The organism is Pseudomonas sp. LPH60 (assembly GCF_030718165.1).
Taxonomy (GTDB): Bacteria; Pseudomonadota; Gammaproteobacteria; order Pseudomonadales; family Pseudomonadaceae; genus Aquipseudomonas; species Aquipseudomonas danubii.
Genome location: NZ_JAVAJH010000004.1, coordinates 1 through 56529, shown reverse-complemented (window position 1 = coordinate 56529; position 56529 = coordinate 1). Strand labels below are relative to the sequence as shown.

Here is a 56529-nt window from a genome sequence, read left to right as displayed (position 1 = left end):
GGAAGGCGCGCTTGCCGGTCGGTAGTCAGTCGGGGCCGATGACATACGTTTCGCCCAAGACCGGGCGCCAGTACATCCTGCTGACGGCGGGCGGTGCTCGTCAGTCGACGGACCGTGGCGATTATGTGATCGCCTACGCGCTGCCGAAATAGACACCGCGTCACGGCATTCTAAAAAGCCGCGCCCAGCGCGGCTTTTTCATCAGCGCACGCCAGGTATCTCGGTCTTGGGTGACCCTGGAAAAGACTGCGCGAAGCGCGCCATGTCCTGAAGCCAGGTAAAACCTGCGGGCACAAAAAAGCCGCGTATCACGCGGCTTTCAATTTGGTGGGCCCACACGGACTTGAACCGTGGACCAAAGGATTATGAGTCCTCTGCTCTAACCAACTGAGCTATAGGCCCTCAGTAGGCGGCGGATTATAACGATGGTTTCTCGGCTGTGCTATCCGAAAAGTCGGAAACCCGGATCTGCAGGAAGGTTGCGCAGAACTCATCGGCTTCCAGGGGCAGGCTGACGATGTAGCCCTGGATCTGCTCGCAGCCTTCGAGAGTGAGGAAGGTCTGCTGGGCCTGGTTTTCAACACCTTCGGCAATGACCGTGAATTGCATGCTGCGGCCCAGGGCGATGATGGCGCGGACTATCGCCACATCGTGGGGGTCGTCCGGCAAGCCGCGGACGAATGATTGGTCGATCTTGAGAAAGTCCAGAGGCAGGCGCTTGAGGTAGCTCAAGGACGAGTAGCCGGTGCCGAAGTCGTCGATGGCCAGTTGCATTCCCAGGCGTTTGAGCTGATGCAGTACCTCCAGGGCTTCTTCGGCCTGGCTCATGATGAAGTTCTCGGTGATTTCCAACTGCAGCAACCCAGGCGGCAGGTCATAGTCGCGCAGTAGTTGTTCGATGCGGCCCAGCAGGTTGGGTTGGCGCAACTGGGCACCTGCCAGATTCACTGACAGTGGCCCGAAATTCTCATAGCGCTGACTCCAGGTATGGAGTTGCTGGCAGGCCCGTTCCAGTACCCAGTCCCCGATCAGCAGGATCATGCCGTTCTCTTCCGCCAATGGAATGAAATGCTCGGGGGGGACGTCGCCGAAGTTGGGGTGGTGCCAGCGAATCAGCGCTTCGGCCCCCACCAGTTCGTGGCTGCTGAGGCTGATCTTGGGTTGGAAATAAAGAGACAGCTCTCCGCGTTCGATGGCTCGTCGCAGTTCGTGCTCCAGGGCGACACGTTCGCTGGCCTGGGCGGTCAGGTCGCGGGTGTAGCGCTCGACCCGGTTGCGCCCCTTGGCCTTGGAGCGATACATGGCGGCGTCGGCGTTCTTGATCAGCGTGGCAACGTCGCAGCCGTCCTTGGGGTACAGGCTGGTGCCGATGCTGGCGCTGATGAAGAACTCGTGTTCGCCTGCCTGGAAGGGGGCGGTGAAGCAGTTCAGCAGCTTGGTGGCGATATGGTCGGCGTCGCTGGCCTGATGCAGGCCCGGAAGCAAGATGATGAATTCGTCCCCACCCAGGCGGGCGACAGTGTCGATGTCTCGCAACTGTTCCTTGAGACGTACCGCGATGCCTTTGAGCAGCAGGTCGCCCACCGGGTGCCCAAGGCTGTCGTTGATGTGCTTGAAGCGGTCCAGGTCGAGAAACAGCACGGCGCCCTGGCTGCCGTTTTCCTCTTGGCTGTTGAGCGCCGTCAGTAAGCGGCTTTCGAACAAGGTGCGGTTCGGCAGTCCGGTGAGGGGATCGTGGTGGGCCTGGTAGTCGAGGCGTGCCTGGGCATGCTTGAGGCTGGAGATGTCGGCGAACACCGCAACGAAATGGGTGATCTGCCGATCCTTGTTGCGCACTGCGTTGATCGTAAGCCAGTTGGGGTAGAGCTCGCCGTTCTTGCGGCGGTTGGAGATCTCGCCCTGCCAGTGGCCTTCCAGGGTCAGTTGGTGCCACATCGCCGCATAGAAGGCGCTGTCATGCAGGCCGGACGCCAACAGGCGCGGTGTGTGTCCCAGGGTTTCACTTTCGCTGTAACCGGTGATCTCGCTGAAGGCACGATTGACGGCGCTGATGCGCTGCTGGGTATCGGTGATCATTACGCCTTCGGCGGTGCTCTCAAACACCGTGGCGGCCTGCTGCAGTTTTTCCTGCATCAACTGGCGGTCGGTGATATCCCGGGCAATGGTCAGCATGCAGTCGTCGCCGCCAATGGGCAGCGGTCGGCTCGACAGTTCACAGAGACGGATCTGGCCATCGTTGCGTCGGATGTGGCAGCTGAAGTCACGGACAAAACCGTCCCGTTGCAGCAGGTCGAGCAGCTGCTTGCGCTCGTTGAGGTTGACCCAGATTCCCAGGTCCAGAGTCGAACGATCCAGGGACATGGCACTGTTGAAGCCGGTGATGCGGCTAAAGCCCTCGTTGACCTCGATCAGCAGTCCATCCCGTTGCCGGGTCAGCAACAGCCCATCTGGTGAAGCATGGAAGGCTTTGGCGAACTTCTCCTCTGAGGTCTGCAACTGTTGCTGGGTTTCCTTGAGCTGGCTGATGTCGCGGACTACCACCACCAGCGCCGGGGTGGTGTCGAGGTCGAAGGGTTCGGCGGAGATCAGGCCGGTGAAGAGTTGGCCATTGTGGCGGCGGAAGGGCATTTCCAGGTTGCGGATGCTACCGGCCTGCAAGCGCTGCAAGAGGCTCGGGCCGACCCCCGGGATGCCCCAGATATTCAGTTCGGTGGCGGTCTGGCCAATCACGGTTTCGGCGCTCAGGCCGATCTGCTCCTCGAAGGCTTTGTTGACCTCCAGCAGGCAGCCGTCGGACAGACGCGCGATGACCAGGATGTCCGGACACTGCTGGAACACCGAGGCGAACTTCTGTTCGGAAAGGCGCAGGGCCTCTTCGGTGTGCTTGGTCTCGCTGATGTCGATCATCAGGCCGCGCATCACCGGCTCATGGCCGTGTTCGATCAGGCTGACGATATCGCGCACCCAGAGGCATCGGCCGTCGGCGGTGATCACTCGATAGTCGAGGCTGTGGTCGCGTCCGGCCTGTACTTCGTGGTCGCAGAAGGCCTGGGCGCGAGTCAGGTCGGCGGGGTGGATGATGTTGCGCCAGAACCCCGGGATCAGCCAGTGGGATAGGGGGTAGCCCAGCAGGGCCTCGGCATGGGGGGAGACATAGCTGTAAGTGAAGTCGCTGACACGCGCCTCCCAGGCGATGGCCGAGAGGCTCTCCACCAGGCTGCGGTAATGGTATTCACTGCGGCGCAATTCTTGTTCCAGAGCCACCCTGCGGGAGATCTCCGAGCTCAGGCGACGGTTGATGCGGATCACCACCGCCAGCACTGTGACCAACAGCAGGAGGCCGGGCAGACCGTACATCAGGACATCCGACCAGAACGTCCGATGGTCGAGGACGCTGCCGACCCAATGTTGTTGAATCTCGCTGATTTCCTCGGCACTGAGGTCCGCCAGGACCTTGTCGAGTATGCCCGCCAGGATCTTGCTGTCCCGTGGGACGCCCATGGCCAACTGGTAGCGATAAGGGGTTTCGCCGCTGACGTACAGGCCCTCGAGCTTGAGCTGGCGCAGGCTCCAGACACTGGAGGCCAGATCGCCCACTACGGCGTCCACCTCGTCGGTGGCCAGGGCCTGCAGGGCCGAGCTGATATTGGGCAGGGCCACCAGGTTCAGGTCCGGGTGTTGGGTGCGCAGCAACTCGTGGGGGGCGTAGTTCTCCACCACCGCGACCTTGAGGCCGTAGAGATCCTTGAGGTTGCGCGGTTGTGCGCCACCTGCATGGGCCAGGATAACAATGGGGAAGTCGAGATAGGGGCGGGTGAAGGCCATGTAGCTCTGGCGTTCCGGGGTCGACATGATGCCGGGCAGCAGGTCCAGCTTGCCTTGCTTGGCATCTTCGAGCACGGCGGTCCAACTGGCCGGTTCGACGGGCGTCAGGGTGATTGACAGGCGTTCCTGGATCAGCTGGATGTAGTCTGCTGCCAGGCCCTGGTAGCGGCCCTCTTCATCCCGATACTCAAAGGGCGGCCAGGAGGCATCTACACCCAGGCGCAGTTGCGGGTGGGCCTTGAGCCAGCCACGTTCTTCATCGGTGAGAGTCAGCGCGCCAGCCGTTGCGGTCCAGGTAAGTAGCGCCAGCAGAAGCATGGCCGACAGTCTGGGCATAACCGTCTCGTTATGGCACGGGGAATGTTTCGAGTGTAGACGGGCTATGGGGTGGGAGAGGGGGGATCTGCAAAAAGCAAAACCCCCAGCTGGGCTGGGGGTTTTGGTCTTACTCGTCGAGGAAGGAGCGCAGATGCTCGCTTCGCGTCGGGTGGCGCAGCTTGCGCAGCGCCTTGGCTTCGATCTGACGAATCCGTTCACGGGTCACGTCGAACTGTTTACCAACCTCCTCAAGGGTGTGGTCGGTATTCATGTCGATGCCGAAGCGCATGCGCAGGACCTTGGCTTCACGGGCAGTGAGGCCGGAGAGTACTTCGCGGGTCGCTTCTTTCAGGCTCTCAACGGTGGCTACATCGATTGGCGACTGCATGGTCGAGTCTTCGATGAAGTCGCCCAGATGGGAGTCTTCGTCATCACCGATCGGGGTTTCCATGGAGATCGGCTCTTTAGCGATCTTCAATACCTTGCGGATCTTGTCCTCAGGCATTTCCATGCGTTCGCCCAGCTCTTCCGGGGTCGGTTCACGACCCATTTCCTGCAGCATCTGCCGGGAAATGCGGTTGAGCTTGTTGATCGTCTCGATCATGTGCACCGGAATACGAATGGTGCGGGCCTGGTCGGCAATCGAGCGAGTGATCGCCTGACGGATCCACCAGGTGGCATAGGTCGAGAACTTGTAGCCGCGACGGTATTCGAACTTGTCTACCGCTTTCATCAAGCCGATGTTGCCTTCCTGGATCAGGTCGAGGAACTGCAGGCCACGGTTGGTGTACTTCTTGGCGATGGAGATCACCAGACGCAAGTTGGCTTCAACCATCTCTTTCTTCGCGCGGCGGGCCTTGGCCTCACCGATCGACATGCGACGGTTGATGTCCTTGATCTCGGCAATCTTCAGGCCGGTTTCAACTTCAAGCGCGGTCAGCTTCTGCTGGCAACGGATGATATCCGGCTGCAGACGGGCAATGGCTTCGGCGTACTTGCTCTTGCCTTTGGCCAGGGCGTCGGTCCAGCTTTCATCCACTTCGTTGCCCGGGAACTGGCGCAGGAAGTCGGCACGCGGCATGCGGGCATCACGCACGCAGAGTTGCATGATGGCGCGTTCTTGCTGACGCAAACGATCCAGGGCGCTGCGTACACGTTCAACCAAGCCTTCGAATTGCTTCGGAACCAGCTTGATCGGCATGAACAGTTCGGCCAGGGCCAACATCTCGGCGATGGCTTGCTTGTTCTCGCGGCCGTGCTTCTTCAGCGCCTTGCGGGTGATCTCCATCTGATCGGCGACGGCGCCAAAGCGCTGTGCAGCGACGACCGGATCCGGACCGCTTTCGGCTTCTTCTTCGTCTTCGGTTGCTTCAGCTTCTTCGTCATCGCTGTCGTCATCCGCTTTCGCGGTTTTGGTGTCGACAGGAGGCGGTACTTCGGCGGCAGGCGGCGTAATGCCGTCATCCGGGTCGATGTACCCGCTGAGAACGTCAGACAGGCGGCCACCTTCGGTGGTGACGCGAGTGTATTCGGAGAGGATGTGATCAACCGTGCCAGGGAAGTGCGCGATTGCGCCCATCACTTCACGGATGCCCTCTTCGATACGTTTGGCGATTTCGATTTCGCCTTCACGTGTGAGCAGCTCTACCGTACCCATTTCGCGCATGTACATGCGCACTGGGTCGGTAGTGCGACCAATGTCGGTTTCCACAGCCGCCAACGCTGCGGCGGCTTCTTCAGCTGCTGCTTCGTCGGTGTCGGCTTCGGCCAACAAAAGGGCATCCGCATCCGGAGCACTCTCGAATACGTTGATCCCCATGTCGTTGATCATGCGGATGATGTCTTCCACCTGTTCCGGATCTGAAATATCCTCCGGCAGGTGGTCGTTGACCTCCGCGTAAGTCAGGTAACCCTGCTCACGTCCACGGCTGATCAACTCTTTGAGGCGAGACTGCTGTTGCGCTTTTCCGGACATAACACCCTATCCACTGAAGGTCTTGGCGGGCAAAAAACAAGCCGAGGATTATACCCGAGCTATGACCTCACGCGCCAGTTGAGGTCGGGTTTGATGCGGGAACATTGCGTTTTAGAAGCTCAACCAGCTGTATTTTCTCTTCGCTGCTGAGCTCGCTTTGGCGCGATTTCCTGAGAAGTTGTTCTAAAACACGCTCGCGTTGGCGAGCGGACAAGCTATTAATGGTGTCGAAAAACTGTTGTTCAAGGTTATCTCCGTCGATCAACCACTCTTTTTCTGCCAGTGCGGTAAGCAGGTGCCCCTGTTGAGTACCGTGCCAGCGCGCCATCAGCTGATGAATAGAGCGTAGCTTAGGATTTTTCTGTACGGCTTCGATCAGGGCCACCAGCAACTGAGTGTTGGTGTTGTCGTCATCGGCAAAATGTCCGGCATCTTCAACTTTTTCTGCCAGTTGCGGGTGATGCAGCAGGGTGCGCAAGGCTGCAAGCGTAGGAGGCTCCACCGCCGCCGGGACGCGAGGGCCGCGAGGCTGGTCGCGATCGCCCTGGCGCTTGCCTTTGCTGTTCTTGTCCCAGGGCTTGTTTTCCCATTTCTTGCCACCGCCGCTTTTCTTCGGCGTCCACTCTTTTTGGGGGGCGTACGCTTCCTGATGGGGCTCGTGGTAGTCGGCATAATCCGGCATGGCGTCGTAGTCGATGCCAGCGTCATAGATTGGGGGGGCTTCCGCTGGGGCGCTGTGGGCTAGTTGATTCACCGTTTCATTGGTCAGACCGGTGATTTCGGTCAGGCGCTGGCGCATCAGGGTGCGCAGGTTGGCCCCTGGGATTTTCTCGATCAGCGGTGCTGCCAGGGTCGCCAGATGAGCCTTGCCTTCCAGTGAGCGTGGGTCGGCCTCGTCGATCAGTTGTTGAAAGAAATAGTCCGCCAACGGCTGGGCGTGCTGGTTGATGCGGGCGCGGAAGGCGTCTGTGCCTTCGGAGCGGACCAGGGTATCGGGGTCTTCCCCTTCCGGCAGGAACAGGAAGCGCGCGCGGCGCCCGTCCTGCAGGCAGGGCAGGGTGGCCTCGAGGGCGCGCCAGGCAGCTTTGCGTCCGGCTTGGTCGCCGTCAAAGCAGAACAATACGTTGGGCACGATGCGGAACAGGCGCTTGAGGTGTTCCTCGCTGGTGGCGGTGCCCAGAGTCGCGACGGCATTGCGCAGGCCCTGCTGGGCCAGGGCGATCACGTCCATATAGCCTTCGACGACGATGATTTCGTCGAGGTTGCGGTTGTTCTTGCGGGCTTCGAACAGACCGTAAAGCTCTTGGCCCTTGTGGAATACCGGAGTTTCCGGAGAGTTCAGGTATTTGGGTTTGTCGTCCCCCAGCACCCGGCCGCCGAAGGCAATGATCCGGCCGCGGGTATCGCGGATCGGGAACATCACGCGATCGCGAAAGCGGTCATAGCGCTTGCCGGTCTCGGCGTTCTCAATCAGCAGTCCGGCATCGATCATGGCTTTCTGCTGCAGAGTGTCGCTGCTCAGGTGCTTGAACAGGTTGTCCCAGCCGGGCGGCGCAAAACCCAGGCCGAAGTCCCGGGCAATTTCGCCGGTGAGGCCGCGCCCCTTGAGGTAGTCGACTGCTGCCTTGCGTGCCGGGTGGCTTTTCAGTGCCTGGCGATAGTAGTCGGCAGCGGCGCTGAGCAGCGGGTACAGCGGTGAGTCTGTGGGTTGTCGTGGTTTGCGCTGGCCGCGATTGCTTTCCTCGCGGGGGATCTCCATGCCGGCAGCTTTCGCCAGTTCCTCGACGGCCTGGGGAAAGTCCAGGTTGTCGTGGTCCATGATGAAGCCGAGGGCATTGCCGCCTGCGCCGCAGCCGAAGCAGTAATAGAACTGCTTGTCGGGGCTGACGCTGAAGGAGGGGGTCTTTTCCTTGTGGAATGGGCAACAGGCTGTGTAATTCTTGCCGGCTTTCTTGATCTGCAGGCGCGAGCTGACTACATCGACGATGTCGGTGCGGTTCAGAAGGTCGTCAATAAAGCTCTGGGGAATAAGCCCGGCCATTGCGTTCTCGTCATCACTGCGGGGAAAAATAGCCCTGGCGACGCTGTCGAAAGATCAGGTGAGGCGGGGCCTGAAGAGGGCGCGGCTCGACCTGGTTTTCGGCTTGATCGCAGTCGGGAAGTGTATCTGCCGAACGTCCACTGACGTTAATTGCAATCAGTATTCGACTATTTGAGGCAGTGCGCTGAGTCCGACAGTGGCCATTGGAGGGCCTCGGATAGCTCATCAAGCGGGCGCTGGAGAAGGGCGCCTTGGGCTGATCGTCTGCAGGAATCAGTAAGGGTGTGCTCGTCAGTAGCCTTGGAAGGCTCGTCAGAAAAGACGTGCACCGCTGGCAAGAAGCCAGGTCTGACGTGGTGAAGCAGATTCGTCTGGGTCGCATGGGCGGCTTTGACGGTGAAGCATCAAGCGTATTCCGCAAATGCCATTAGCCCGGCTGAGGGCCGGGCTTGGCAGAAGCTTGCAGCGAACGTCTGTGTATTAGTACAGACGTACGGCGCGGCGCTGTTCGCGCTGAACTTTCTTGGCGTGACGCTTAACAGCAGCAGCTGCTTTGCGCTTACGCTCGGAAGTCGGCTTCTCGTAAAATTCGCGGCTACGAACTTCAGCCAGAACACCGGCTTTTTCGCAGGAGCGCTTGAAACGACGCAGAGCTACGTCGAAGGGTTCGTTCTCTTTAACTTTGACGGCTGGCATCCAGAGCTACCTTCATTCATTACCGGGGTCAACGTTCTCGTCGCAAAAATCGCGGCTGAGGTCGTCGGTTTTTAAGGGTTGCGGATGTTAACCCCTCAACGCTCGGAATGCAAAGCCTCTGATCGAAAACCGCTGGCCGGGCGCAGGAGTGGCGACTATTATGCGCGCCTTCGAATTCAGCCTCTACAAGGCGCAAACCCATGCTAGTACTGGGATTAGAAACCTCTTGCGACGAAACCGGCGTCGCGCTTTACGACAGTGAGCGTGGCCTGCTGGCCGACGCGCTGTTCAGTCAGATCGACCTGCATCGCGTCTACGGTGGCGTGGTGCCGGAACTGGCCTCTCGTGACCACGTCAAGCGTATGCTGCCCCTGATTCGTCAGGTCCTGGCGCAAGCTGACTGTGTCTCCACCGAGATCGATGCCATCGCCTATACCGCAGGTCCCGGCTTGGTGGGCGCCTTGTTGGTAGGTGCCTCCTGCGCCCAGGCGCTGGCCTTTGCCTGGGGGATTCCGGCCCTGGGCGTGCATCACATGGAAGGTCACCTGCTGGCGCCGATGCTCGAGGAACATCCGCCGGAATTTCCGTTCGTCGCTTTGTTGGTGTCGGGCGGCCACACCCAGTTGGTCCGGGTTGATGGCATCGGCCAATACCAGCTGTTGGGCGAGACCCTGGACGATGCGGCAGGCGAAGCGTTCGACAAGACCGCGAAAATGATTGGCCTGAATTATCCAGGCGGCCCCGAGATCGCCCGCCTGGCAACACAGGGCGTCCCTGGGCGTTTTGTCTTCCCGCGGCCAATGACCGATCGTCCGGGCCTGGACTTCAGCTTCAGCGGCTTGAAGACCTTCGCCCTGAACACCTGGCAGCAGTGCGTCAGTGCTGGAGACGACGGTGAGCAAACCCGTTGCGACATCTCTCTCGCCTTCCAGCAAGCGGTGGTGGAAACTTTGACCATCAAGTGCAAGCGCGCCTTAAAGCAGACAGGCCTCAAGCGTGTGGTCATTGCTGGGGGGGTGAGTGCCAACAAGGCCCTGCGAGCCTCCCTGGAAAACATGCTCGCCGAGATGAACGGCAATGTGTTCTACGCTCGTCCCGAGTTCTGCACCGACAACGGCGCGATGATCGCCTATGCCGGCTGTCAGCGTTTGCAGGCCGGACAGCAGGAAAGCCTGGCGATCAGTGTGCAGGCACGCTGGCCGATGGAGCAGCTGTCAGCACTCTGAGAGAGACGCGCAAGCTGAAGTCTTTTCATCTGTCGGATTCAAAAATGCCGTTCGCGCCCGGCAAACAGGTCGCGTAGATTGCCGCGATGGCGCCAAACGATCAGTAGCGTGATTACGCTCATCGGTAGTAGTGCCTCAGGTTCCTGCCAGGCCAGTAGCGGCAGGGTCAGGGGGGTGGCGATCAGGGCGGCCAGCGAGCTGGTGCGGGTCAGGTAGAAGGTCAGCGCCCAGGCGGCGATGGCCAGGAGCGCCGCCGGGGGATAGAGCCCCAGCAACATGCCGGCAGCAGTGGCGACGCCTTTGCCGCCGCGAAAGCGGAAGTACAGTGGGAACAGGTGGCCGATTACGGCGTAGAGTCCGATCCACGCCTGTTGCTGCAACGAAAGCCCCGCAAGGTGGGCGATCAGCACAGGCACCAGGCCTTTGCACAGATCCCCCAGCAGGGTTAGGACAGCGAGTTTTTTGCCAGCCAGGCGCAGCATGTTGGTGGCACCGGCATTGCCCGATCCACTCATTCGCGGGTCGGGGTTGCCCGTGAGGCGGCTGAGCAAAATGGCGAAGGACAGAGAGCCAAGCAGGTAGGCGAGAATCGCCAGTAACCAAAACATGCTAACTATTCCGGGCGAGGATGCCCTGATTCTAACGGCGCATTGCGCCCTTGTCGTGCTGCGGAGAAGAGTGCTTGGACAGAGTGTTTATCGAAGGACTGGAAGTGGACACCGTGATTGGAGCCTACGACTGGGAGCGTGGCATCCGACAGTGTCTGCGTCTTGATCTGAGCTTTGCTTGGGATAATCGTCCGGCTGCTGCTGGGGACGATCTGACGCTGGCGTTGGATTATGCCAGTGTTTCCGCGCGGATCCAGGCGTTTGCCGAGCAGGCCCAGTACCAGTTGGTGGAAACCTTTGCCGAGCGTCTTGCCGCAGTGTTGATGAGCGAGTTTCACATTCCTTGGCTGCATTTGAAGCTGACCAAGCCAGGCGCTGTTCCGGCCGCCACTGGCGTGGGTGTGGAGATCGAGCGCGGATGTCTCTGACTCAGGTGTTTCTGGGGCTTGGTAGCAATATCGAGCGTGAAGCTCATCTGCGGGCCGGGCTCGATGCCTTGGCCGGTTTCCTGGTGGATATGCGTTGCTCGGCAGTGTTTGAAAGCCAGCCGGTGGGAATCAAGAGCGGTCCGTTCTTCAATCTGGTGGTGTCGGGTTACACCGACTTGCCGTTGACTGAACTGGACCGGCGTTTGAAGTTCATCGAGGCGGACAACGGTCGTTATGCCCCGGACCGCAAAGGTTTGCCACTGGATATCGATGTGCTGCTGTACGGCGACCTGACTGGCAATTTCGATGGCCTGATCCTGCCCCGTGCGGAAATCCTGAAGAATGCCTTTGTGCTTTGGCCGCTGTCGCTGATGGCGCCGGAGCGGCTACATCCATTGGCCGGCAAGAGCTTGGGGATGCTTTGGGATGAGGCGCAGATCGATCAGGTTCTAGCGCCCGTGGCGTTCGAATGGCAGGGCAGGCAACTGACGCCTCCGGGCCTGTAACTCCTCGGACTCTCCTTGTGCTGACAAGGCTGGAGCCTTGTCAGCCGTTTCTCAGGATGCGTGCTGTTCCTTGTAGGTCTTGATTGCCTTCAGTCGCTCCAGCCTCAACGCCTCACCCAGTTCCGGGCCTTTGAAGCCCTGCTCCAGTAAAGGTTGAACCGCCACTGAGCGCGCCGCGTTGGCGCCGCCGCGCAGGTAATCTGCTTGGGGGTAGGGTCGTGACTCCAGCCCCAGGCGACCACGGGCGTCCATTTCGCAAGCGGCAATGAACTCTTCAAAGCGCTGCGGACGGCGGAAGACGTCGAAGCTTTGCAGCAGCTCAAGCAGTGTCGAAGCCTTCAGTTCCTGGGCCTTGTGGGCGTGGGTGTGATACTGCCCCACCAACAGCGCCAGCTCCTGGCATTCCCGTGGGGCCTTGAAGCGCTCATTGACGGCCTTGATCAGTTCAAGTCCCTTGTGCTCGTGACCAATGTGGCGTGGCCACTCCTCCTCGGGTGTCACGCCTTTGCCCAGGTCGTGGAGCAGGCAAGCCCAACGTACCGAGAGGGGCTGCTGGTGCAGCGCCGCTTGCTGCAACACGCTGAGGGTATGCAGGCCGGTGTCTATTTCCGGATGATGGGTCGGTGGCTGGGGAACGCCGAATAGTGCGTCGACCTCAGGTATCAGTACGGCCAGGGCGCCGCAGTCACGCAATACCTGGATAAAGACCTGAGGCTGATCCTCCATCAAGGCGCGAGACATCTCCTTCCAGCTGCGTTCCGCCGTCAGGGCTTGAAGCTCGCCTGACTCGCTGAGTTGGCGCATCAATTCAAGTGTCTCAGGGGCCACGCTGAAACCCAGGTCGGCGTAGCGCGCGGCAAAGCGTGCCACTCGCAGAACTCGCAAGGGATCTTCGGCGAATGCCGGTGAAACATGGCGCAACAGCCGGTTTTCCAGATCCTTTTGACCGTTGTAAGGATCAGTCACAAGACCCTGATCATCTTCGGCCATGGCGTTGATCGTCAGGTCGCGGCGAATCAGGTCCTCTTCCAGGGTGACTTCCGGACTGGCATGGAAAGTGAAACCGCCGTAACCCCGTCCACTCTTGCGCTCGGTTCGAGCGAGGGCGTATTCCTCGCCGCTCTTGGGGTGCAAAAACACTGGAAAATCGGCGCCAACCGGGCGAAAGCCCTTGGCGATCATGTCTTGCGCACTGGCGCCCACCACGACCCAGTCGACGTCGGTGACTGGTCTGCCCAGCAGGCGATCGCGTACAGCTCCGCCGACTTTATAAATCCGCATAAAAAAACCTCCGTTAGCACGACAGGATAACCCTTGTGTCGCGCTAACGGAGGCTCGTTCTTGGGCTTAGAGGTGGATGACTGCCAGGTCCAGTCGTCCGTAGTCGTTTTCGTTGTGATCGCTTCTCGGCGGTACGTGAAGGGTTTTTATCACCTGATCGCCCTGCAGGGTTTCCAAGTGAATATCGAAGCCCCAGAGGCGGTGCAGGTGCTTGAGCACCTCCTCGGTGGAATCCCCCAAGGGTTTGCGATCGTGTTGCTGATGGCGCAGGGTCAGCGAGCGGTCGCCACGACGGTCGATGCTCCAGATCTGCACGTTGGGTTCACGGTTGCCCAGGTTGTATTGCGCGGCCAGGGTTTCCCGAATGATTCGATAGCCGCTTTCATCATGGATTGCTGGTACCAGCAGGTCATCCTTCTGGTCGTCATCCATGATGCTGAACAGCTTGAGGTCGCGGATCACCTTGGGGGACAGATACTGCAGGATGAAGCTCTCATCCTTGAAACTGCTCATGGCGAACTTGATGCTCGACAGCCAGTCGGTGCCGGCCAGTTCCGGGAACCAGCGGCGATCTTCTTCGGTGGGGTCTTCGCACATGCGGCGGATGTCCCGGTACATGGCAAAACCCAGAGCGTAAGGATTGATGCCGTTGTAATAAGGGCTGTCGAATCCCGGCTGATAAACCACGCTGGTGTGGGAAGCGAGGAATTCCATCATGAAGCCGTCGGTGACCAGGCCTTCGTCATACAGGTCATTCATCAGGGTGTAATGCCAGAAGGTGGCCCAGCCTTCGTTCATCACCTGGGTCTGGCGCTGCGGGTAGAAGTACTGGGCGATCTTGCGCACGATGCGGACAATTTCTCGCTGCCAGGGCTCCAGCAATGGCGCATGTTTTTCGATGAAATACAGGATATTTTCCTGAGGCTCTGCGGGGAATCGCGCGTTGTCCTTGTCGCTGTATTTGTCCGCGCCTTTGGGAATCGTGCGCCACAGGTCGTTGATCTGTTTCTGCAGGTGCTCTTCCCGATCCTTCTGCCGGCGCCGTTCTTCCTCGGCGGAGATCGGGTAAGGCCGCTTGTAGCGATCGACGCCGTAGTTCATCAGGGCATGGCAGGAATCCAGCAGATCCTCCACGGCATCGATGCCATGGCGTTCCTCGCATTGCATGATGTACTGCTTGGCGAACACCAGATAATCGATGATCGAGCTGGCATCGGTCCAGGTGCGGAACAGGTAGTTGCCCTTGAAGAAACTGTTGTGGCCGTAGCAGGCATGGGCCACCACCAGGGCCTGCATGCAGATGGTGTTCTCCTCCATCAGATAGGCGATGCAAGGGTCTGAATTGATCACGATCTCGTAGGCCAGTCCCATCTGCCCACGGCTGTAGGACTTTTCGGTACTGAGAAAGTGCTTGCCATAGGACCAATGGTGATAACCCAAAGGCATGCCCACCGAGGCATAGGCATCCATCATCTGCTCGGCGGTGATCACTTCGATCTGGTTGGGATAGGTATCCAGAGCATAGCGAGCCGCGATACGGCTGATTTCGCGGTCGTAGGCCTGGATCAGCTCGAAGGTCCATTCCGAGCCGGTGGAGATAGGTTGGCGCTTCTGCTCTCTGGCGGTCATGTCACTAACCTGCGCTGGAAGAGTTCACGGAAGACCGGATAGATATCGCCGGCCGAAACCAATTGTTGCTGGGCGAACGTGTCGGAGAAGGCCTCGGCGATACGTTCGTACTCGAACCACAGGGCCTGGTGTTCACGTGGAGTGATCTCCACGTAGGTGTAGTACTGCACGAAAGGCATGATCTGGTTGATCAGGATATCGCGGCAGATGGGTGAGTCATCGTTCCAGTTGTCGCCGTCGGAGGCCTGGGCGGCGTAGATGTTCCATTCGTTGCTCGGGTAGCGCTCGGCCATGATTTCCTGCATCAGCTTCAGCGCGCTGGAGACAATGGTCCCGCCGGTTTCCCTGGAATAGAAGAACTCTTCCTCGTCCACTTCCCGGGCGCTGGTGTGGTGGCGGATGAAGACCACGTCGATCTTGTCGTAGTTGCGCTTGAGGAACAGGTACAAAAGGATGAAGAAGCGTTTGGCTATGTCCTTGGTCGCCTGGGTCATGGAGCCGGATACGTCCATCAGGCAGAACATCACCGCCTTGGAGCTGGGGTTGGGCTGTTTCACCAGCAGGTTGTATTTGAGGTCGAAGGTGTCGAGAAAGGGCACGCGGTGAATCCGCGCACTCAGGCGCTCGATTTCAGCTTCCAGTTCCTGGATATCGCCGAAGTTGTCCGGTTCTTCCCGCTTCAAGCGCTCCAGATCCTCCTTGGCCTCCCGCAGCTTGGCCCGGCTGCTGCCGGACAAGGCAATGCGTCGGGCGTGGGCCGAGCGCAAGGTGCGGATGATGTTGATCCGCGATGGGTTGCCTTCGTTGCTGATCCCGGCACGCACGGTCTTGAAGGTGTCTGTCCCGGTCAGGTTGCGTTTGACCAGGTTGGGCAGCTCCAAATCCTCGAACATGAACTCGAGGAATTCCTCCTGGGTAATCTGGAAGACGAACTCATCCATGCCCTCGCCGGAATTGCCCGCCTTGCCGCGGCCAGCACCGCCTCCACCACCACCCTGAGGCCTGGCGATATGCTCCCCAGCCGTGAATTCCTTGTTGCCGGGATGGACCACGGTCTGTTTGCCGCCACGGCCGTGGTGCAGCACCGGTTCGTCGATGTCCCGTCCGGGAATACTGATTTGTTCGCCATGCTCCATATCGGTGATGGAGCGGCGGCTGACGGCCTCTTCGACGGCCTTTTTGATGTGGTCACGGTAGCGCCGCAGAAACCGCTGGCGGTTCACCGTGCTCTTGTTCTTGCCATTGAGACGTCGGTCGATCACATAGCTCATGGGCCCCTCCGGGGAGCTTCAAGACATAAGCCTCAAGCCGTAAGTCACGCTGCAGCAGAGCCTGTGAGGGCTCTACGGCACCGCGCTTGCAGCTTGTGGCTAGAAGCTTGCAGCTGCTTTACTGCGATTTTCTGACCCGCAGATACCATTCGGACAGCAGCCGTACCTGTTTGTCGGTGTAGCCGCGCTCGACCATTCGTGTGACGAAGTCGTTGTGTTTCTGCTGATCCTCCTTGCTGGCCTTGGCGTTGAAGCTGATGACCGGCAGCAGATCCTCGGTGTTGGAGAACATTTTCTTCTCGATGACCACCCGCAGCTTCTCGTAGCTGAGCCAGGTGGGGTTCTTGCCATTGTTGTTGGCTCGTGCCCGCAGGACGAAGTTGACGATTTCGTTGCGGAAGTCTTTCGGGTTGCTGATGCCCGCAGGCTTTTCGATCTTCTCCAGCTCTTCGTTGAGGGCAACGCGATTGAGGATTTCGCCGGTTTCCGGGTCGCGGTATTCCTGATCCTGAATCCAGAAGTCCGCGTAGAGCACGTAACGGTCGAAGATATTCTGGCCGTACTCGCTGTAGGACTCGAGGTAGGCAGTCTGGATCTCCTTACCGATGAACTCGATGTAGCGTGGTGCCAGGTACTCCTTGAGGAAGCGCAGGTAGCGCTCGCGGGTTTCTGCCTGGAACTGCTCCTGCTCGATCTGCTGCTCCAGCACATACAGCAGGTGCACCGGGTTGGCCGCCACTTCATGGGGATCGAAGTTGAAGACTTTTGACAGGATCTTGAAGGCAAAGCGGGTCGATAGGCCATTCATGCCTTCATCGACGCCGGCACTGTCGCGGTACTCCTGGATCGACTTGGCCTTGGGATCGGTGTCTTTCAGGTTCTCGCCGTCATAGACGCGCATCTTCGAGTAGATATTGGAGTTTTCCGGCTCCTTGAGGCGCGACAGCACAGTGAACTGTGCCAGCATCTTCAGGGTGTCGGGGGCGCAATGGGCCTTGGCCAGCGAGCTGTTGAACAGCAGCTTGTCGTAGATCTTCACCTCATCGCTGACACGCAGGCAGTAAGGCACCTTGACGATGTAGATACGGTCAATGAAGGCTTCGTTGTTCTTGTTGTTGCGGAAGGTGTGCCACTCCGATTCGTTGGAGTGGGCCAGCAGGATGCCGGTGAAGGGGATCGCCCCCAGCCCTTCGGTGCTGTTGTAGTTGCCTTCCTGGGTGGCGGTGAGCAATGGGTGCAGCACCTTGATCGGTGCCTTGAACATTTCGACGAACTCCATCAGGCCCTGGTTGGCCCGGCACAGTGCCCCAGAGTAGCTGTAGGCGTCGGCGTCGTTCTGCGGGAATTCTTCCAGTTTGCGGATATCCACCTTGCCCACCAGGGCCGAGATGTCCTGGTTGTTCTCGTCCCCGGGCTCGGTCTTGGCCACGGCGATCTGGTTGAGAATCGACGGGTAAAGTTTCACCACCCGGAACTGGCTGATGTCACCGCCAAACTCCGCCAGGCGCTTGGTGGCCCATGGCGACATGATGGTGTTGAGGTAGCGCCGCGGGATGCCGAAGTCTTCTTCGAGAATGGCGCCATCTTCCGTGGCATTGAACAGGCCCAGCGGCGATTCGAAGACCGGGGAGCCCTTGATGGCGTAGAAGGGCACTTTTTCGATCAGTTGCTTGAGCTTCTCGGCCAGGGACGATTTACCACCGCCCACCGGACCCAGGAGATAGAGGATCTGTTTCTTCTCTTCCAGGCCCTGAGCAGCATGGCGGAAATAGGAGACGATCTGGTCGATGCATTCTTCCATGCCATGGAAGTCTTCAAAGGCCGGATAGCGCCGGATTACCTTGTTGGAGAAGATTCGCGACAGCCTCGAGTTGGTCGAGGTGTCCAGCAGCTCGGGCTCGCCGATGGCCAATAGCAAGCGCTCGGCGGCGGATGCATAGGCGCTTCGGTCCTTTTTGCACAGTTCCAGGTATTCCTGCAGCGAAAACTCTTCCTGGCGTGTGGATTCGAAGCGTTGTTGGAAGTGGCTAAAAATACTCATGACGTCACCTCGCTCGATACGTGGAGCCGGCGTCGGATCAGTCAGTCAAGTGCTGGCATGCAGCTGAGTTTCCAGCTGCTGTTTACCCCCCAGAACACTTTCAAAGCTATCGACCTTGAAAGCTAGTACCGATGACCCGCTCGCCGGTGTACCGGCTCTCCCCTGATTTGGATGGCCTGAGGCTAAGGATAGTTCGGAATCCGGGAGGTCAAGGCGAGATGGGGAATTAGTTGCGCACTACCGTTCGTCCGGTGGCGCGTCAGCCCACGTAGTACGCGGGCTGGAGCTGAGGAAAAAAATTATTCGGCGCCGCCTTGGGCGGTTTCCGTCGGGTAGGTGCTGCGCCACAGTTCGAAGCCGCCGTCGAGACTGTAGACATCGGAAAAACCCTGGCTCACCAGATACGCGGCGGCGCTCTGGCTGGAGTTGCCGTGATAGCAGACCACCACCAATGGGGCATCGAGGTCGGCACCACGAATGAAGTCGGAAATGGAGTGATTATCCAAGTGTTGCGCGCCGCTGATATGGCTCAGTGCATAGGTTTGCGGATCGCGGATATCCACGACCACGGCACCTTGTTCGCGCAGTGCCTGGGCCTGTTCTGGAGGGATGCGTTTGAATTCGCTCATGGCGGGCTCCTGGAGCTAGATAGTCAGCGCCGACTAGCGCTTTGCCGGGACGGGCAAGGGTTCTGGGGAAAGGGGCGCAGTGTGCCCCTGGGCGTCGCAATCGCAGGTCAGGCGCACGCCGGTATCGACATTCAGCAAGGTCATGGCCCCGCCCCAGACGCAGCCGCTGTCCAGGGCGAAGATGCCGGGTTCGTTGCAATGGCCTTCCAGGGCCGCCCAGTGACCGAAGATGATCTTCAGGTCCCGAGTCTTGCGCTCCTTGTGACTGAACCAGGGCGCGTAGCCCGGTAGTGCGGTGTCCAGTCCTTCCTTGCTCTTGAGGTCGAGCTTGCCCTCGCTGGTGCAGAAACGCATGCGGGTGAAGTAGTTGGTGATGACGCGCAGGCGGGTCACGCCCTTGAGGTCGCTGTCCCATTTCGCTGGATCGTTGCCGTACATGCCGTCCAGGAAGGGCTCGAAGAGGTTGTCGTCGCGTAGCGCTTCCTCGACTTCGGCGGCGCACTTGAGGGCCTTCTTCAGGGACCACTGCGGGGCGATGCCGGCATGGACCAGGGCCACGTTGCGGGCTTCGTCGTAATGCATCAACTTTTGCTGGCGCAACCACTGCAACAGTTCTTCGCAATCTGGGGCTTCAAGGATTTCCCGCAGCGTGTCGGACTTCTTCAGCCGTTCGATATTGCGCCAGGCTGCCAGCAGGTGCAGGTCGTGATTGCCCAGCACGCAAACCAGCGAATCGCGGATGGAATAAAGGTAGCGCAGGGTTTCCAGTGACTGTGGGCCGCGATTGACCAAGTCTCCCACCAGCCACAGGCGGTCCCTGGCAGGGTCGAACGCGACTTGTTCAAGCAGGCACTGCAGCGGTTCCAGGCAGCCTTGCAGATCGCCGACGGCGTAGGTTGCCATCAGTGCAGGGCCCCGGGGACCGCCAGGCGGAAGGGGGCAATGATGGCGTCGAACTGTTTGCCGTCCTCGGCCAGCATCTGGTAACTGCCCTGCATGTTACCGACCCGGGTGGTCATCACCGTGCCGCTGCTATAGGTGTGGCTCTTGCCAGCGGCAATCAATGGCTGCTGGCCAACCACGCCAGCGCCACGAACCTCTTCTACATGGCCATCACCGTCGGTGATCACCCAGTGCCGGGACAGCAGCTTGGCCGGGAGTGATCCGTTGTTCTGAACGGTAATGGTGTAGGCGAAAGCGAAACGGTTCTGCTCGGGTTGCGATTGGTCTGCCAGAAAGCGGGTGACGACGCTGACGTCGACCTGATAACGAGGATCGGACATGCAAAAGGCCTTTAAAGCAAAGCGGGGCGCGGGACAAAGCTGATGGAGGTCAGTCTAGGTCAAGTATCGGGTAGTAAACCAGACATCCTGTCCGGCGTCCTACCCGATCTCGGGCAAGGGCGTTTCTCAGTCGTTGGCAGGCTTGGGCTGGTCGGCCAATTGATCGGCCAGGCGTACAAAGGCGGCCAGATCCAGCTGCTCGGGGCGCAGGCTGCCATCGACACCGGCGGCTTCGATCTCGGCGCTGCTGAGGAGGGCCTTGAGGGTATTGCGCAGTGTCTTGCGGCGCTGGTTGAAGGCTTCGCGGACGATGCGTTCCAGCAGGCGATGATCCTTGGCTGGATGTGGCAGCACCGCGTGAGGTACCAGGCGCACGATGGCCGAATCAACCTTCGGTGGAGGATTGAAGGCGCCGGGGCCGACGTTGAACAGATGTTCCACTCGGCAGTGATACTGAACCATGATCGACAGGCGACCCCAGTCACCTCCACCAGGGCCGGCGGCCAGGCGCTCGACCACTTCCTTTTGCAGCATGAAGTGCATGTCGCGGATCAGCCCGGCGTTCTGCAGCAGGTGGAAGATCAGCGGGGTGGAGATGTTGTAGGGCAGGTTGCCGACCACCCGCAGGCTGCTTGGTGCGGCGCCCAGTGTATTGAAGTCGAACTTCAGGGCATCGCCCTGGTGCAGGTTGAAGTTGCTCTTGCCGGCGAACTGCTGGTTGAGGATCGGGATCAGGTCCTTGTCCAGCTCCACCACGTCCAACTGGGCTCCGCTGCCCAGCAGGCCTTCGGTCAGGGCGCCCTGGCCCGGGCCGATTTCCAGCATGCGGTCTTCGGGTTTGGCGTGGATGGCCCGCAGGATGCGGTCGATGACGCCGGCGTCGTGCAGGAAGTTCTGGCCGAAGCGCTTGCGCGCCCGGTGTTGGTATTGCTCGCTCATAAACGGTTCTCGGCCATCTGGTAGGCGGTTTCCAGGGCGACCTGCAGGCTGCCGGTGTCGATCTTGCCGCTGCCGGCCAGGTCCAGGGCGGTGCCGTGGTCGACGGAGGTGCGGATGAGCGGCAGGCCGAGCGTCACATTGACGGCCGCGCCGAAGCCTTTGTATTTCAGCACGGGCAAGCCTTGGTCGTGGTACATCGCCAGCACTGCGTCGCAGTGCTCCAGATATTTGGGGGTAAACAGAGTGTCGGCAGGCAGTGGGCCGCGCAGGTCCATGCCTTCGGTGCGCAGACGCTCTAGGGTAGGTTCGATGATGTCGATTTCTTCGCGGCCCAGGTGTCCGCCTTCACCGGCATGAGGGTTGAGCCCACACACCAGGATACGTGGCTGGGGGATGCCGAACTTATGCTGCAGGTCGGCATGCAGGATTCGTGTGACCCGTTCCAGGCGCTCTACGGTGATGGCGTCGGCAATCTCCCGCAAGGGCAGGTGGGTGGTCACCAGGGCCACGCGCAGGCCACGGGTGGCCAGCATCATCACCACTTGTTCGGTGTGGGTCAGGTCCGCGAGAAATTCGGTATGCCCGGAAAAGGCGATTCCGGAGTCGTTGATCACGCCCTTGTGCACGGGGGCCGTGATCATGCCGGCAAAGTGCCCATCCAGGCAGCCTTGGCCGGCGCGAGTCAGGGTTTCCAGGACGAAGGCGGCATTGGCCTGGTCCAGCTGGCCGCTGACTACCGGCTTGGCCAGGGGCGTGTCCCAGACATACAGGCTGTCTGCGGGGGCGGGTTGACTCGGCAGTTGTTCCAGGGTCACCGGCAGCAGATTGACTGCCACACCCAGCTGCGCGGCCCGCTCAAGGAGCAGGTTGCGGCTGGTGATGGCAATCAGGGGGTATGGCTGGGGTTGCGAGGCGAGCAGCAGGCACAGGTCAGGACCTATACCCGCCGGTTCGCCGGGTGTCAGAGCGAAACGTCTGGGTTTCACTGGGCCGCCTGTTCAGCGCCAGGCAGTTTGATCTCGACGTAGGCCTCATCACGGATCTGCCGCAACCAGGTCTGCAGCTCTTCGTCGTACTTGCGGTTACGCAGGACGGTCATGGCTTGTTGCTCGCGGGCCTGGCTGGTGCTGTCGGTGGCGCGACGGCCAAGGACTTCCAGTACATGCCAGCCATAAGGGCTCTTGAACGGCTTGGACAGTTGACCTTGTGGGGTCTTGGCCATCACTTCGCGGAACTCAGGCACCAGGGCGTTCGGGTCGATCCAGTTGAGGTCGCCGCCGTTGAGCGCCGAACCCGGGTCTTCCGAGTAGCTTTTCGCCAGTTCGGCAAAGTCTTCGCCGGCTTCGATGCGGTCGTAGAGTTTCTGCGCCAGGCGCTTGGTCTCTTCTTCGCTGCGAATCTCGCTTGGCTTGATCAGGATGTGGCGCACATGCACTTCATCGCGCACCTGATTGCCGCCACCGCGCTTGTCCAGCAGCTTGAGAATGATAAAGCCGCCTGGGGTGCGCGCTGGCTGGGTGATATCGCCCACGGCCATTGCGCTCAGTTCACGGTCGAACGGAGGAGGCAATTGAGCAGCTTTACGCCAGCCCATGTCGCCGCCTTCCAGGGCGTTGTCGCTGCCGGAGCGGGCAATCGCCAATTGCGCGAAGTCCGCACCTTGCTTGAGTTGCTGGTACACGTCCATGGCCTGGCGGGCGGCACTCTGAATCGCTTCGGAGTTGGCGCTTTCCGGGGTCGGGATCAGGATATTGGCCAGGTGCAGTTCTTCGGAGAGCTGCATCTTGCCCAGGTCCGAGGCCAGGAAGTTCTTCACTTCCTGTTCCGATACCTGAATACGCTCGGCCACCCGGCGCTGACGCACGCGGCTGATGATCATTTCACGGCGCACCTGGTCACGAGCGTCTTCATAAGACAGGCCGTCGCGGGCCAGAGCGGCACGGAACTGCTCGATGCTCATGCTGTTGCGCTGGGCAATGGTGCCGATGGCCTGGTTCAGTTCTTCATCGGTGATGCGGATGCCGGAACGCTCGCCAATCTGCAGTTGCAGGTTTTCAACGATCAGACGCTCCAGAACCTGCTGTTCCAGGACGCTGGTAGACGGCACACCACCGCCACGCTTGGCGATGGTTTGCTGAACTTCGTTAACCCGCTGGTCCAACTGGCTCTGCATGACCACGTCGTTGTCGACGATGGCCACAACCTTGTCGATGGACTGCACTGCGGCGCTGGCCGCAGTGCTCAGGAACAGCGCGCCCAACATCAGCGGGCGCAGACAATCAGAAAGCTTGGTCTTCACGTTCACGATAACCTTGGATGCCTTTGTCGAGGAAGCTCTCTACTTTGGTGCCCATGACGCCACCGAGACCCTTCAGAACAATTTGGAGGAAGATGCCGCGGTCGCCTTTCTCGTTCTCCGGAGCGTTCTGACTGAACTCGTCATACTTGACCCAGTAACGGCTGATCAGGCGCAGTTTCCAGCAGCAGTTGTCGTATTCGAAACCACCGAAGGCCTCGAGCGTGCGGTTACGGTTGTAGTCGTACTGCCAGCGGCTGATGGCGTTCCATTGCGGCACGATCGGCCAGATCACCGAGAAGTCATGCTGCTGGATCTTGTAGTAGTCCTTCACGTAGCCAGGCGTACCTGGAGTGCCGTAGTCGCCGCCCATTTTCCAGGTACCGCTGTTCTGGTCGTAGCGGATCTGGTCGTTGCGATAGCGATAGCCGGCGTTGACCACCTTGTTCGGGTTGTCTTCAGGCTGGTAGTGGAACATCGCACTGCCGGAGCGTGCGGTGTGGCTGTCCGGGTCCCAGTTGTACTCTGCGTTGGCGCGCCAGTCGCGGTTGAAACGGTATTCGTATTCAAGGGCGTAAGGCGAGACGTTGGACGTTGCATCGTCGCGAGTGCGGTAGTCGATACCTGGCAACTGGACGGTGCGATCCTTGAAGTATAGGGCCTGGCCAACGCTGACGCGCTGACGCTGGAAGCCGTTGTCTTCGATCCAGCGGCTGGTCACGCCCAGAGACAGCTTGTTCTCGTCGCCGACACGGTCTGAACCAGAGAAGCGGTTTTCACGAAACAGCGACGAGTAGTTGAAGGTGGATTCGCCGGTATCGAATACCGGGATGTCCTTCTGGTCTTCCTCGGGTACATAGAGGTAGAACGCACGCGGCTCCAGGGTCTGGCGGTAGTTCTTGCCAAACCATTGAGTGTCACGGTCGAAGTACAGGCCGCCGTCGACGCTGGCGATTGGTACGCCGCGGTTTTGTGAGCTCTTGTACGACTCACCCAAGGCAGCAGCTCTATTCCTGTTGGTGACCAAGTCGTCTTTGCCTTGGCCATCCAGATCAAGATTGTACTGGGTGTACATATACTTCAGGGATGGAGTCAGATAGCCATAGCTCCAGTTCAACGGCAGGCTGACACCGGGCTTGAGGTTCAAGCGATCACCGTTGGCGCGGGCCAGGCCCGCTACGTTGGTGTCCAGGCGCGGATTGCCTACCAGCCCGGTGATAGGGTCAATCGGTCCGCCATCTTTATCTGTGTAGTTGCCCTTCAGTAGATCCCGCTCAAACCGAACCAGCTCGGTTTCATAGGTGAAATCCAGACCTTGCGGATGGTACGGCAGCGCACCGTTGAAGGTGATCTGCGGCAGCTTGTTGTACGGAGTGATGTTGGAGACGCTTGCCAGCTCAAACGCTTGTACGTTGAGGCGTGCGGTGTAGTCATCACCACGGTAGGTCACTACGCCTTGCTGGTTGACGTAATCGTTAGTTTTCACGCCGATCTGATCGGTTTCCAGGTCCTGGAAGTAATACGGATCGCTGATTTTGGTGTAGTCGACCTCGGTCATCACTCGCGAATCAAGCCCGCCCTTATGCTGCCAGTTGAGCATGTAGCGGGTTTTTTCGTAGTCGGTCTGCTTCTTGCGATCGGTGTCGTCGTCATTGAGGTAGGCGGCGCCGAACTGACCCTCGCTGCTCTTGGTCAGGTAGCGGAACTCGCCTTCCATCAACAGGCCGCGCTTGGACATGTAGCGCGGGTACAACGTGGCATCGTAGTTCGGTGCCAGGTTGAAGTAGTAGGGCGTGACCAGCATGAAGCCGGTATCGCCGCCTGTGCCGATGCTCGGCGGCAGGAAGCCGGACTGACGACGGTCGTCGATCGGGAAATAAATATACGGGGTGTAGAGCACCGGAATGTCTTTGACCCGCAAGGTCACGTTGGTCGCGGTACCGAAGCCGGTGGCCGGGTTCAAGGTGATGTTGTTGCCCTTGAGCTGCCAGGCGTTGCTGTTCGGTTCGCACGTGGTGTACGTACCATCCTTGAGGCGGATGATGGCGTTTTCCGCACGCTTGGCATACAGCGCACTGCCGCGAACCCGCGACTTGTGCATCACGTATTCGGCGTTATCGACCTTGGCTTCGCCAGTGTCGAGTTGCACGTCGGCGTGGTCGCCGACCATCAGCGTGCCGTTATCGCGGATGCGTACGTTGCCGCTGAGCTCGCCACGGTTCTCGGCCTGATACAGGTTGGCCTCGTCGGCTTCGACCTGCATGCTGCCCTGGCGCATGACCACGTCACCGGCCAGGGTCGCCACCTGTTCTTCCTGCTGATAACGCGAGGCCTTGGCACCGATAAAGGTGGGGGCGTCACTTTTATTCGTCTTGTCATTCATGCCAGGACGAATTGGTTCGATATAGGAACCAGAGCAGTAAGGACCGGTTTCGGCCAATTGAGCGGCGGTGAGCTTCTCGCGCGGTACCCAGTCGAGGTGGCTGTAGTCCGCGCTGCGGGACTTCAGACCCCGGCCTTTGGCCTCGGTGACCAGCACTGGCTTGTCGCCGGTAGCTTGTTCTGCGGTGCCACTGTCGGTTGCGGTGGCGCCGTTGGAACTGACCGAGCTGGCATCGTGAATCGGCCGTGGAGGCAGTGGGGCTGCACTGGCTTTCGGCGCACAGGCCCAGCCACCCGAAGCAGAGACTGAGCAGTCATACTGTTCCGCGGCGACCACGAAGGAAGTGGCTAGAGGTTGCAGGGCCAGCAAACCGCCGGTAACCAGCAACGGAAATTTTTTACGAAACGCGGGGGATTTCAATGCCATCTTATTAGTCCGGGCTTCCTGCGTGCCATCTGCCCGCGGTGTGGGCCGCACGCCTCTCGATGGTCTGAAAAAGATGCTGGATAATAAAGCATGACCCGCTTGACGGCTAGCGCCGTCGGAGACCCTTGTAATGCCTGACCAAGATGTACGCTTGCAACACCTGAAAGTTTGGCTCGATGAGCAGTTGGCGATTGTTTATGCAGCACAAGGCTGGGGTGAAGTACCCCCGGCGACATTGACCGCGGCCAGCAGCGACGCGAGTTTCCGCCGTTATTTCCGTTGGCAGGGTGCAGGCCGCAGCTTTGTGGTCATGGATGCTCCGCCCCCCCAGGAAAACTGCAAACCCTTCGTGGATATCGCCCAGTTGCTGGCGACTTCCGGCATCAATGTGCCGAAAATTTATGCCCAAGACTTGGTTCGGGGCTTTTTATTGCTCAACGACCTGGGCAACAAGACCTATCTCGATGTGATCGACGAAAGCAATGCCGATGCACTTTTCGACGATGCACTGCAGGCCTTGCTGGCGTTTCAACAGTTGCCGATGGATGCGCCATTGCCCAGCTACGATGTCGCTCTCTTGCGCCGTGAGCTGGAGCTGTTTCCTGAGTGGTACGTCGGACGTGAACTGGCTGTCACGCTCAGTGCGCAGCAGCGCGAACAGTGGCAGCGGGTCAGTGACCTGCTGATCGACAGCGCCCTGGCGCAGCCCAAGGTGCTGGTGCATCGCGACTATATGCCTCGCAACCTGATGCTCAGCGAACCGAATCCAGGGGTGCTGGACTTTCAGGATGCGGTCTACGGCCCAGTGACCTACGACGTGACCTGCCTGTTCAAGGATGCCTTCCTCAGTTGGCCGCAGCCCCGGGTGCGTGGCTGGCTGGAGGGCTATTGGCACCAGGCCCGAGCGCTGGGGATTCCGGTCCAGGAAGACTTCGAGGAGTTCCTCCGGGCCAGTGACCTGATGGGCGTACAGCGTCACCTCAAGGTGATCGGTATCTTCTCGCGGATATGCCACCGCGATGGCAAGCCTCGTTACCTGGCCGACGTGCCACGGTTCTTTGCCTATATAGAAGCAGTGCTGGCCCGTCGTCCCGAATTGGCCGAGCTTTCGCAACTGCTGCTCAGCCTGCGCCAGCCAGCGGGAGCCGATGCATGAAGGCAATGATTCTGGCCGCCGGCAAGGGCGAGCGCATGCGCCCCCTGACCCTGGCCACCCCCAAGCCGCTGTTGCCTGTAGCCGGCATGCCCCTGATCGAATACCACCTGCTGGCGCTGGCCAAGGCGGGTTTTTGCGACATCGTCATCAACCATGCCTGGCTTGGCCAGCAGATCGAGGACGCCCTTGGCGACGGTCAACGCTGGGCCCTGAACATTCAGTACTCGGCGGAAAGCGAGCCTCTGGAAACCGCTGGCGGTATTTTCAAAGCCTTGCCCTTGTTGGGGGATGAGCCGTTTCTGGTGGTCAATGGCGATATCTGGACCGACTACGACTTCGCCTCCTTGCGTCGGCCCCTGGCTGGACTGGCTCACCTGGTGATGGTGGATAACCCGGCGCACCATCCCAGCGGTGGCGATTTCTGCCTGCAGGACGGGATGTTGCACGATGTCCGGCCCGGAGCTGCAGCCCTGACCTTTAGTGGGATTTCGGTTCTGCATCCGAATTTGTTCCAGCACTGTGTCCCGGGCCCCTGCAAACTGGCACCGCTGTTGCGCGAGGCCATGGCCCGGGGACAGGTCAGCGGCGAGCATATGCAGGGGCAATGGATCGACGTGGGAACGGTCGAGCGTCTGGCGCAGGTCGAAGCCCTGCTGCAAGCGAGGCGCTGATATGTGGTGGCCAGGGACTCTGATCGGAGCCGGAGCGGGTTTTGCAATTGCCAGCATTCCGGGGGCCATGCTTGGTGCGTTGTTGGGGCAGGCTCTGGACCGGCGCCTGCAACTGCACAGCTGGGCGCATGTGCGTGAGCGCCTGGGCGGTCGCCCAGCGTTGCGCAATGATGAATTGCTGTTCGTGTTGCTGGGGCGCTTGGCGAAAAGTGATGGCCGGGTGGTGGATGGGCATATCCAGCAGGCGCGTCAGGAGATGCGTTCGCTGGACATGAACGATTCAGCCCAGCGCCGTGCCATTGCAGCCTTCAATCGAGGCAAGTCGGGCAATGACCGTCTGCGCGGTTATCTGCGGCGCCTGAGTGCCCAGCCCCATGCCGCGGAGGGTGTGTTGCGTGCCTGCTGGCGGATGGTTTGGGCCGATGGCCGGGTGGGTCCGGCGGAGCGTGAACTGATCCAGCTCTGGGGTAAATGGCTGGGCTGGACCACGGAACAGATCCAGGCGCTGGCGCAGGAGTATGGCCCGGCGCGCAGGTCGTTGGCCGAGGGAACCCTGACCTATCAGGAGGCGTTGCGCCTGTTGGGGGTTGCTGCCACTGCTGAACCGGCACAGATCAAGCGCGCCTATCGCCGCCTGCTTAGTCGTCATCACCCGGACAAGATCGCCGGTAGCGGTGCCAGTGCAGCCCAGGTGCGGGAGGCGACGGAAACGACCCGTGAATTGCACAGCGCCTATGCCCTGATACGCGAGCGCCGGGATTTCCGCTGAGGCGTGGCCGGGCCGCCATTGCCAGTCAGGCAGTGGCGGCTCGAGCTCTTCAGCTGTCGGTGTTCTGCGGGTTCAACCAGCCACGTACCCGGCGGAACAGCTGCTCTTGCTGGGCGGCATGATTGCCGGGCAGGGCTTTGAGGGCGATCTGGCTGAAGTTTGAATGCTTCAGGCGCTTGCTGGCTTGCAGTCGTTCCAGTGCCGCTTTCTGCGCAGCGCTTTTGTCGACATAGTAGAAATCTGCGGTTGCCAGCTTCAGGGTCGGTGTCAGCTCTGCCAGTTGTGGCTTGCCATTGGCAGGTGTCTGGGCAGCCACCATCACCAGCTTCTGTACCTGGGAGGGCTGCTTTTCGCTCAGGTAGCGTGCGGCCCAGTAGGCGCCGGTGCCGTGGCCCAGGAGCACGATGCTGCGGGCATTCTGCTGTTCGGCGAAGGCCAGGGCTGCATCGATCCGGGTGAAGATGCGCTCGGCATCGGCCTTGACCTGTTCTTCGGTGCTTTCTGCGACGGCGCGGTCCGCCACGTCGGCTTCGCCACCGGCGGCTTGTTCGATGGGCTTGGCCTCGGCGCTGGCGTCTTTGGCGGTGTTGCTGGTGTCCGCTGGCGGCGGCGCGGCCTCGACGATCCGCGGTTGTGCCGCTTCGCTGAGCATGTCCGGCAGGGTCAGGCTCAGGCTGCCCCAGTCAGTGTCCGGCAGTTTATTGCGCAGTGGGGCCACGGCTTGGGGCCAGTCGGCGCTTTCGCCGGCTCCCGGGAGGATAATCACCACGCCCTTGGGTTCGCTGGTGTTGGCCGGTTTCCACAGGGCCAGGAAGGTGTCGCCACCGGCTTGCAACTGTTGTTGCTCCTGGGCAGGCAACTGACGCTCCAGGGCGCTGGCATCTTCCTGGCTGCGTTCAGGCAGGGTTTGGCGTTGCGCCGGTTGTTCCTCGGGGCTCTTGGTTTCCGGGGCCGGGTCGGCGGCTTCCACAGAAAAGGTCCAAGGCAGGATCAGCGACAGGCACAATGCAGGCAGTGCCGAGCGGTGGACAAGGGGCATCGGATATTCCAGGCCAGAAGTAATTCCGGCAGCCTAATGGGTTGGTCAGTATTTGTCAGGGTGTGAGACTTCAGATGATGCGTTTTCGCTGCCTTCTGCTTATCGGCTGTCTGTGCCTTCCCTTGATAGGCGGGGCGGCACCGACGCCCCATGTGCCCACAGCCCCCTTGAGCCACGAGCAGCGTCAATGGCTTGAACAACACCCGGAGTTGCGGGTGGGGCTGGTACTGCAGGCACCGTTCGCCCAATACGACCGGCGTCTGCAGCGCCTGTCCGGGGCTAACGTCGAACTGATGCAGACCTTGGCCCAGGCGCTGAAGATTGAACTCAGCTGGCGCAACTTTCCCGATCAGGCACAGCTGGAAAGAGCCCTGCGCGACGGCGAAGTGGACATGGCCCCCGGCCTGACCCAGACGCCCGCGGGCCTGAGGCTGTGGCTGTTCAGCGACCCATATATGCGTGTGCCACAGCTGGTGGTGGGTGAGCGCAAGGGCGCGGGGGCCGTGGAACTGGAGAAGCTCGACAGCCAGGCCCGAGTCGCGGTGCGCATGCCCAGCGCGGTGGCCGATTACCTGCGCCTGACCTACCCCAACCTGAATCTGCAAGGGGTTCCCCTGGAGCGCCAGGCCCTGCAACTGCTGCTGAGCCAGCAAGCCCGTTATGCGGTTGTGGATGAAGCCCAGCTCAGTCGCCTGTCGGCGGAGGCAGAGTTTTCCGGGTTGGCGGTGGTGGGGGATATCGGCCTGCCGCAGCTGTTACGGGTAGCAACCCGTCGCGACTGGCCGGAGCTGGCCAGTATCGTAGAGGCTGGCTTGCACGCGATCCCGGCCAAGGAGCTGGAGCAATTGCACAGTCGTTGGCTGCAGCCCAAGTACCCGCGCCTGGGAGAATCCCCCGGCGTCTGGCAGAACCTCAGCCTACTGTTGATGATCCTGTTGCTGGCCAGCTTGGCGACTGTCTTCTGGCAGCGTCGTCAGCAACGCAGTCTGGAGCAGAGGTTGCTGGCGGCACGTGAGGATATCGCCCTGCGCGCCGCCAGCGAAGAAGCCCTGCGCCTGACCCAGTTTTCCATTGATCAAAGCACTGTGGGCATTCTCTGGGTCAACTGGGACAGTCATGTGCGTTATGCCAATCGGGCCGCTGAAGAGATGCTCGGTTATCCGGCGGGCGGAGTGATCGACCGCCCGCTGATCGATTTCGAACCCAACCTGCACATGGATCGCTGGCTCAACCTGTGGAAGCGTGCCCGGGCCAGTGAGGAGGGCGCGCAGAGTTTCGAGACCCAGTGCGTGCGTGCTGACGGCAGTATCCTGCCGGCGGACGTGTCCTTGAGCTTCCTGCGTTTTCGCGACAGTGAATACCTGGTGGTCTACCTCAATGACGTCACCGAGCGTCGTCGTGCGCTGGCGGCGCTGCGGGAAAGCGAGGCGCGCCTGCAGGGTATCGCCGCCAACGTCCCGGGCCTGGTGTTCCGCCTGGAGCGAGCGCCGGTCACCGGGCAGATCGATTTCGCCTATATCAGTGAAGGCAGTGAAACCCTGGTGGGCTACTCGCCGGCGACACTGGCCCACCGGGACACCGGCCTGCGCAGCCTGGTGCACCCGGACGACAAGGCCAGTTATCACCAGACCCAGGATCAGGCCCTGGACACCGATAGCGACTGGTCCTGGCAAGGTCGCATCCTGACCCGCCAGGGCCAGCAGCGCTGGGCCGAGATCAAGGCCATCACCCGCCGCCTGGATGACGGCGCTTTTGTCTGGGACGGCATTGTCTGGGACATCAGCGAAAGCAAGCGCATCGAGCTGGAGCTGGCCAGCTCCCGTGAGCAATTGCGGGAATTGTCGGCGCACCTGGAAAGCGTGCGCGAAGAAGAAAAGGCCCGCATTGCCCGGGAAGTCCATGACGAGCTGGGGCAGATGCTCACCGTGCTCAAGCTGGAAACCTCCATGTGCGAACTGGCCTATGCCCAACTCGACCCGGGCTTGCACGAACGACTCAACAGCATGAAGCGCCTGATTGCCCAACTGTTCCAACTGGTGCGCGACGTGGCCACGGCCCTGCGGCCGCCGATCCTCGATGCGGGCATCGCGTCGGCCATCGAATGGCAGGCCCGACGGTTCGAAGCACGCACACAGATCCCTTGCCTGGTTCAAGTGCCGGATAACCTGCCGCGCCTGAGTGACGCCAAGGCCGTCGGCCTGTTTCGTATCCTCCAGGAGGCCCTGACCAATGTCATGCGCCATGCCCAGGCGCATACTGTGGAACTGACCCTGGCCCTGGAAGAGGGCGAGTTGTGCATGACCATCAGCGATGACGGCCTTGGTTTCGACACCGCCTCGGCACGCCCGACGTCCTTTGGCCTGGTGGGCATGCGCGAGCGGGTGCTGATCATGGGCGGCAGCCTGTCGCTGCACAGTGAACAGGGAGAGGGCACCCTCCTGAGTGTCCGGGTGCCCCTGGACCGAGAACAATAACGAGGAGACGCGCGTGATCCGTGTACTGGTAGCCGAAGACCACACCATTGTCCGCGAAGGCATCAAGCAGCTGATCGGTCTGGCCAAGGACCTGCTGGTGGTGGGCGAGGCGAGCAACGGTGAACAGCTGTTGGAAACCCTGCGCCAAGTGCCCTGTGAAGTGGTGCTGCTGGATATCTCCATGCCCGGGGTAAACGGCCTGGAAGCCATTCCACGGATTCGGGCCCTGAACAATCCCCCGGCGATCCTGGTGCTGTCGATGCATGACGAGGCGCAGATGGCGGCGCGTGCGCTGAAGATCGGCGCTGCCGGCTACGCCACCAAGGACAGCGATCCTTCACTGTTGCTGACGGCAATCCGCAAGGTGGCGTCCGGTGGGCGTTACATCGACCCGGACCTGGCGGACCGTATGGTCTTCGAGGTCGGCCTGACCGATGCCCGGCCCTTGCATTCGCTGCTTTCCGAGCGCGAGTTCTCGGTCTTCGAACGCCTGGCCCAGGGTGCCAACGTCAATGACATTGCTCAGCAACTGGCCCTGAGCAGCAAGACCATCAGCACCCACAAGGCGCGGCTGATGCAGAAGCTCAATATCACCTCCCTGGCGGAACTGGTGAAATACGCCATGGAGCACAAGCTGCTCTGACGTCATCTGCAGTGCTCTCTCCACCTCCCGGGGAGGGCACTTATCCATTTACGACATCCCCGCTTTCGGCCTTCTGCCGTTTCTTGCTGCTTGTAGCTTGCCGCTGGCCTCTGCCCTTATCCAATCCCGCCATCCTTGTAGGGCAATCCCTACACGCAACCTTCCAGGCGGCTGAGGCGAATCTCTCCTGCGCCCCGATTTGCGCGGCCTGCGGCCTCCACTAGGCTTGTTCCACAGCCGTCTAAAACAAAAGGTGTGGGTATGAGCGAGGTTGATTCAAGCGCTGGGGCCAACGATGTTCTGGTCAGCTTTCGTGGTGTGCAGAAAAGCTACGACGGTGAAAACCTGATCGTCAAAGACCTCAACCTGGATATTCGCAAAGGCGAGTTCCTCACCCTGCTGGGGCCGTCCGGGTCCGGCAAGACCACCAGCCTGATGATGCTGGCCGGTTTCGAGACCCCAACCGCCGGCGAGATCCAGCTGGCCGGGCGCTCCATCAACAATGTACCGCCGCACAAGCGCGACATCGGCATGGTGTTCCAGAACTACGCCTTGTTTCCGCACATGACCGTGGCCGAGAACCTGGGCTTTCCGCTGTCGGTGCGCGGCCTCAGCAAGACCGACATCAGTGAACGGGTCAAACGGGTGCTGAGCATGGTTCAGCTCGATGCCTTCGCCCAGCGTTATCCGGCGCAATTGTCCGGTGGCCAGCAGCAGCGTGTGGCCCTGGCCCGTGCCCTGGTGTTCGAGCCGCAGTTGGTGCTGATGGACGAACCCCTCGGGGCTCTGGACAAGCAACTGCGTGAGCACATGCAGATGGAAATCAAGCATCTGCACCAGCGCCTGGGTGTGACCGTGGTCTACGTGACTCACGACCAGGGCGAGGCCCTGACCATGTCCGATCGGGTGGCGGTGTTCCATCAGGGCGAAATCCAGCAGATTGCCCCGCCGCGCACTCTTTACGAAGAGCCCAAGAACACCTTCGTCGCCAACTTCATTGGCGAGAACAACCGTCTCAACGGTCGGCTCCACAGCCATACCGGCGAGCGTTGCGTGGTGGAGCTGGGGCGTGGCGAAAAAGTCGAGGCGCTGGCGGTGAACGTCGGCCAGGTCGGCGGCCCGGTGACCCTTTCCATCCGTCCGGAGCGCGTGAGCCTTAACGGCTCCAGCGAACGCTGCGTCAACCGCTTCTCCGGGAGGGTGGCGGAATTCATCTATCTGGGCGACCACGTCCGGGTGCGCCTGGAAGTCTGCGGCAAGAGCGACTTCTTCGTGAAACAACCGATTGCCGAGCTCGATCCTGCGCTGGCGGTGGGCGACGTGGTGCCGCTTGGCTGGCAAGTCGAGCACGTTCGCGCGCTTGACCCGCTTCTAGAGGCGAATTGATCGCCCCCTGCAACACCAACCTGCACGTGGAGAACACAATAATGTTGAGATCCCTGAAATTCACCGCCCCCCTCAGCGCTATCGCTGTGGCACTGGGCATGCTGGGTGCGGCACACGCCATGGCGGCGGGTCCCGACCTGACCGTGGTGTCCTTTGGTGGGGCGAACAAGGCGGCTCAGGTCAAAGCCTTCTACGCGCCTTGGGAAGCCGCAGGCCATGGCAAGATCGTTGCTGGCGAGTACAACGGCGAGATGGCCAAGATCAAGGCCATGGTCGATACCAAGAGCGTGTCCTGGGATCTGGTAGAGGTCGAGTCTCCTGAACTGTCCCGCGGTTGCGACGAGGACATGTTCGAGCAACTGGACCCGGCCCTGTTCGGCAAGAGCGAAGACTACGTCAAGGGTGCCATCCAGCCTTGCGGCGTGGGCTTCTTCGTCTGGTCCACGGTGCTGGCCTACAACGCCGACAAGCTGAAAGCGGCCCCCGCCAGTTGGGCCGACTTCTGGGACACCAAGCAGTTCCCGGGCAAGCGCGGTCTGCGCAAGGGCGCCAAGTACACCCTGGAGTTCGCCCTGATGGCCGACGGCGTCGCGCCCAAGGATGTCTATAAAGTCCTGGCTGGCAAGGACGGCCAGGATCGCGCCTTCAAGAAACTCGATGAGCTCAAGCCCTACATTCAGTGGTGGGAAGCCGGCGCCCAGCCGCCGCAGTACTTGGCTTCCGGCGACGTGGTCATGAGCTCGGCCTACAACGGCCGGATCGCCGCAGTGCAAAAGGAAAGCAACCTGAAAGTGGTGTGGAACGGCGGCATCTACGACTTCGATGCCTGGGCCATTCCCAAAGGCCTGGACAAGGATCGCGCTGAAGCCGCGAAGAAGTTCATTGCCTACTCGGTACAGCCGCAGCAGCAGAAAACCTATTCGGAAAACATTGCTTACGGCCCAGCCAACATCCAGGCCGTGCCGCTGCTGGCCAAGGACATTCTCAAGGACATGCCCACTACCCCGGAAAACATCGCCAACCAGGTGCAGATCGACGTCAGCTTCTGGGCTGACAACGGTGAGCAACTGGAGCAGCGCTTCAACGCCTGGGCAGCCAAGTAACCACCCCGCTGTTGTAGGAGCGAGCTTGCTCGCGAGGGCGTGATCGGCACCACCACCGGTGTCGCCTGATGCGCCTTGTTCGCGGGCAAGCCCGCTCCTACCCCGGTGGTTTGTATTCGAAAGTTCGATTCGCGGAGTTTGTCATGACCATCACCGTTCCCTTGAACGCGGTCACCGGCCCGACCTTGAAGCAGCGGCTGGCCCGTGCCGAGCGGGTCAACCGCTGGAAGGCACAGGCCTTGATCGCGCCTCTGGTGCTGTTTCTGCTGCTGGTGTTCCTGGTACCGATTGTGGCGCTGCTGTACAAGAGCGTCGGCAACCCGGAAGTGGTCGGGGGCATGCCGCGCACTGTCGCGGCCGTGAGTGCCTGGGATGGTCGTGGCCTGCCCGCCGAAGCGGCCTACAAGGCCTTGAGCGAAGACCTGTTCGAAGCCCGCAAGAATCAAACCTTGGGCGATCTGTCCAAGCGCCTGAACATGGAGTTGGCCGGCTATCGCAGCCTGTTGACCAAGACCGCCCGTGCCTTGCCGTTCAAGGCCGAGCCCGAATCCTATAAAGAAGCCATGGAGAGTCTGGACGAGCGTTGGGGCGACCCGGCCTACTGGCAGGCGATCCGGCGCAACACCAGCAGCCTGACGCCCTATTATCTGCTGGCGGCGGTGGACCATCGCATCGATGACCTGGGAGAACTGGCCCCGGCCACCCCGGATCAGTCCATCTACCTGGACATCTTCGCCCGGACCTTCTGGATGGGCCTGGTGATCACCGCGATCTGCCTGGCGCTGGCCTATCCCCTGGCTTACCTGCTGGCCAACCTGCCGGCGCGCAAAAGCAATCTGCTGATGATCCTGGTGCTGCTGCCGTTCTGGACGTCGATCCTGGTGCGGGTAGCGGCGTGGATCGTGCTGCTGCAGTCCGGCGGCTTGATCAACAGTGCGCTGCTGGCCATGGGGGTGATCGATAAGCCGCTGGAGTTGGTGTTCAACCGCACCGGGGTCTACATCTCCATGGTGCATATCCTGCTGCCGTTCATGATCCTGCCGATCTACAGCGTGATGAAGGGCATCTCGCCCACTTACATGCGTGCAGCGATTTCCCTGGGCTGCCATCCATTCGCCAGCTTCTGGCGGGTGTATTTGCCGCAGACCTACGCCGGGGTCGGCGCCGGCTGTCTGCTGGTGTTCATCCTGGCCATCGGCTACTACATCACTCCGGCGCTGCTGGGCAGCCCGAACGACCAGATGGTCAGCTACTTCGTCGCCTTCTACACCAACACCAGTATCAACTGGGGCATGGCTACGGCCCTGGGCGGCCTGTTGTTGCTGGCGACCATCGTGCTCTATCTGATTTACAGCTGGCTGGTGGGCGCCAGTCGCCTGCGCCTGAGCTAAGGAGAGAATCGAAATGCTGAGCCCCTACATGTCGCCCGTTGAACGGGTCTGGTTCTACAGCTTGCGGATTCTCTGCGGCCTGATCCTGTTGTTCCTGGTATTGCCGGTGCTGGTGATCATCCCGCTGTCGTTCAACTCCGGGAGCTTTCTGGTGTATCCGCTGCAGGGCTTCTCGCTGCACTGGTACCAGGACTTCTTCGCTTCCGCCGAATGGATGCGAGCCCTGAAGAACAGCATCATTGTCGCCCCGGCCGCCACCTTGCTGGCGATGGTCTTCGGCACCCTGGCGGCGATCGGCCTGACCCGTGGCGACTTCCCCGGCAAGGCGCTGGTGATGGCCCTGGTGATTTCGCCGATGGTGGTGCCGGTGGTGATCATCGGCGTTGCCAGCTATCTGTTCTTTGCCCCGCTGGGCATGGGCAACAGTTTCTTCTCGCTGATCGTCGTGCATGCGGTGCTGGGGGTGCCCTTCGTGATCATCACCGTGTCGGCGACCCTGCAAGGCTTCAACCACAACCTGGTGCGGGCTGCAGCCAGCCTCGGCGCCTCGCCATTGACCACCTTTCGCCGGGTGACCTTGCCCCTGATCGCGCCTGGGGTCATCAGTGGTGCGCTGTTCGCCTTCGCCACTTCGTTCGACGAAGTGGTGGTGACCCTGTTCCTGGCCGGCCCCGAGCAAGCGACGTTGCCACGGCAGATGTTCAGCGGTATCCGCGAAAACCTCAGCCCGACCATCGCCGCCGCCGCCACGCTGCTGATCGCCTTCTCGGTGATTCTGCTGCTGACTCTGGAATGGCTGCGTGGGCGCAGTGAGAAGTTGCGCACCGCCCAGGTGTGAGGTCCTTGGCCTTCCTGACGGGTGTTGCCAGGCGCGGCACCGGTCAGGGAGAGAAGGGAATTCGTCTGCTGAATAGGCGACAATCGACAATCCGCGACTACGCTTGTGCCGGCTCCTACCTTTATATAAGAGGCTGCGCACATGAGTATTTCCTCTTTCAAGATCGCCCACAAACTGCTCACCGGCAGCACCGCCATCGAACAGTTGGCCGCCGAGCTGACCCGACTGGATGTGGATAACCCGCTGATTGTCACCGATGCTGCGTTGCTCAAGTCGGGCACGGTGGAACTGGCGCTGGCACACCTGGGTGAGCGCAGTTATGAGATTTTCGACCGGGTGCAGCCGGACCCAGAGATCGCCATTGTCGAAGACTGCATGCAGGTCTACCGCGAGGGCGGGCATGACGGCCTGATCGGCCTTGGGGGCGGTAGCGCCATCGATATCGCCAAGAGTGTCGCGGCTTATGCGGGCTACCATGGCGCCCTGGAGGATCTGTTCGGCGTTGATCAGGTCCCGCGCAAAGGACCACCGTTGATCGCCATTCCCACCACGGCCGGCACTGGCTCGGAAGTGACCAACGTGGCCATCCTGTCGGACAAGGCGGCGCTGTTGAAGAAAGGCATTGTCAGTGATTACCTGCTGCCGGACGTGGCCCTGGTCAGTCCACAGATGACCTTGACCTGTCCCCGCAGCGTCACGGCCGCCAGTGGTGTCGATGCCCTGGTTCACGCTGTCGAGTCCTACCTGTCCCTCAACGCCTCATCCATCACCGACTCCCTGGCCATTGGTGCGATCAAACTGATCGTCAAGGCGTTGCCCAAGGCTTATGCCAATCCGGCCAACCTGCAAGCCAGGGAGGACATGGCCACCGCCAGCCTGATGGCCGGCATGGCCTTCGGTAATGCCGGGGTCGGGGCGGTGCATGCCCTGGCCTATCCGCTGGGTGGACGTTTTCATGTGTCCCATGGCGTCGGCAATGCCTTGCTGCTGCCCTATGTCATGACCTGGAACAAGATGGCCTGCGTTGAGCGTATGCAGGATATCGCCGAAGCCATGGGGGTCCAGACGGCGCATTTGAGTGCCAGCGAGGCCGCTGATCGGGCCGTGGAGGCAATGACTGCGTTGTGCGCTGCGGTGGAAATCCCCAGCGGCTTGCGCAGCTTTGGCGTGCCGGAGGAGGCCATCCCCGCCATGGCGTTGGAGGCCGCGGGTATTGAGCGCCTGATGCGCAATAATCCGCGCAAACTGAGTCCTGCCGATATCGAGAAGATCTATCGCGCGGCTTACTGAAGATCGCGGTTACGGTGTGCGCTCCAAAGCATGAGGTATACAATGCGCGCCATCGTGATTCTGCTCAAAAAAGGTGCGTCATGCAGCCCTTCGCTATTGCTCCGTCGATTCTCTCTGCCGACTTCGCCCGTCTGGGTGAGGAAGTGGACAATGTCCTGGCCGCTGGTGCCGACATCGTCCACTTCGATGTCATGGACAACCACTATGTGCCGAACCTGACCATCGGCCCGATGGTCTGTTCTGCACTGCGCAAGTATGGGATCACCGCGCCGATCGATGCGCACCTGATGGTGACCCCGGTGGATCGCATCATCGGTGACTTCATCGAGGCAGGCGCGACCTACATCACCTTTCACCCCGAAGCCACGCTGCATGTGGACCGTTCCCTGCAAATGATCCGCGAGGGCGGCTGCAAGGCCGGCCTGGTGTTCAATCCGGCGACCCCGCTGGACGTGCTCAAGTATGTGATGGACAAGGTCGACATGGTCCTGCTGATGAGCGTCAACCCGGGCTTTGGCGGGCAGAAGTTCATTCCTGGGACCCTCGACAAGCTGCGCGAGGCACGGGCCCTGATCGACGCTTCCGGTCGCGATATCCGCCTGGAGATCGACGGTGGGGTGAACGTCGGCAACATCCGTGAGATCGCCGCCGCAGGCGCTGACACCTTTGTTGCCGGTTCGGCCATCTTCAATGCGCCGAACTATCAGGAAGTCATTGAGAAGATGCGCGCCGAACTGGCGCTGGCTCGGCCATGAGCGCATTTGAGCAGCTGTTCTCGGGGCGTTTGCCGCGACTGGTGATGTTCGACCTGGATGGCACCCTGGTCGATTCGGTGCCGGACCTCGCGGCCGCCGTGGATCAAATGCTGCTCAAGCTGGGGCGCAAGCCCGCGGGTATCGAGGCGGTGCGCGAGTGGGTCGGCAACGGTGCGCCGATGCTGGTGCGCCGGGCCCTGGCCAACAGCCTGGATGCCCAGGGTGTCGACGATGTCGAGGCGGAGCACGCTCTTGAGTTGTTCAACAGCGCGTACGAGGACAGCCACGAGCTGACTGTGGTCTATCCCGGTGTGCGCGAAACCCTCAAGTGGCTGCACAAGCAGGGCGTGGAAATGGCCCTGATCACCAACAAGCCCGAGCGTTTCGTCGCGCCATTGCTGGATCAGATGAAGATCGGCCGGTATTTCCGCTGGATCATCGGCGGCGACACCCTGCCGCAAAAAAAACCCGACCCGGCGGCACTGTTCTTCGTGATGAAGATGGCCAGTGTACCGGCGTCGCAGTCGCTGTTCGTCGGCGACTCGCGCAGCGATGTGCTGGCGGCCAAGGCGGCGGGGGTCAAGTGCGTGGCGCTGAGCTACGGCTATAACCACGGCCGGCCGATTGCCGAGGAGTCGCCGGCGCTGGTGATCGACAACTTGCGGGCGCTGATCCCCGGTTGCTTAGAACCAGCCGCTGAGATAACGTTGCCCGACGCTGTTCCATCCCCTTCTGGAAATTCCATCGTGGTGGTCACTCGCAAACTCTGGATGAAAGTCATCAAGGCCTTGGCCCGTTGGCGTTGGCGCGCCTGATTTTTGTCTGGCCGGCCCTGCCGGCACGTTTGCATACCTGACTGTTAGACCCTCAAGCCACGAGGCACCCCATGATTCGCGAAGAATTCCTGCGTTTGGCCGCAGCCGGTTACAACCGTATCCCGCTGGCCTGCGAAACCCTTGCCGACTTCGACACGCCGCTGTCGATCTACCTGAAACTGGCCGATCAGCCCAACTCCTACTTGCTGGAGTCGGTGCAGGGCGGTGAAAAGTGGGGGCGCTATTCGATCATCGGCTTGCCGTGCCGCACCGTATTGCGCGTGCATGGGCACCAGGTCAGCGTGAGCCATGACGGTGTCGAGATCGAGAGCCATGAAGTGGCTGATCCGCTGGCTTTCGTCGAGGAATTCAAAGCCCGTTACAACGTGCCGACCATCGCCGGCCTGCCGCGCTTCAACGGTGGCCTGGTGGGGTATTTCGGTTATGACTGCGTGCGTTATGTCGAGCCGCGCCTGGGCCAGTGCCCGAATCCAGACCCGATCGGCGTGCCGGATATCCTGCTGATGGTCTCCGATGCGGTGGTGGTGTTCGACAACCTGGCGGGCAAGATGCACGCCATCGTGCTGGCCGACCCCAGCCAGGACAACGCCTTCGAGGCCGGGCAAGCGCGCTTGCAGGAGTTGCTTGCGCAACTGCGCCAGCCGATCACGCCGCGTCCCGGGCTGGATTTCAGCAAGCAGCAGGCGGCCGATCCGGTATTCCGCTCCAGCTTCACCCAGGCGGACTACGAGCGAGCCGTGGACACCATCAAGGAGTACATCCTGGCCGGTGACTGCATGCAGGTGGTGCCGTCCCAGCGCATGTCGATTGACTTCAAGGCTGCGCCCATCGATCTGTACCGGGCGCTGCGCTGCTTCAACCCGACGCCCTATATGTACTTCTTCAACTTCGGCGACTTTCATGTAGTGGGCAGTTCGCCGGAAGTGCTGGTGCGGGTCGAGGACAACCTGATTACCGTGCGGCCGATTGCCGGCACCCGTCCGCGGGGCGCTACCGAGGAAGCCGACCTGGCCCTGGAACAGGACCTGCTGTCGGATGCCAAGGAAATCGCCGAGCACCTGATGCTGATCGATCTGGGGCGCAACGACACCGGTCGCGTATCCGAAATTGGCTCGGTGAAGCTCACCGAGAAGATGGTGATCGAGCGTTATTCCAATGTGATGCACATCGTCTCCAACGTCACCGGTCAACTGAAAGCCGGGCTGACGGCGATGGACGCCCTGCGGGCGATCCTGCCGGCGGGGACGTTGTCCGGGGCGCCGAAGATTCGCGCCATGGAAATCATCGACGAGCTGGAGCCGGTCAAGCGTGGGGTCTACGGCGGCGCTGTGGGTTACTTCGCCTGGAACGGCAACATGGATACCGCCATTGCCATTCGCACGGCGGTGATCAAGAACGGTGAGCTGCATGTACAGGCCGGTGGCGGGATTGTCGCCGACTCAGTGCCGACCCTGGAGTGGGAAGAGACGCTGAACAAGCGTCGCGCAATGTTCCGTGCCGTGGCGCTGGCAGAACAAACCCCCGCATCCAAGGTTTGAGGAGTTTCCATAATGTTGCTGATGATCGATAACTACGACTCCTTCACCTACAACGTCGTCCAGTATCTGGGCGAGTTGGGTGCCGAAGTGAAAGTGGTACGCAATGACGAGCTGACCGTGGCTGAAATCGAAGCCCTCAAGCCCGAGCGTATCGTGGTCTCGCCTGGCCCTTGCACGCCGACCGAGGCCGGTGTCTCCATCGAGGCGATCAAGCATTTCGCCGGCAAGCTGCCGATTCTGGGCGTGTGCCTGGGCCACCAGTCCATCGGCCAGGCTTTTGGCGGCCAAGTGGTGCGAGCCCGGCAAGTGATGCACGGCAAGACCAGCCCGGTGTTTCACCGTGACCTGGGGGTGTTCAACGGTTTGAACATGCCGCTGACCGTGACCCGTTACCACTCGCTGGTGGTCAAGCATGAGAGCCTGCCCGAGTGCCTCGAAGTCACGGCTTGGACCCAGTTGGAAGACGGCTCCGTCGACGAAATCATGGGGCTGCGCCACAAGACGCTGAATATCGAAGGGGTGCAATTTCACCCCGAGTCTATCCTCACCGAGCAGGGCCACGAGCTGTTCGCCAACTTCCTCAAACAGAGCGGCGGCACGCGCTAAGGACTTTTCATGGATATCAAGACTGCCCTGAGCCGTATTGTCGGCCATCTGGACCTGAGCACCGATGAGATGCGCGATGTCATGCGCGAGATCATGACTGGCCAATGCACCGATGCGCAGATTGGCGCCTTCATGATGGCCATGCGCATGAAAAGCGAAAGCATCGACGAGATCGTCGGCGCGGTATCGGTGATGCGTGAACTGGCTGACACGGTCGAACTGAAAACCCTCGACGGTGTGGTGGATGTAGTCGGCACCGGCGGTGACGGTGCGAACATTTTCAACGTTTCCACAGCGTCTTCCTTTGTTGTTGCCGCCGCCGGCTGCACCGTCGCCAAGCATGGTAACCGTGCGGTATCCGGCAAGAGCGGCAGCGCCGATCTGTTGGAGGCGGCCGGGATCTACCTGAACCTGACGCCAGTCCAGGTCGCGCGCTGCATCGACAACGTCGGCATCGGCTTCATGTTTGCCCAGTCTCATCACGGCGCCATGAAGTATGCCGCCGGCCCGCGCCGAGACCTCGGCCTGCGCACCCTGTTCAACATGCTTGGCCCGCTTACGAATCCGGCCGGCGTGAAACATCAGGTGGTGGGAGTATTCACTCAGGCCTTGTGCCGGCCATTGGCCGAGGTTTTGCAACGTCTGGGCAGCAAACATGTGCTGGTGGTGCATTCCCAGGATGGCCTGGACGAGTTCAGCCTGGCGGCGCCGACCTATGTTGCCGAGCTGAAGAATGACCAGATCACCGAGTACTGGGTACAGCCCGAGGACTTGGGCATGAAGAGCCAGAGTCTGTTTGGCTTGGTGGTGGAGAGCCCGGCGGCGTCCCTTGAGCTGATCCGCGATGCCCTGGGACGACGCAAGACCGAGCACGGCCAGAAGGCCGCCGAGATGATTGTGCTCAATGCCGGTGCGGCGCTGTATGCCGCGGATCATGCCAGCAGCTTGAGAGAGGGCGTGGCCCTGGCGCACGATGCCTTGCACACCGGCTTGGCCCGGGAAAAGCTCGAGGAGCTGGGCGCCTTTACCGCGGTGTTCAAGCAGGAGAATGAAGGATGAGTGTGCCGACAGTTCTGGAAAAAATCCTCGCCCGCAAGGTTGAGGAAGTTGCCGAGCGCAGCGCTCGCGTCAGTCTGGCCGAGCTGGAGAGCCTGGCGCGGGCAGCCGATGCGCCGCGGGGTTTCGCCAGGGCGCTGCAGGAGCAGGTCAAGCTCAAGCAGCCGGCGGTGATTGCCGAGATCAAGAAAGCTTCGCCGAGCAAAGGCGTGATCCGCGAGAATTTCGTGCCGGCAGAGATCGCCAAGAGCTACGAGAAGGGCGGTGCCACTTGCCTGTCGGTGTTGACTGACGTCGATTACTTCCAGGGGGCCGATGCCTACCTGCAGCAGGCCCGCGCGGCCTGCAAACTGCCGGTGATCCGCAAGGATTTCATGATCGATCCCTACCAGATCGTCGAAGCCCGTGCCCTCGGTGCCGACTGTGTGCTGCTGATTGTCGCTGCGCTGGACGACCAGCGGATGGCCGAGTTGGCCACGGTGGCCAAGGGCGTCGGTCTGGATGTGCTGGTGGAAGTGCACGACGGCGACGAGTTGGAGCGGGCGCTGAAGACCCTCGACACACCGTTGGTCGGGATCAACAACCGCAATCTGCATACCTTCGAAGTCGACCTGGAAACCACTCTCGACCTGCTGCCGCGGATTCCTCGCGATCGCCTGGTGATTACCGAGAGCGGCATTCTCAACCGTGCCGATGTCGAGCTGATGGAAATCAGTGATGTCTATTCGTTCCTGGTGGGCGAGGCATTCATGCGCGCCGAGAGCCCGGGCAGCGAGTTGCAACGCTTGTTCTTCCCTGAGCGCGGCGTGCCGGTCAGCGGTTCGACCCTGGACTGAACCTGAAACAATGAATAAGCCGGCGATGCCGGCTTTTTCGTATCTATTGCAAAGGATTTCCACTGTCATGACCCAACCCCTTGCCTTGACTGTCGAAGCTGGCCTGCAGGCCGAGCAGGATCTGCTGGCGCTGGTGTGTGCTGGCGAGCAGGAGTTTGGGCTGCTGTTCTGGCAGCCCAGCGATCGGGCGCTGGTGATGCCTCGGCGCTTGAGTCGCCTGCCGGGGTTCGAGCAGGCCTGCCAGGCGTCGGCGGCCAACGGCTGGCCGGTGCTGCTGCGGGAAACCGGCGGTGAGCCGGTGCCGCAATCGGCAGCCACGGTGAATATTGCGCTGGTTTATGCGCCACCGCGCAGCGAGGGGGATCAGGGGCGGATCGAAACGGCCTATCGGCGTCTGTGCCAGCCGATTTGCGATCTGCTCAGTGAGCTGGGAGGCAATCCGTCGTTGGGGGAGGTGGACGGCGCCTTTTGCGATGGACGTTTCAACGTCAATCTGGAGGGGCGCAAGATGGTCGGTACAGCCCAGCGCTGGCGTCAGAGCAAAGGCGGACAGCGCCCGGTGGGGCTGGTACACGGTGCCCTGCTGTTGGATAACGAGCGCGACTCCATGGTGGGGGCGGTCAATACCTTCAATCAGGCTTGCGGCCTGGAGCAGCGTTGCCGGGCTGAAAGCCACATCGCCCTGCATGAGGCATTTACCGCAGAGAATGCCGTGGCCCGGCTGGACAGCCTGTACCGGCAGATGCTCAAGAGCTTTCTGCCGGGTTAGCGGGTGCCGAACACCACCATGGTCTTGCCTTTGACGTGAACCAGGTTGCGTTCCTCAAGATCCTTGAGGACGCGGCCGACCATTTCTCGGGAGCAGCCGACTATCCGGCCGATCTCCTGACGGGTGATCTTGATCTGCATGCCGTCAGGGTGGGTCATGGCATCCGGTTGCTTGCACAGCTCCAGCAGGCAGCGGGCAACCCGTCCGGTCACGTCGAAGAACGCCAGGTCGCCGACCTTGCGCGTGGTATTGCGCAGGCGCTGGGCAATCTGCCCGCTGAGGACGTAGAGAATGTCCGGGTCGTTCTGCGACAACTCGCGAAACTTGATGTAGCTGATCTCGGCAACTTCGCATTCCACTTTGGCCCGTACCCAGGCGCTGCGCTGCTGTTCGTGCCCGGCCTCTTCGAAAAGCCCCAGTTCACCGAAGAAATCCCCGGCGTTGAGGTAGGCGATGATCATCTCCCGGCCATCGTCGTCCTCGATGAGGATGGTCACCGAGCCCTTGATGATGAAATACAGGCTGTCGGACACATCACCGGCGCAGATGATGTTGCTCTTGGCCTGATACCGGCGGCGTTGACAGTGCATCAGCAACTTGTCGAGATTTTTGATCCTGGGGGTGGGGGCAATAGCAACCATGGTTGTATCCCGAGAAGACTGCACGGTATGAGGTGATTTTTATGGGCGTAAAACGAGGACGTTGAACGCTGGCTAAGCGCCAGTCATTTGGCGTCAGCTTAACAGACACATCCTTGACGGATTTAAGATTTTTCTTAGTGAAGATCGGTAATCTGCTGTGAACATGCAAAGCGCAGCCCGGGCAAAACCCTGTGCTAAGCTGGCGACCCTTTTTTTACAGTGGAGTCTTGGCGATGAAGGCACGCATCCAATGGGCTGGCGAAGCCATGTTCCTCGGTGAGTCGGGCAGTGGCCACGTTGTGGTGATGGACGGTCCGCCAGAAGCCGGTGGACGCAACCTGGGTGTTCGCCCCATGGAGATGCTCCTGCTCGGTGTGGGTGGTTGCAGCAATTTCGACGTGGTCAGCATCCTGAAGAAGTCGCGCCAGGCGGTTGAAAGCTGTGAGGCCTTTCTTGAAGCCGAGCGTGCAACCGAGGACCCGAAGGTCTTCACCAAGATTCACATGCATTTCGTGGTCAAGGGGCGTGGGCTGAAGGAGGCTCAGGTCAAGCGGGCCATCGAACTGTCCGCCGAGAAGTATTGCTCGGCTTCGATCATGCTCGGGGCTGCTGGCGTGGCCATTACCCACGATTACGAAATCGTCGAGTTGGGTTGAGCCGGGACGCAGTTCGTCGGCAAAGGAAAAGGGCGCCTCAAGAGCGCCCTTTTTTGTGTTCGGTACTGGCCGGGATCAGATCCGATAGGTGCTCTTGGTCATGACCTTGGCCAACAGGCTCATGCCGAACTTCACCGGTGCCGGGAAGCGGAAGCCGCCCGCTTCGAGAGCGGTTTCTGCGTGGTGCTCTTCGTCGATGCGCATCTGCTCCAGGATGGCCCGGGACTTTTCGTCTTCTGCCGGTAGTTGTTCCAGGTGTTCGTTCAGGTGCTTGCAGACCTGGTCTTCGGTGGCGGCGACGAACCCCAGGCTGACTTTGTCGCTGATCAGGCCGGCGGCGGCGCCGATGCCGAATGACAGGCCGTAGAACAACGGGTTGAGAACGCTCGGGTGGCTGCCCAGTTGGCGGATGCGCTGTTCGCACCAGGCCAGGTGGTCGATTTCCTCTTCGGCGGCATGCTCCATGGCCTGGCGTACCTGGGGCAGTTTGGCGGTCAGGGCCTGGCCCTGGTAGAGCGCCTGGGCGCAGACTTCCCCGGTGTGATTGATACGCATCAGGCCGGCGACGTGCCGGGTATCCTCGTCACTCATCTGCGCTTCCGGCTGAACTATGGCCGGTGACGGGCGATAAGGTTGGCCGCTGAAAGGCAGCAGCGTACGCATTGCCATGTCGGCTTGCAGCAGCAGACGGTCAATCGGCGAGTAGTGACGTTGGGTAGTCATGCTTATCTCCGGGAAGAATCACGGCGGCCAGTTTACTCCAATCGACAAGGTGAAAACTGCGCTGGATCAGCGCACCCTCGCCTGGGAGTGGGCGAGAGGGCGCGGCACATGAGTGTTAGCAGGGCAATCAGCCCGGAGGCCAGTTCATCTGACGCTGACCCAGTACGTGCATATGAATGTGGTAGACGGTCTGACCGCCCAGCTCATTGCAGTTCATCACCACCCGGAAGCCGTCCTCGCAACCTTGTTCCTTGGCCAGGCGCTGGGCGGTGAACAGGATGTGTCCGGCCAGGGTTTTGTCGTCCTCGGTGAGGTCGTTGAGGGTGCGAATGGGCTTCTTCGGTATGACCAGGAAGTGCACCGGTGCTTGCGGAGCAATATCGTGGAAGGCCAGAACCTGGTCGTCCTCGTAGATGATCTTCGCGGGTATTTCTCTGTTGATGATCTTGGTGAACAGAGTATCCACAGCTGTTTCTCCATTGGGTTGGTCCGGGGTGAGTGTACTCAGGCTCACAATGTGCGCCCAGTCCGAACATCTAACGTGGGCAATAGGCCCGATTGAAGTAACCGACGATCTTGCGGGTCAGCCAGCGAGAGCCCAGGCGGCTGCTGAAGGCCATCCAGCGGTTCAAGCGGCCGGGGATGATGATGGCACGGTTCTTTTCCAGGGCCCGGACTGCGTACAACGCGACTTCTTCGGGGCTCATGAGCAACTTGCTGTCCTTGAGTTTCTGGGTGTCCATCTGGGCGGTGCGGAAGAATGCGGTGCGGGTGGGGCCAGGGCACAGCACCGAGACCTTGACCGCGCATTTTTTCAGCTCTTCGCGCAGCCCTTCGGAAAAGTGCAGAACATAGGCCTTGCTGGCGTAGTAGGTACTCATCCAGGGGCCGGGATAGAAGGCCGCTACCGAGGCGACGTTGAGTATCTGTCCTCCACCCAGCAGGGCCATGCTGTTGCCCAAGGCGTGGCAAAGGCGGGTCAGCGCGAGGATGTTGACCTCGATCAGGTCTTGTTCGGTCATCCAGTCCTGGGCCAGGAAAGGGCCGCTGGTACCGATCCCGGCGCAGTTGACCAGCAGATCGATCTGGCGGTCGCCTTCCTCCAGTTCCAGCAGGAAGCCGGACAGTCGCAGAGGCTCTCCCAGATCGCAGGCCCGGAACAATACTTCGACGCCGAAGCGTTGGGTCAGCTCCAGGGCGATGCATTCCAGCTGATCACGCTGGCGGGCCACGAGAATCAGGTTGCGGCCACGCCGGGCCAGTCCTTCGGCAAGGGCCAGGCCTATGCCGCTGGAAGCACCAGTGATCAGAGCGTAACGGGTCATGCATTTCTCCATCGCAACGGCCAGCGGCCTGCGACAGGAAGGGTCGCAGGCTGGGGCGCGTTTATTCTTGCTCGGATTCTACAGGGGCGGCGATGTCCGCTGGTTCAGCATCTTCATCGGCGCTGCTGGAATCGATGGTTTCGCTGTAGCTGGTTTCGCTGTAGCTGTCTTCCAGGGAGCTCAGGCCGCCGGCCACCACACCCACGATCAGGACGGCGATCAAGACTACCCACATCCAGGACAGGACCTTGACGGCGGTGGTGTTGGGTGGAGGTGGCGCGCCGTAGCGGTTGGCCACGTTGCTGCCCGGGCTGACCATCAGCACCAGCGGGAACACGCTGCCGACGATAGGGACGAAGTTCAGCAGCCACAGCCAGCCCGACCAACCGAGGTCGTGCAGGCGCTGCACGCTGATCTGGATGCTGACGACGATGAAGCCGATGAAGACCACTGCCCCACCAGTAATTCCAAGGACAGTGAGCAGTGTGGAGTTGAACATTGCGGCGGACAGGATGCCGAAGAAGGCACCCACACCGATCACTGCCAGCATGGCCACCGTCAGGACCAGGGTCCAGGCCAGATAGCGCAGGCGACCGATGCGGCCTTCGAAACTGAAGACATTGAGTGTGGCGTATTGGGGGAGGGCATCGCCCACCGCCGCTTGCGGGGGCGCATAGGGCGACGCGCTGATGCTGGCGGCCGTGGGCGTGGGGGTTACTGCATCGAGGTTCAACTGCAACGAGGGCTCGGATTCGATGCGGGCATCGATCCCGGTGTTCTTCAACGCTTCCAGGTAGCGCTGGGCATCGGCCTGAGTCAGGTCGCGCTTGAGTTCCACCTGTTGGCCACTGAACAGGCGTTCCACGGCAGCGACGTCACTTTTGAACAGTTCGGCCAGGTTCAGTTGGGCGGTGGATTTTTCCACGCCGGGCAGCAATGTGCCGTCGAAAACAATCTTGTAGCGGGTCTCGCTCATGGGGGCATCCCTGTCGCTTGAAAAGAAGGCTTACATAAAAGGCCGACAGTTTAAGGCCAGTGCCCCCCGGCTGGCCAAAAAACAATGAGAACTGGTTAGCGTGGCCAGCGTTTAATGAGTTGCGCCGAGCGTTCCTGAGCGGCCTGATATTCGCTGTCCAGGCGGGCAATCAGTTGATCGACGCTGGGCAGGTCGTTGATCTCACCGACGCCCTGGCCGGCAGACCACACGGTTTTCCAGGCCTTGGCTTCGTCGCTGATGGGTTTGAGCTTGGAGCCGAAATTGACTTCGCCTTTACCTTGCAGGGCTGCCAGGTCGAAACCAGCGTTTTCCAGGCTCTGGCGCATGAAGCTGGCAGGGACCCCGGAGACGGCGGCAGTGTGCACGATATCCGCAGCGCGAGAGTTGAGCAGCATCTCTTTATAGGCGTCCGGTGCATGGCTTTCGGTGGTGCCGATAAAACGGGTGCCCAGATAGGCCAGGTCGGCGCCAAGCAGCTGTGCGGCGAGAATCTCGTGACCGCGGTTCAGGCAGCCGGCCAGCAACAGGGTCTTGTCGAAGAACTGGCGAATCTCGGCAATAAGGGAGAACGGGCTCCAGGTTCCGGCATGTCCGCCAGCCCCTGCCGCTACAGCGATCAGTCCGTCGACTCCGGCCTCTGCAGCTTTCTCCGCATGCCGGCGGGTGGTCACGTCATGGAATACCAGCCCGCCATAGCTGTGTACGGCGTCTACCACTTCCTTGACCGCGCCCAGGCTGGTGATGACGATCGGCACCTGGTGTTCGATGCAGATCTGTAAATCCGCCTGTAGACGCGGGTTGCTGTTGTGCACGATCAGGTTCACTGCGTAGGGGGCAGGGTTCTCCAATTTGGCCAACCCTGCTTCGATCTCCTCTAGCCAGGCCTTGAAGCCACTGCTTTCACGCTGGTTGAGGGCAGGGAAGCTGCCTACCACGCCATTGCGACAGCAGGCCAGAACCAGTTCAGGGTTGGAGATCAGGAACATTGGCGCCGCCACCAGAGGCAGGCGCAGGCGTTGTTCGAGCAGAGCGGGCAGTGACATTGGAGTACCCCCAGTGGAAGCGACTAGTAAGAGTTAGAACGGCCGTACAACGACCAAAATTACAATAGCCAGCAATATCAGGACCGGTACTTCATTGAACCAGCGATAAAAGACATGGCTGCGGGTGTTTTCGCCACGGGCAAAACGTTTCACTTGAGCGCCGCACATGTGGTGGTACCCGATCAGGATCACCACCAGGGTCAGTTTGGCGTGCATCCAGCCACCCTGGCCGAAGTAGGCGCTGGGATTGAGGCTGATCAACCAGATGCCAAAGATCAGCGCGGCGATCATTGCCGGCCCCATGATGAAGCGATACAGCTTGCGCTCCATGAGGCAGAAGCGCTCACGGCTGACGCTGTCTTCGCTTTGAGCGTGATAGACGAACAGGCGCGGCAGGTAGAAAAGGCCGGCAAACCAGCAGACCACACTGACGATGTGAAAGGCTTTGAGCCATAGATAGAGCATTTTTAGTTATTCCCAGGTTCACGGTGGCGAAGATAGTAGAGGGTAGAGCGGCCGCACGTCACCTTGACGGTTGTCGCAGGGGCGCGCCACCCCTATTATCGGCAGCTTTCCAGTGGGTTCGTTGAGGGCAGGTTTATGGTCAAGGTCGGTATTGTCGGCGGCACGGGTTACACCGGTGTCGAACTGCTGCGTCTGTTGGCACAGCATCCGCAGGCGCGAGTGGAAGTCATCACTTCGCGATCCGAGGCGGGCCTGGCCGTAGCCGACATGTACCCGAACCTGCGCGGTCACTATGACGGCCTGGCTTTCAGTGTGCCGGATATCAAGACGCTGGGTGCCTGTGATGTGGTGTTCTTCGCAACGCCCCACGGTGTAGCCCATGCACTGGCCGGCGAGTTGCTGGCGGCTGGGACCAAGGTCATCGATTTGTCGGCGGACTTCCGTCTGCAGGATGCCGATGAGTGGGCCAAATGGTACGGTCAGCCCCACGGCGCACCTGAGCTGCTGGATGAGGCGGTCTACGGACTACCGGAAGTCAACCGTGAGCAAATAAAGAAGGCTCGTCTGATTGCCGTTCCCGGGTGCTATCCAACGGCCACCCAGCTGGGCTTCCTGCCATTGCTGGAGGCCGGTCTTGCCGACACTACGCAGTTGATCGCTGACTGCAAGTCCGGTGTCAGTGGAGCAGGCCGTGGTGCCAGCGTTGGTTCGCTGTACTCGGAAACCTCCGAGAGCATGAAGGCCTATGCAGTCAAAGGGCATCGTCACTTGCCGGAAATACGCCAGGGGCTGCGTCGGGCGGCAGGCAAGGACGTCGGCCTGACCTTTGTGCCGCATCTGACGCCAATGATTCGCGGCATTCACTCGACGCTCTACGCGACCGTGGTGGACCGCTCGGTTGATCTGCAAGCGCTGTTTGAGAAGCGTTATGCCAACGAGCCTTTCGTTGATGTGATGCCGGCGGGCAGTCATCCTGAGACTCGCAGTGTGCGTGGTGCCAACGTATGTCGGATTGCCGTGCACCGGCCACAGGATGGTGATCTGGTGGTGGTGCTGTCGGTCATCGACAATCTGGTCAAGGGGGCTTCCGGCCAGGCGGTGCAAAACCTCAATATTCTGTTCGGCTTGGACGAGCGCCTGGGGCTGTCCCACGCTGGCATGCTGCCTTAAGGTCGGTTTAGAGGTGAACAGAAAGGCCCGTCTGACGGGCCTTTCTGCGTTCTGCGGGCAACTGGATGACTATTGATATACCGTAACAATAGTTGACCGCTTTTCTGGGAGAAGCGGATAATGCGCGTCATTACGCAGTATGGCGGCTTAACGCCGGGAGATAGTCAGCATGAGCGTTGAATCCTTCACCCCCACGGCTTTGCAATTCACTCAAGGTGCAGCGCACAAGGTGAAGACCCTGGTCGACGAAGAGGGTAATGATCGCTTGAAGCTGCGCGTATTCGTTACGGGCGGCGGTTGTTCGGGGTTCCAGTACGGTTTCACTTTCGATGAGGAAGTGGCCGAGGACGACACCATCGTCGAGCGCGAAGGCGTAAGCCTGGTGGTCGACCCGATGAGTTTCCAATACCTGGCCGGTGCTGAAGTGGACTACCAGGAAGGTCTGGAAGGTTCGCGGTTCGTGATCAAGAACCCCAATGCCACCACTACTTGTGGTTGCGGGTCCTCGTTCTCGATCTGATCAGTCGGCAAAAGCCAGATAGCAAAACGCCGCAGTGTCTAACGACTCTGCGGCGTTTTGCTATCTGGCGTTCAAGCCGGGTAGATAGCGCCCAGTACACGCAGGCCGCGGGCGCCTGTGACGCTGGGCCGGTTGGCGGCGATGCCTTCCAGGCAGCAATGGGCCAGCCAGGCGAAGGCCATGGCTTCTACCCAGTCGGGGTCCACGCCATAAATGGCGGTACTGTTGACCTGTGTCCCGGGTAGTAGCGCGCTGAGGCGCCGCATCAATGTGCCGTTATGGGCGCCGCCGCCACAAACCAAAAGCTCCTGGGTGCCGACTTGTGCAGTCTGCAACGAGTCGACGATGGTCAGTGCCGTCAGTTCCAGCAGGGTGGCCTGTACATTTTCTGCGGGGATGGCGGGATGCTGGGCCAGATGCTGATTCAGCCACTGGAGGTTGAATACCTCGCGCCCCGTGCTCTTGGGTCCTTGAGTGGCGAAGAAGGGATCGCTGAGCAGGGTCTTCAGAAGAGCCTGGTCAAGCTGGCCGCTGGCCGCCCATTGGCCGTTGCGGTCGAAGGTTTCAGCCCGTTGAGTCTGTATCCATGCATCGAGCAGCACGTTGCCGGGGCCGCAATCAAAGCCGGCGACCGGTTTGGCGGTTTCGATCAGGCTCAGGTTGCTGAAGCCGCCGACGTTCAGAACGGCGCGCTTTCCGGAGCGCTGCTCGAACAGGGCTTCGTGGAAGGCGGGGACCAGAGGGGCGCCTTGGCCGCCGGCAGCCACGTCGCGACTGCGGAAGTCGCTGATAACGGTGATACCGGTGAGTTCTGTGAGCAATGCTGGGTTGCCGATCTGCACGGTAAATCCGCGGCTTGGCTCATGGCGCACGGTCTGCCCGTGGCTGCCTATCGCGCGAATGTCTTGAGGCTGGAGTTGTTGTTGCTGCAGAAGGCTGTGGATGCCCAGGGCAGCCAGCTTGACCCAGTGTTGCTGGGCCATGGCGGAACGGGCGATCTCGTCAGGGCCGCTGGCGCACAAACTCAGGAGTTCGGCGCGCAGGGTCTCTGGCATGGGGATGTAGTGGGTAGCGATCAATCTGATCGCCGGGCTCTGCTCGATCAGGGCAATGTCCAGGCCGTCGAGGCTGGTTCCGGACATTACTCCTATGTAGAGCGCCATGGCTCAGCGCTTGCTCGAGGCCAGCATGGTGGCCTTTTCCTGGTCCATCCGAGCCATAAGAGGCTGGCTCTGTTGCAGGAAGCGAGCTCGCTCGGCCTTGGCAATAGGGTCAGCCATCGGCAGTTTCTGGCCCAGAGGGTCTACGTGGACGCCGTTGACCTGGAACTCGTAGTGCAAGTGAGGGCCGGTAGACAGGCCTGTGGTGCCGATATACCCAATGACCTGACCCTGTTTCACGGAGCCGCCGGTCTTGACGCCCTTGGCAAAGCCTTGCATGTGGCCATACAGGGTCCTGTAGGTGTTGCCGTGCTGAATGATCACGGTGTTGCCGTAACCACCGCGGCGGCCCGCCAGCAGAACCTTTCCGTCACCGGCAGCCTTGATCGGCGTGCCTCGTGGGGCGGCGTAGTCGACGCCCTTGTGAGCGCGGATCTTGTTCAGAATCGGGTGTTTACGACCCATGGAGAAGCGCGAGCTGATACGGGCAAAGTCCACTGGCGTACGGATGAACGCTTTGCGCATGCTATTGCCGTCGGCGGTGTAGTAGCTGCTGGAACCCTGTTTGTTGGTGTAGCGCACGGCGGTGTAGGTCTTGCCGCGATTGGTGAAGCGTGCAGAAAGGATATTGCCGGTACCGACCACTTTGCCGTTGGCTACTTTCTGTTCGTAGATGACGTCAAACTCGTCACCCTGGTGAATATCCTGCGCGAAGTCGATGTCGTAGCCGAAAATGTTGGCCATATCCATGGTCAGGCTATGAGACAGGCCGGCACGTGCCGCGGACTGTGAAAGCGAACTATTGATGACGCCATGTACATAAGCTGAGCGGACTACTGGTTTAGTGATCACTCGGTTGAAGGTAAAGCCTTTGGGGCCCTTGGTCAGAGTGATGGTTTCCAGATCACTGACTTTAGTGTGCAGGTTGCTCAGTTGGCCGTCTTGAGTCAGTTCGAACTCAAGCTTTTGGCCGTGTTTTAGCTGGGAAAACTGCTTTGCTTGCTTGTCGCTTGCCAGGACTTCGTGAACAGATGTAGCTGGCAGGCCAACCTTCTCGAAGAGTGTGGACAAGGTATCGCCCTTGGCCACTATCACTTCTCTATGGCCTGGGGCTTTTTGCTCTTCCGTGACAGCGGTTGTTGGTGCAGCTTCAGCAGTCTCCGGGGGTGCTTCGGCGGCGTTGTCGATCTGTGCGAAAGGAGAGGCGACGCTTTCGCTTGTGGCTTGTTCGACGGAGGCGGCGTCTTGATCTTGTGTCAGCTGCTCGACCGGACTTTCCAGGTCAAGGCTTAGTGTCGTTTTTTTGGCTTCTACATCACTGGAAGGGAATACCAGTAGTGCCAAGCTTAGAAGGGCTGCGATGCCACTTGCGGCGAGCAGGTGGCTCTTCGGATAAAGCGGTGGCGCTTTAGACGGTTCGGTGGTCATAGGTAATTTGACTTTGAAAAGATGAAATGGAAAAGATGAATGACATGATGAAGATGAAATAACTGTATAAAATATAACCAAATCATCTGTGACGCAAGCTCGCGGACGCTCTGCTGCGTGAATGCCCCCGTACGCCGGGCAAAACTTGTAATTAGTCCGTGATCTTGTATGGTTGGTTCCCTTTTGAATCTGAGCCTTGCGGGTCTGTTATGAAGTCGGTTGAAGAGCAGCTAGCGCTGATCAAACGTGGTGCGGAAGAGTTGTTGGTCGAGTCCGAGTTGATCGAGAAGCTCAAGCGCGGCGAGCCGCTGCGTATTAAAGCTGGCTTCGATCCGACGGCTCCGGATCTGCATCTCGGCCACACCGTGCTTATTAATAAGCTGCGTCAGTTCCAGGATCTTGGTCACCAGGTGATCTTCCTGATTGGCGACTTCACCGGGATGATCGGTGATCCGAGTGGCAAAAGCGCTACTCGTCCGCCGCTGACTCGCGAGCAGGTTCTTGATAATGCAGAGACCTACAAGAGTCAGGTTTTCAAGATTCTTGATCCTGCTAAGACTGAAGTCGCATTCAACTCTACTTGGATGGACAAGATGGGGCCGGCGGACTTCATTCGTCTGACTTCCCAGTACACCGTTGCGCGCATGCTTGAGCGGGATGACTTCGACAAGCGCTATTCGACCAATCAGCCGATTGCCATTCACGAGTTCTTGTATCCGCTGGTGCAGGGCTATGACTCGGTCGCTCTGCGCGCTGATGTCGAGTTGGGTGGTACCGATCAGAAGTTCAATCTGTTGATGGGTCGTGAGCTGCAGCGTGGTTATGGTCAAGAGGCTCAGTGCATTTTGACTATGCCTCTGCTTGAGGGGTTGGATGGCGTTAAGAAGATGTCCAAGTCCTTGGGTAACTATGTAGGCATTCAGGAAGCTCCAGGGGTTATGTATGGCAAGCTGGTCTCTATTCCTGATGCGCTGATGTGGCGTTACTTCGAGCTGCTTAGCTTTCGCTCGATGGATGAGATCAATGCATTCAAGGCTGATGTTGAAGCGGGCGCCAACCCGCGTGATATCAAGATCAAGCTGGCAGAGGAGATCGTTGCGCGCTTCCATGGTGACGAGGCGGCCGCAAATGCCCATCGTGGCGCGGGCAACCGTATGAAGGATGGCGAGCTGCCGGAGGATCTGCCGGAAGTTGAGTTGGTCGCTGCTGAGGATATGCCGATTGCAGCTGTCCTTAATAAGGCTGGGCTTGTGAAGAACGCGGCAGTGGCACGGGATCTTCTAGGTTCGGGTGGTGTGCGGGTAGGGGGGGAGGTTGTTGATCGTTCCTTTATATGTGCGGTGGGTTCGACCTACGTGTGTCAGGCCGGCAAGAAGGCATTTGCACGTATTACGCTTAAATCTGAATAAAATCGAAAATAGGTGTTGACGGCGAATTATATCTC

The 56529-nt window shown here is 60.4% G+C and carries 51 protein-coding genes and 1 tRNA gene (1 of these 52 only partly in view); 25 read left to right on the top strand and 27 right to left on the bottom strand.

What is annotated here, in order from left to right:
- On the top strand, positions 1–152 hold the 3' end of the coding sequence (locus tag Q8O96_RS15040; RefSeq protein ID WP_250329810.1) for a glucose/quinate/shikimate family membrane-bound PQQ-dependent dehydrogenase. The gene continues 2221 nt to the left of window position 1, outside the view; only the last 152 of its 2373 coding nucleotides appear in the window; its start codon lies off the left edge, out of view; it ends in the stop codon at positions 150–152.
- Between the two features lie 173 nt (positions 153–325).
- On the opposite strand, the gene Q8O96_RS15035 is transcribed toward Q8O96_RS15040, so the two are convergent.
- From Q8O96_RS15035 to rpsU, 5 genes are all read right to left on the bottom strand, one after another.
- Positions 326–402, bottom strand: a tRNA-Ile gene (locus Q8O96_RS15035).
- Positions 403–417: 15 nt separating this feature from the next.
- Positions 418–4161, bottom strand: a complete 3744-nt coding sequence (locus Q8O96_RS15030) for a bifunctional diguanylate cyclase/phosphodiesterase (RefSeq protein WP_102861934.1) — start codon at positions 4159–4161, stop codon at positions 418–420.
- Positions 4162–4270: 109 nt separating this feature from the next.
- Entirely contained in the window at positions 4271–6118 is a 1848-nt protein-coding gene (gene rpoD, locus Q8O96_RS15025; protein WP_102861933.1) for an RNA polymerase sigma factor RpoD, read from the bottom strand.
- A gap of 67 nt (positions 6119–6185) precedes the next feature.
- Entirely contained in the window at positions 6186–8159 is a 1974-nt protein-coding gene (gene dnaG / locus Q8O96_RS15020; RefSeq protein ID WP_305949037.1) for a DNA primase, read from the bottom strand.
- Between the two features lie 480 nt (positions 8160–8639).
- Positions 8640–8855 (bottom strand): 30S ribosomal protein S21, encoded by a 216-nt coding sequence (gene rpsU / locus Q8O96_RS15015; protein ID WP_002551877.1) that lies wholly within the window; start codon positions 8853–8855, stop codon positions 8640–8642.
- Positions 8856–9055: 200 nt separating this feature from the next.
- Between rpsU and tsaD the strand changes: the two genes are divergently transcribed.
- Positions 9056–10081: a tRNA (adenosine(37)-N6)-threonylcarbamoyltransferase complex transferase subunit TsaD gene (tsaD, locus tag Q8O96_RS15010; RefSeq protein WP_102861931.1), complete on the top strand. Its 1026-nt coding sequence runs from the start codon at positions 9056–9058 to the stop codon at positions 10079–10081.
- Between the two features lie 38 nt (positions 10082–10119).
- Here the strand turns inward: tsaD and plsY are convergent, their stop codons facing one another.
- A complete protein-coding gene (plsY, locus tag Q8O96_RS15005; RefSeq protein ID WP_305949036.1) occupies positions 10120–10689 on the bottom strand; it encodes a glycerol-3-phosphate 1-O-acyltransferase PlsY in 570 nt (189 codons plus the stop codon).
- 74 nt (positions 10690–10763) lie between these two features.
- Between plsY and folB the strand changes: the two genes are divergently transcribed.
- Both folB and folK read left to right on the top strand, forming a co-directional pair.
- Positions 10764–11117 (top strand): dihydroneopterin aldolase, encoded by a 354-nt coding sequence (gene folB / locus Q8O96_RS15000; protein ID WP_305949035.1) that lies wholly within the window; start codon positions 10764–10766, stop codon positions 11115–11117.
- Positions 11108–11623, top strand: coding sequence for a 2-amino-4-hydroxy-6-hydroxymethyldihydropteridine diphosphokinase (folK, locus tag Q8O96_RS14995; RefSeq protein WP_102861928.1), 516 nt, complete (start codon positions 11108–11110; stop codon positions 11621–11623). The genes folB and folK overlap by 10 nt, the downstream gene beginning before the upstream one ends.
- 51 nt (positions 11624–11674) lie before the next feature.
- Here the strand turns inward: folK and Q8O96_RS14990 are convergent, their stop codons facing one another.
- The 11 genes from Q8O96_RS14990 to Q8O96_RS14940 form a co-directional block, all read right to left on the bottom strand.
- The gene (locus Q8O96_RS14990) at positions 11675–12904 is read right to left on the bottom strand and encodes a multifunctional CCA addition/repair protein (protein WP_207166655.1); all 1230 of its coding nucleotides are present in this window, start codon (positions 12902–12904) and stop codon (positions 11675–11677) included.
- A gap of 66 nt (positions 12905–12970) precedes the next feature.
- Positions 12971–14533, bottom strand: a complete 1563-nt coding sequence (locus tag Q8O96_RS14985) for a SpoVR family protein (RefSeq protein ID WP_102861926.1) — start codon at positions 14531–14533, stop codon at positions 12971–12973.
- Positions 14530–15804, bottom strand: coding sequence for a YeaH/YhbH family protein (locus tag Q8O96_RS14980; RefSeq protein ID WP_102861925.1), 1275 nt, complete (start codon positions 15802–15804; stop codon positions 14530–14532). Before Q8O96_RS14980 ends, Q8O96_RS14985 begins: the two co-directional genes overlap by 4 nt.
- Before the next feature lie 118 nt (positions 15805–15922).
- Positions 15923–17845 (bottom strand): PrkA family serine protein kinase, encoded by a 1923-nt coding sequence (locus Q8O96_RS14975; RefSeq protein ID WP_016967942.1) that lies wholly within the window; start codon positions 17843–17845, stop codon positions 15923–15925.
- 299 nt (positions 17846–18144) lie between these two features.
- On the bottom strand, positions 18145–18474 hold the full coding sequence (gene glpE, locus Q8O96_RS14970; RefSeq protein WP_305949034.1) for a thiosulfate sulfurtransferase GlpE: 330 nt from the start codon (positions 18472–18474) through the stop codon (positions 18145–18147).
- 33 nt (positions 18475–18507) lie between these two features.
- Positions 18508–19377 carry a symmetrical bis(5'-nucleosyl)-tetraphosphatase gene (locus tag Q8O96_RS14965; RefSeq protein WP_102861923.1) on the bottom strand — a complete coding sequence of 290 codons (870 nt, stop codon included), beginning with the start codon at positions 19375–19377 and terminating at the stop codon, positions 18508–18510.
- Positions 19377–19757, bottom strand: a complete 381-nt coding sequence (gene apaG / locus Q8O96_RS14960) for a Co2+/Mg2+ efflux protein ApaG (RefSeq protein ID WP_025131262.1) — start codon at positions 19755–19757, stop codon at positions 19377–19379. The genes Q8O96_RS14965 and apaG overlap by 1 nt, the downstream gene beginning before the upstream one ends.
- Before the next feature lie 126 nt (positions 19758–19883).
- Positions 19884–20696 carry a 16S rRNA (adenine(1518)-N(6)/adenine(1519)-N(6))-dimethyltransferase RsmA gene (rsmA, locus tag Q8O96_RS14955; RefSeq protein WP_102861922.1) on the bottom strand — a complete coding sequence of 271 codons (813 nt, stop codon included), beginning with the start codon at positions 20694–20696 and terminating at the stop codon, positions 19884–19886.
- Complete coding sequence (pdxA, locus tag Q8O96_RS14950; RefSeq protein WP_305949033.1) at positions 20693–21682, bottom strand: 4-hydroxythreonine-4-phosphate dehydrogenase PdxA; 990 nt, start codon at positions 21680–21682, stop codon at positions 20693–20695. The genes rsmA and pdxA overlap by 4 nt, the downstream gene beginning before the upstream one ends.
- Positions 21679–22995: a peptidylprolyl isomerase SurA gene (gene surA / locus Q8O96_RS14945; RefSeq protein ID WP_305949032.1), complete on the bottom strand. Its 1317-nt coding sequence runs from the start codon at positions 22993–22995 to the stop codon at positions 21679–21681. The genes pdxA and surA overlap by 4 nt, the downstream gene beginning before the upstream one ends.
- Positions 22976–25801, bottom strand: a complete 2826-nt coding sequence (locus Q8O96_RS14940; RefSeq protein ID WP_170002860.1) for an LPS-assembly protein LptD — start codon at positions 25799–25801, stop codon at positions 22976–22978. Before Q8O96_RS14940 ends, surA begins: the two co-directional genes overlap by 20 nt.
- 130 nt (positions 25802–25931) lie before the next feature.
- Here Q8O96_RS14940 and Q8O96_RS14935 point away from each other — a divergent pair, with 130 nt between their 5' ends.
- The 3 genes from Q8O96_RS14935 to Q8O96_RS14925 are packed head-to-tail and all read left to right on the top strand — an operon-like array spanning position 25932 to position 28397.
- Positions 25932–26957, top strand: a complete 1026-nt coding sequence (locus tag Q8O96_RS14935; protein WP_115581060.1) for an aminoglycoside phosphotransferase family protein — start codon at positions 25932–25934, stop codon at positions 26955–26957.
- The gene (murU, locus tag Q8O96_RS14930; protein ID WP_305949031.1) at positions 26954–27628 is read left to right on the top strand and encodes an N-acetylmuramate alpha-1-phosphate uridylyltransferase MurU; all 675 of its coding nucleotides are present in this window, start codon (positions 26954–26956) and stop codon (positions 27626–27628) included. The genes Q8O96_RS14935 and murU overlap by 4 nt, the downstream gene beginning before the upstream one ends.
- Position 27629: 1 nt before the next feature.
- Positions 27630–28397, top strand: coding sequence for a TerB family tellurite resistance protein (locus Q8O96_RS14925; protein ID WP_102861916.1), 768 nt, complete (start codon positions 27630–27632; stop codon positions 28395–28397).
- Positions 28398–28446: 49 nt separating this feature from the next.
- Here Q8O96_RS14925 and Q8O96_RS14920 read toward each other — a convergent pair whose 3' ends face one another.
- Positions 28447–29436 (bottom strand): alpha/beta hydrolase family protein, encoded by a 990-nt coding sequence (locus tag Q8O96_RS14920; RefSeq protein WP_115581059.1) that lies wholly within the window; start codon positions 29434–29436, stop codon positions 28447–28449.
- A gap of 74 nt (positions 29437–29510) precedes the next feature.
- On the opposite strand from Q8O96_RS14920, the gene Q8O96_RS14915 reads away from it, so the two are divergent.
- The 14 genes from Q8O96_RS14915 (at position 29511) to Q8O96_RS14850 (ending at position 44957) form a co-directional block, all read left to right on the top strand.
- Entirely contained in the window at positions 29511–31910 is a 2400-nt protein-coding gene (locus Q8O96_RS14915) for a PAS domain S-box protein (protein ID WP_102861914.1), read from the top strand.
- Positions 31911–31923: 13 nt separating this feature from the next.
- Positions 31924–32553 carry a response regulator transcription factor gene (locus tag Q8O96_RS14910; RefSeq protein WP_102861913.1) on the top strand — a complete coding sequence of 210 codons (630 nt, stop codon included), beginning with the start codon at positions 31924–31926 and terminating at the stop codon, positions 32551–32553.
- Between the two features lie 261 nt (positions 32554–32814).
- Positions 32815–33939, top strand: coding sequence for an ABC transporter ATP-binding protein (locus tag Q8O96_RS14905; protein ID WP_102861912.1), 1125 nt, complete (start codon positions 32815–32817; stop codon positions 33937–33939).
- Positions 33940–33980: 41 nt separating this feature from the next.
- Positions 33981–35042: an ABC transporter substrate-binding protein gene (locus Q8O96_RS14900; protein ID WP_102861911.1), complete on the top strand. Its 1062-nt coding sequence runs from the start codon at positions 33981–33983 to the stop codon at positions 35040–35042.
- A 143-nt stretch (positions 35043–35185) separates the two neighbouring features.
- Complete coding sequence (locus tag Q8O96_RS14895; protein WP_102861910.1) at positions 35186–36433, top strand: ABC transporter permease; 1248 nt, start codon at positions 35186–35188, stop codon at positions 36431–36433.
- A 13-nt stretch (positions 36434–36446) separates the two neighbouring features.
- Entirely contained in the window at positions 36447–37271 is an 825-nt protein-coding gene (locus Q8O96_RS14890) for an ABC transporter permease (protein ID WP_102861909.1), read from the top strand.
- A 141-nt stretch (positions 37272–37412) separates the two neighbouring features.
- Entirely contained in the window at positions 37413–38561 is a 1149-nt protein-coding gene (locus tag Q8O96_RS14885) for an iron-containing alcohol dehydrogenase (protein ID WP_102861908.1), read from the top strand.
- A gap of 80 nt (positions 38562–38641) precedes the next feature.
- Positions 38642–39316 (top strand): ribulose-phosphate 3-epimerase, encoded by a 675-nt coding sequence (gene rpe, locus Q8O96_RS14880; protein WP_102861907.1) that lies wholly within the window; start codon positions 38642–38644, stop codon positions 39314–39316.
- Complete coding sequence (locus tag Q8O96_RS14875; protein WP_102861906.1) at positions 39313–40131, top strand: phosphoglycolate phosphatase; 819 nt, start codon at positions 39313–39315, stop codon at positions 40129–40131. Before rpe ends, Q8O96_RS14875 begins: the two co-directional genes overlap by 4 nt.
- A gap of 71 nt (positions 40132–40202) precedes the next feature.
- Positions 40203–41690, top strand: a complete 1488-nt coding sequence (gene trpE / locus Q8O96_RS14870) for an anthranilate synthase component I (RefSeq protein ID WP_110653351.1) — start codon at positions 40203–40205, stop codon at positions 41688–41690.
- 12 nt (positions 41691–41702) lie between these two features.
- The gene (locus Q8O96_RS14865; RefSeq protein WP_102881031.1) at positions 41703–42296 is read left to right on the top strand and encodes an aminodeoxychorismate/anthranilate synthase component II; all 594 of its coding nucleotides are present in this window, start codon (positions 41703–41705) and stop codon (positions 42294–42296) included.
- 9 nt (positions 42297–42305) lie between these two features.
- Positions 42306–43355: an anthranilate phosphoribosyltransferase gene (gene trpD, locus Q8O96_RS14860; RefSeq protein WP_102881030.1), complete on the top strand. Its 1050-nt coding sequence runs from the start codon at positions 42306–42308 to the stop codon at positions 43353–43355.
- On the top strand, positions 43352–44188 hold the full coding sequence (gene trpC, locus Q8O96_RS14855; RefSeq protein WP_102861902.1) for an indole-3-glycerol phosphate synthase TrpC: 837 nt from the start codon (positions 43352–43354) through the stop codon (positions 44186–44188). The genes trpD and trpC overlap by 4 nt, the downstream gene beginning before the upstream one ends.
- Positions 44189–44255: 67 nt before the next feature.
- Positions 44256–44957, top strand: coding sequence for a lipoate--protein ligase family protein (locus Q8O96_RS14850; protein WP_110594498.1), 702 nt, complete (start codon positions 44256–44258; stop codon positions 44955–44957).
- Here the strand turns inward: Q8O96_RS14850 and crp are convergent.
- On the bottom strand, positions 44954–45598 hold the full coding sequence (gene crp, locus Q8O96_RS14845; protein WP_102861900.1) for a cAMP-activated global transcriptional regulator CRP: 645 nt from the start codon (positions 45596–45598) through the stop codon (positions 44954–44956). The two genes, Q8O96_RS14850 and crp, sit on opposite strands and share 4 nt — an antisense overlap.
- A 233-nt stretch (positions 45599–45831) precedes the next feature.
- On the opposite strand from crp, the gene Q8O96_RS14840 reads away from it, so the two are divergent.
- Positions 45832–46254 (top strand): OsmC family protein, encoded by a 423-nt coding sequence (locus Q8O96_RS14840; protein ID WP_020295492.1) that lies wholly within the window; start codon positions 45832–45834, stop codon positions 46252–46254.
- A gap of 75 nt (positions 46255–46329) precedes the next feature.
- Here the strand turns inward: Q8O96_RS14840 and coq7 are convergent, their stop codons facing one another.
- The 6 genes from coq7 to hemJ all read right to left on the bottom strand — a co-directional run bounded on the left by coq7 (position 46330) and on the right by hemJ (position 50807).
- Positions 46330–46977, bottom strand: coding sequence for a 2-polyprenyl-3-methyl-6-methoxy-1,4-benzoquinone monooxygenase (gene coq7 / locus Q8O96_RS14835; protein WP_011063796.1), 648 nt, complete (start codon positions 46975–46977; stop codon positions 46330–46332).
- Between the two features lie 127 nt (positions 46978–47104).
- Positions 47105–47443: a histidine triad nucleotide-binding protein gene (locus Q8O96_RS14830; RefSeq protein ID WP_011063795.1), complete on the bottom strand. Its 339-nt coding sequence runs from the start codon at positions 47441–47443 to the stop codon at positions 47105–47107.
- A 70-nt stretch (positions 47444–47513) separates the two neighbouring features.
- Complete coding sequence (locus tag Q8O96_RS14825; protein ID WP_305949030.1) at positions 47514–48302, bottom strand: SDR family oxidoreductase; 789 nt, start codon at positions 48300–48302, stop codon at positions 47514–47516.
- Between the two features lie 61 nt (positions 48303–48363).
- Entirely contained in the window at positions 48364–49278 is a 915-nt protein-coding gene (locus Q8O96_RS14820; protein WP_115581053.1) for a DUF805 domain-containing protein, read from the bottom strand.
- A 95-nt stretch (positions 49279–49373) separates the two neighbouring features.
- Positions 49374–50342 (bottom strand): nitronate monooxygenase family protein, encoded by a 969-nt coding sequence (locus Q8O96_RS14815; RefSeq protein ID WP_102861897.1) that lies wholly within the window; start codon positions 50340–50342, stop codon positions 49374–49376.
- Positions 50343–50375: 33 nt separating this feature from the next.
- Positions 50376–50807 carry a protoporphyrinogen oxidase HemJ gene (gene hemJ / locus Q8O96_RS14810; protein ID WP_102881024.1) on the bottom strand — a complete coding sequence of 144 codons (432 nt, stop codon included), beginning with the start codon at positions 50805–50807 and terminating at the stop codon, positions 50376–50378.
- A 135-nt stretch (positions 50808–50942) separates the two neighbouring features.
- On the opposite strand from hemJ, the gene argC reads away from it, so the two are divergent.
- On the top strand, positions 50943–51977 hold the full coding sequence (gene argC / locus Q8O96_RS14805; protein WP_102881023.1) for an N-acetyl-gamma-glutamyl-phosphate reductase: 1035 nt from the start codon (positions 50943–50945) through the stop codon (positions 51975–51977).
- 169 nt (positions 51978–52146) lie between these two features.
- Complete coding sequence (gene erpA / locus Q8O96_RS14800) at positions 52147–52497, top strand: iron-sulfur cluster insertion protein ErpA (RefSeq protein ID WP_011063789.1); 351 nt, start codon at positions 52147–52149, stop codon at positions 52495–52497.
- A 71-nt stretch (positions 52498–52568) separates the two neighbouring features.
- On the opposite strand, the gene Q8O96_RS14795 is transcribed toward erpA, so the two are convergent.
- Together Q8O96_RS14795 and Q8O96_RS14790 are read right to left on the bottom strand one after the other, a co-directional pair.
- Complete coding sequence (locus Q8O96_RS14795) at positions 52569–53660, bottom strand: anhydro-N-acetylmuramic acid kinase (RefSeq protein ID WP_305949029.1); 1092 nt, start codon at positions 53658–53660, stop codon at positions 52569–52571.
- A gap of 3 nt (positions 53661–53663) precedes the next feature.
- The gene (locus Q8O96_RS14790; protein ID WP_305949028.1) at positions 53664–55085 is read right to left on the bottom strand and encodes a peptidoglycan DD-metalloendopeptidase family protein; all 1422 of its coding nucleotides are present in this window, start codon (positions 55083–55085) and stop codon (positions 53664–53666) included.
- Positions 55086–55294: 209 nt separating this feature from the next.
- Between Q8O96_RS14790 and tyrS the strand changes: the two genes are divergently transcribed.
- Positions 55295–56494 (top strand): tyrosine--tRNA ligase, encoded by a 1200-nt coding sequence (gene tyrS / locus Q8O96_RS14785; RefSeq protein WP_102861892.1) that lies wholly within the window; start codon positions 55295–55297, stop codon positions 56492–56494.
- The last annotated feature ends 35 nt before the right edge of the window (positions 56495–56529 follow it).

Bases quoted from the DNA above. Each gene is read 5' to 3' on its own strand.
- Q8O96_RS15030 (WP_102861934.1), bottom strand. From the start codon at position 4,161: ATGCCCAGACTGTCGGCCATGCTTCTGCTGGCGCTACTTACCTGGACC.
- rpoD (WP_102861933.1), bottom strand. From the start codon at position 6,118: ATGTCCGGAAAAGCGCAACAGCAGTCTCGCCTCAAAGAGTTGATCAGC.
- dnaG (WP_305949037.1), bottom strand. From the start codon at position 8,159: ATGGCCGGGCTTATTCCCCAGAGCTTTATTGACGACCTTCTGAACCGC.
- rpsU (WP_002551877.1), bottom strand. From the start codon at position 8,855: ATGCCAGCCGTCAAAGTTAAAGAGAACGAACCCTTCGACGTAGCTCTG.
- tsaD (WP_102861931.1), top strand. From the start codon at position 9,056: ATGCTAGTACTGGGATTAGAAACCTCTTGCGACGAAACCGGCGTCGCG.
- plsY (WP_305949036.1), bottom strand. From the start codon at position 10,689: ATGTTTTGGTTACTGGCGATTCTCGCCTACCTGCTTGGCTCTCTGTCC.
- folK (WP_102861928.1), top strand. From the start codon at position 11,108: ATGTCTCTGACTCAGGTGTTTCTGGGGCTTGGTAGCAATATCGAGCGT.
- Q8O96_RS14990 (WP_207166655.1), bottom strand. From the start codon at position 12,904: ATGCGGATTTATAAAGTCGGCGGAGCTGTACGCGATCGCCTGCTGGGC.
- Q8O96_RS14985 (WP_102861926.1), bottom strand. From the start codon at position 14,533: ATGACCGCCAGAGAGCAGAAGCGCCAACCTATCTCCACCGGCTCGGAA.
- Q8O96_RS14980 (WP_102861925.1), bottom strand. From the start codon at position 15,804: ATGAGCTATGTGATCGACCGACGTCTCAATGGCAAGAACAAGAGCACG.
- Q8O96_RS14975 (WP_016967942.1), bottom strand. From the start codon at position 17,845: ATGAGTATTTTTAGCCACTTCCAACAACGCTTCGAATCCACACGCCAG.
- glpE (WP_305949034.1), bottom strand. From the start codon at position 18,474: ATGAGCGAATTCAAACGCATCCCTCCAGAACAGGCCCAGGCACTGCGC.
- Q8O96_RS14965 (WP_102861923.1), bottom strand. From the start codon at position 19,377: ATGGCAACCTACGCCGTCGGCGATCTGCAAGGCTGCCTGGAACCGCTG.
- apaG (WP_025131262.1), bottom strand. From the start codon at position 19,757: ATGTCCGATCCTCGTTATCAGGTCGACGTCAGCGTCGTCACCCGCTTT.
- rsmA (WP_102861922.1), bottom strand. From the start codon at position 20,696: ATGAGCGAGCAATACCAACACCGGGCGCGCAAGCGCTTCGGCCAGAAC.
- Q8O96_RS14940 (WP_170002860.1), bottom strand. From the start codon at position 25,801: ATGGCATTGAAATCCCCCGCGTTTCGTAAAAAATTTCCGTTGCTGGTT.
- Q8O96_RS14935 (WP_115581060.1), top strand. From the start codon at position 25,932: ATGCCTGACCAAGATGTACGCTTGCAACACCTGAAAGTTTGGCTCGAT.
- murU (WP_305949031.1), top strand. From the start codon at position 26,954: ATGAAGGCAATGATTCTGGCCGCCGGCAAGGGCGAGCGCATGCGCCCC.
- Q8O96_RS14925 (WP_102861916.1), top strand. From the start codon at position 27,630: ATGTGGTGGCCAGGGACTCTGATCGGAGCCGGAGCGGGTTTTGCAATT.
- Q8O96_RS14920 (WP_115581059.1), bottom strand. From the start codon at position 29,436: ATGCCCCTTGTCCACCGCTCGGCACTGCCTGCATTGTGCCTGTCGCTG.
- Q8O96_RS14915 (WP_102861914.1), top strand. From the start codon at position 29,511: ATGATGCGTTTTCGCTGCCTTCTGCTTATCGGCTGTCTGTGCCTTCCC.
- Q8O96_RS14905 (WP_102861912.1), top strand. From the start codon at position 32,815: ATGAGCGAGGTTGATTCAAGCGCTGGGGCCAACGATGTTCTGGTCAGC.
- Q8O96_RS14900 (WP_102861911.1), top strand. From the start codon at position 33,981: ATGTTGAGATCCCTGAAATTCACCGCCCCCCTCAGCGCTATCGCTGTG.
- Q8O96_RS14895 (WP_102861910.1), top strand. From the start codon at position 35,186: ATGACCATCACCGTTCCCTTGAACGCGGTCACCGGCCCGACCTTGAAG.
- Q8O96_RS14890 (WP_102861909.1), top strand. From the start codon at position 36,447: ATGCTGAGCCCCTACATGTCGCCCGTTGAACGGGTCTGGTTCTACAGC.
- Q8O96_RS14885 (WP_102861908.1), top strand. From the start codon at position 37,413: ATGAGTATTTCCTCTTTCAAGATCGCCCACAAACTGCTCACCGGCAGC.
- rpe (WP_102861907.1), top strand. From the start codon at position 38,642: ATGCAGCCCTTCGCTATTGCTCCGTCGATTCTCTCTGCCGACTTCGCC.
- Q8O96_RS14875 (WP_102861906.1), top strand. From the start codon at position 39,313: ATGAGCGCATTTGAGCAGCTGTTCTCGGGGCGTTTGCCGCGACTGGTG.
- trpE (WP_110653351.1), top strand. From the start codon at position 40,203: ATGATTCGCGAAGAATTCCTGCGTTTGGCCGCAGCCGGTTACAACCGT.
- Q8O96_RS14865 (WP_102881031.1), top strand. From the start codon at position 41,703: ATGTTGCTGATGATCGATAACTACGACTCCTTCACCTACAACGTCGTC.
- trpD (WP_102881030.1), top strand. From the start codon at position 42,306: ATGGATATCAAGACTGCCCTGAGCCGTATTGTCGGCCATCTGGACCTG.
- trpC (WP_102861902.1), top strand. From the start codon at position 43,352: ATGAGTGTGCCGACAGTTCTGGAAAAAATCCTCGCCCGCAAGGTTGAG.
- Q8O96_RS14850 (WP_110594498.1), top strand. From the start codon at position 44,256: ATGACCCAACCCCTTGCCTTGACTGTCGAAGCTGGCCTGCAGGCCGAG.
- crp (WP_102861900.1), bottom strand. From the start codon at position 45,598: ATGGTTGCTATTGCCCCCACCCCCAGGATCAAAAATCTCGACAAGTTG.
- Q8O96_RS14840 (WP_020295492.1), top strand. From the start codon at position 45,832: ATGAAGGCACGCATCCAATGGGCTGGCGAAGCCATGTTCCTCGGTGAG.
- coq7 (WP_011063796.1), bottom strand. From the start codon at position 46,977: ATGACTACCCAACGTCACTACTCGCCGATTGACCGTCTGCTGCTGCAA.
- Q8O96_RS14825 (WP_305949030.1), bottom strand. From the start codon at position 48,302: ATGACCCGTTACGCTCTGATCACTGGTGCTTCCAGCGGCATAGGCCTG.
- Q8O96_RS14820 (WP_115581053.1), bottom strand. From the start codon at position 49,278: ATGAGCGAGACCCGCTACAAGATTGTTTTCGACGGCACATTGCTGCCC.
- Q8O96_RS14815 (WP_102861897.1), bottom strand. From the start codon at position 50,342: ATGTCACTGCCCGCTCTGCTCGAACAACGCCTGCGCCTGCCTCTGGTG.
- hemJ (WP_102881024.1), bottom strand. From the start codon at position 50,807: ATGCTCTATCTATGGCTCAAAGCCTTTCACATCGTCAGTGTGGTCTGC.
- argC (WP_102881023.1), top strand. From the start codon at position 50,943: ATGGTCAAGGTCGGTATTGTCGGCGGCACGGGTTACACCGGTGTCGAA.
- erpA (WP_011063789.1), top strand. From the start codon at position 52,147: ATGAGCGTTGAATCCTTCACCCCCACGGCTTTGCAATTCACTCAAGGT.
- Q8O96_RS14795 (WP_305949029.1), bottom strand. From the start codon at position 53,660: ATGGCGCTCTACATAGGAGTAATGTCCGGAACCAGCCTCGACGGCCTG.
- Q8O96_RS14790 (WP_305949028.1), bottom strand. From the start codon at position 55,085: ATGACCACCGAACCGTCTAAAGCGCCACCGCTTTATCCGAAGAGCCAC.
- tyrS (WP_102861892.1), top strand. From the start codon at position 55,295: ATGAAGTCGGTTGAAGAGCAGCTAGCGCTGATCAAACGTGGTGCGGAA.